Genomic DNA, 51,603 nt, shown 5'->3' with positions numbered 1-51,603 from the left:
GTCATTCCGGGGCGCGCAAAGCGCGAGCCCGGAATCCATAACCACAGGCGGATATTTTGGCGTACTACGTCTACATCCTTGCAAGTAGGAAGCACGGTACGCTCTACATCGGCGTGACCAACGACCTCGTGCGTCGCGTGTACGAGCACAAGACAAAAGCTGCTCCCGGCTTCACGACACGTTACGGCGTCGACAAATTGGTGTTGTTCGAAATCTATGATGATGCCGCGACGGCCATCGCCCGCGAGAAAGAACTCAAGAAGTGGCGACGGGATTGGAAGACCCGCCTGATCGAGGAGCAGAACCCGAATTGGGATGATCTCTATTCCGGGATAGCCAACTGACGTTCGTGGTTATGGATTCCGGGCTCGCGCTTCGCGCGCCCCGGAATGACGCTGGAGAGAGCTTGCCCAAAAAACAAAAACCCCGGCATCGCTGCCGGGGTTTCGTAGTCCTTGAGGTGGCTGGATCAGAAGTCCATGCCGCCCATGCCGCCGCCCGGGGGCATCGCCGGACCGGCGCCGCCCTTCTTGGGCAGCTCGGCGACCATGGCTTCCGTGGTGATCAGGAGAGCCGCAACCGAGGCTGCGTTCTGGATCGCGGTACGGACCACCTTGGTCGGGTCGATGATGCCCTTGGTGACGAGATTGACGTACTCGCCGGTCTGGGAGTCGAAGCCGTAGGCGTAGGTCTTGTTCTCCAGGATCTTGCCGACGATCACCGAGCCGTCTTCACCGGCGTTGATCGCGATCTGGCGAGCGGGAGCCGACAGCGCCTTGCGCACGATCTCGACGCCGGTCTTCTGGTCGTCGTTCTTGGTGCGCAGGCCCTTGAGCTGCTCGGAGGCACGGAGCAGGGCGACGCCGCCGCCCGGAACGATGCCTTCCTCGACCGCGGCGCGGGTCGCATGCATCGCGTCATCAACGCGATCCTTGCGCTCCTTCACCTCGACCTCGGTCGCGCCGCCGACGCGGATCACCGCGACGCCGCCCGCGAGCTTGGCAAGACGCTCCTGGAGCTTCTCACGGTCGTAGTCCGAGGTGGTCTCCTCGATCTGCGCCTTGATCTGGGCCACGCGCGCCTCGATGTCGGCCTTCTTGCCGGCGCCGTTGACGATCGTGGTGTTCTCCTTGTCGATCATCACCTTCTTGGCGCGACCGAGCATGTTGAGCGTGACGTTCTCGAGCTTGATGCCGAGGTCTTCCGAGATCGCCTGGCCGCCGGTCAGGATCGCGATGTCCTGCAGCATGGCCTTGCGACGATCGCCGAAGCCCGGAGCCTTGACGGCCGCGACCTTCAGGCCGCCGCGCAGGCGGTTCACGACCAGGGTCGCGAGCGCTTCGCCTTCGACGTCCTCGGCGACGATGACCAGCGGCTTGCCGGTCTGCACCACGGCCTCGAGCAGCGGGAGCAACTCGTTCAGCGAGGAGAGCTTCTTCTCGTTGATGAGGATGTAGGCGTCGTCCATCTCGACGCGCATCTTGTCGGCGTTGGTGACGAAGTAGGGCGAGATGTAGCCGCGGTCGAACTGCATGCCCTCGACGACGTCGAGTTCGGTCTCGAGCGACTTGGCTTCCTCGACGGTGATGACACCCTCGTTGCCGACCTTCTTCATGGCGTCGGCGAGGAACTTGCCGATCTCCGCGTCACCGTTGGCCGAGATGGTGCCGACCTGGGCGATCTCGTCGTTCGAGGTGACCTTCTTGGAGTTCTTCTGGAGGTCCGCCACGACGGCTTCGACCGCGAGGTCGATACCGCGCTTGAGGTCCATCGGGTTCATGCCGGCGGCGACCGACTTGGCGCCTTCCTTCACGATCGCCTGGGCGAGCACGGTGGCGGTGGTGGTGCCGTCGCCGGCCGCGTCGGCGGACTTGGAGGCGACTTCGCGCACCATCTGGGCGCCCATGTTCTCGAACTTGTCCTCGAGCTCGATCTCCTTGGCGACGGTGACGCCGTCCTTGGTGATGCGGGGAGCGCCGAACGACTTGTCGAGCACGACGTTGCGGCCCTTCGGACCGAGCGTGACCTTCACCGCGTTGGCGAGAACGTCGACGCCGCGCAGCATCTTGTCGCGCGCTTCAACCGAGAATTTGACTTCTTTGGCTGCCATCTGAAATTTTCCTTGAGGTGTTTGACTGGAGGGAGAGAGGGGCTCTTAGGCCGCCTTCTTCTTGGAAGCGGGGACGTCGAGGACGCCCATGATGTCGCTTTCCTTCATGATCAGCAGATCGACGCCGTCGATCTTGACTTCGGTGCCGGACCACTTGCCGAACAGCACGCGGTCGCCGACCTTCAGGTCGATCGGGATCAGCTTGCCGGCTTCGTCGCGGCCACCCGGGCCAACGGCGACGACTTCACCCTGGGAGGGCTTTTCCTTGGCAGTGTCGGGAATGATGATGCCGCCAGCGGTCTTCTCTTCTGCGTCGATACGCTTGACCACGACGCGGTCGTGAAGCGGACGGAATTTCATGCAGTCCTCCTAAGCATTTGTACGAGTTGGGGATTTTTAGTCGTTAGCAATCGATGCCCGCGAGTGCTAGCGCAGGCGAGGCTGAAATAGGACAGGAATTTTGCGGGGGCAAGGGCTTCTAGCAGAAAAATCAGCACCCGGAAGCGCGGACTGCCAGATTCTCTTTACCATCGTTAACCGGCCTTCGGAGCCGTATTAGCACGGAGCCGCATCTGCTGCTAACGCATTGAATTTCAACAACTTGTTAAACCTTTGGGCTTGAGATGGGTTGTCAGTTTGCGTCACATTTCTCTCATGTGAGCGCATCTCCTCCGGGTGGCTCCCGGGGAACCGAAGCCACCCCCTGAATATGCGCTCCTGCAAAGGAGGTTGGCATGGTCTCGCGGGCTGGGGTTGTTTCCGACGACTTCCGGAAACAGGTGCTGGGTTACGGGCTGACGACGGCGCAAATTCTCTACCGGATGCCGGATCATCCCTCGCTGCTTCAGACCTATGTCTGGCAGGACTACGATCTGTTTCCGAAGTTTCCGGCGCTGACCGACTTCCTGGCGTTCTGGCAGGAGAAGCTCGACGGCCCGCTGTTCTCGGTGACCGTGGCGCATTCCAAGCTGATCAAGCCGGCCGAGCTGCGCGCCGTGGACGGCGTGTTCCGGCTGCATTGAAGGGAGGACGCGTAGATCGCGTAGGATGGGTAGAGCGAAGCGAAACCCATCGCCTTCGAAAGCAGGGAGATGATGGGTTTCGCAAGGGCTCTACCCATCCTACGCGTCGCATTTTGTGCTAGCCTCTCCCGATAACAACAGGGGAGGCAGCCATGGCCAAGAAAGCGAAATCGCGCAGCGCAGCGCAAACCGCGGTGAAAAAGCGGAGCGGAGCCAAGTCCGCGGCGCGATCTTCGGCGCGCAAAGCGGTGAAGGCGAAGGCGCGCACGACAACTGCAAAGTCATCCGTCAAGAAGCCCGCACGGCCCAAGCAGCGCATTGCCGTCAGCCATCATCGCGAAGAGGATTTCAAAGCCGACGGCCTGCGCGCCTACGCGAAATACCGGGACCTCGGCATTGCCGACGCCACCCACGGCCTCGCGCAAGCACATGTGATCCGCCTGCAAGGGCCCTGCGATCCGACCGAGGTGTCGAAGCTGCACTTCCACGACGTCGAATTCCAGATGGTCTACGTGCTCAAGGGCTGGGTGAAGACCTACATGGACGGGCAGGGCGAGACCTTGATGAAGGAAGGCAGCGCCTGGACCCAGCCGCCGAAGATCAAGCACATGATTTTGGATTATTCTGATGACGTGGAGCTGCTGGAGGTGATCCTGCCAGCGGAGTTCAAGACGGTGGAACTGAAGGCGTAGGCGCTCTCCTCGTCATTGCGAGAAGCGAAGCGACGAAGCAATCCAGACTGTTTCCTCGGATGCATTTCTGGATTGCTTCGCTTCGCTCGCAATGACGGTTCTCCCATCTCTCCGCCGTCATTCCGGGGCGCGCGTAGCGCGAGCCCGGAATCCATCGGGCGGCAATACAAGTGGATTCTCAGATGCGCAATTGCGCATCATGGTTCGCCACTTTGCGGCGCCCCGGAATGACGGGTGGAGAGTTCGTTCGCAGCCCCGATGGAGCGCAGCGAAATCTGGGGCACCCGGGCGCGACGGAAACGCTGTCCCGGATTGCGCTGCGCTCCATCCGGGCTACGAGTGCGCCGCTCTTACGCCAGCACCCCCCACGATCGCTCCCATCAAGCACGTCGTCAGTGTCCCCGACACGATCGACTTCAGCCCGAGCGCGTTGATCTCCTCGCGCCGTTCAGGGGCCATGACGCCGAGGCCGCCGATCATGATGCCGAGGCTGGCGAAATTGGCGAAACCGCACATCGCGTAGAGCATGATCAGGCGCGAGCGCGGATCGAGCGCGTCGGGCGGCAGCTTTGAGAGGTCGACATAGGCGATCAGTTCGTTGAGCACGGTCTTGGTGCCCATCAGGCTGCCGGCGGTCACGGCCTGATCCCAGGGCAACCCCATCAGCCAACACACCGGCGCCATCACGAACCCAAGCAGGCGCTGCAACGAGATCGCGGCGCCGCCGATATCAGGCAGTAAGCCGAGCATGGCGTTGACGAGATAGACCAGCGCCACCAGCACCAGCAGCATCGCGACGATGTTGAGCAGCAGCTCGAGGCCTGCGGTGGTGCCTTTCACAATGGCGTCCATCGTGCCGGAGACGCTCATCTCCGGGTCCTCCAGCGCGCCGCCGGTGCGCTTGTCGGATGTCTCGGGCACCATGATGAGGCTGACGAGGATCGCGGCCGGCGCGCCCAGCACGGAGGCAATGACGAAATGCGCGGCGGCATCCGGAATGAGTGGCGCCAGCAGCGTCGCATAGAGCACCAGCACCGTGCCGGCGATGCCGGCCATGCCGCCGGTCATCACCAGGAACAGTTCGCTCCGTGTCATCTGTGCGAGATACGGCCGCACGAACAGTGGCGCCTCGACCATGCCGAGGAAGATGTTGGCGGCGGTCGAGAGACCGACCGCGCCGCCGACGCCCAGCGTCCGCTCCAGCAGCCAGGCCATCCCGCGCACGACCGGCGGCAGCACGCGCCAATAGAACAGCAGCGTCGTCAGCACGCTCATCACCAGCACGATCGGCAGCGCCTGGAACGCCAGGATGAAATCGGCGCCGGGCACCTTCACGTCGAAGGGCAGGGTACCGCCGCCGACATAGCCGAACACGAAGGAGGAGCCGGCGCGCGAAGCCGCCGAGATCGCACCGACCGCATCATTGATGGCGCCGAAGGCTTGCGCGACGACGGGCAGCTTTAAAAGGACAATCGCGGTGGCGAAGGTCACGACGAGGCCGATCGCCGCCTGGCGCAGCGATACGGCGCGGCGGTTCTCTGCCAACGCGAAGGCGAGTAGCAGCAATGCGAAAATGCCGAGTGACGATTGCAGCCGCAGCATGATGTCCCCAAACCCCCAATGATTATGGCCGCGCGTGCGTTGCAAACGCAATGCCTTGGAGATCACCGGAGCCGCCGCTGTTGACAAGCCGGTCCGCGTCAGCCACGCGGGGCACCGTCAATATCAGGCGCGGATGGTCCAAGAGGTGAGCCAAAAGCCAAGCCAGGAGCCAAGCGAAGCGCAGCCGCTACGGGCGAGCCCGCCGGTGAGCGCCCGCGAACTCCTCACTCACCGCGCTTTCCTGTTTTTCCTGCTCTCGCGCAGCCTGTCGCGCTTTTCCAGCCAGATCGCGGCGGTCGCGATCGGCTGGCAGATTTACGATCTCACCGGTTCAGCCTTCGACCTCGGCATGGTCGGGCTCGTGCAGTTCCTGCCCACCGCGCTGCTCGTGTTCGTCGCCGGCCACGCCGCCGACCGTTACGAGCGCAAACGCGTGGTTCAGCTCTGCCAGCTCGTGGAAGCGACGACCGCGCTCTATCTCGCAATCATCACCTATCTTGGCGCGGTCGGCGAGGTACAGATTTTCGTCGCGACCTTCGTGCTCGGCATTGCCGGCGCCTTCGAGAGCCCGACCACTGCGGCGCTGCTGCCGCTGGTCGCGCCGCAGGGTTCGCTGCAGCGCGCCACGGCCGTGTCCAGCGGCGCGGCGCAGGTCGCGACCATCACGGGGCCGGCGCTCGGCGGTTTTGCCTATGCGATCGCGCCGCATCTTGCCTACGCCGTGATGGTACTGTTCTGGATTCTCGGGATGATCCTGACCGGCTTTATCCGGCCGCGTCCGCAGGCCGTAGCCAAGGAGGGGACGAGTTCGGACAATATCTTTGCCGGCTTCCGCTTCATCCGCGAAAGTCCGGCGATCCTCGGCACCATCTCGCTCGATCTGTTCGCCGTGCTGTTCGGCGGCGTCACCGCGCTGCTGCCGATCTATGCCCGCGACATCCTCCAGACCGGTCCGGTCGGGCTCGGCGTGCTGCGCGCCGCGCCTGCGGTCGGCGCATTGTTGATGACCATGGTGCTGGCGCGCCACGCCATTTCGCGGCATGTCGGCCTGCGCATGTTCCAGGCCGTGATCGTGTTCGGTGTCGCAACGATCGTGTTCGCGCTGTCGTCCTGGATGTGGCTGTCGGTGCTCTCGCTCGCCGTTCTCGGCGCGGCCGACACGATCAGCGTCGTGATCCGCTTCTCGCTGGTGCAACTCGCCACGCCAGACGAGATGCGCGGCCGTGTCGGTGCGGTGAACTTCCTGTTCATCAATGCCTCCAACCAGCTCGGTCAGTTCGAGAGCGGGCTCACAGCCGCGCTGTTCGGCGCGATGCCGGCCGCCGTGCTCGGCGGCGTGTGCACGGTCGCAGTGGCGCTGCTGTGGATGAAGCTGTTCCCGAGCCTGCGCCAGGTGGAGAGGCTGGAGTAACGAGGTCTCGTGTTCCGGGCGCAGCGCAGCGTGTAACGATGCGCCGCTGAGCCGGGACCCAGGTTGCCGCGAGGAGACGTGCCGAGAGATGGGCCCCGGCTCAGCAGCGCGTCATTTCATGCCGCGCTGCGTCCGGGGCACGAGACCGACGACCCTAATTGCTTCGCTGCGCTCGCAATGACGATTGTGGAGGTAGCGCGCGGATTTACTCCGTCTCACCCCGCTTGTCGGCAACAGCCAGAATCCCCTTGACGCCTACTGTGCATGGGGTTGTTTTTCACTTTTTGAGTCAGACCCTCTCCCCGCAAACGAGGAGAGGGTGGAAAGACCTTTAGCCCCGTCCGACGAACGGCATCTTGCTCGCCATGACCGTCATGAACAGCACGTTGGCGTCGAGCGGCAGGCCGGCCATGTAGGCGACGGCATCGCCGACCGCCTTGGCGTCCATGCGCGGTTCGTGCTTGGTCGTGCCGTCGGGCTGCAGCACGCCGGGGCCGTTGACCATGCGGTCGGTCATGGGCGTCGCCGCATTGCCGATGTCGACCTGGCCGACCGCGATGTCGTACATGCGGCCGTCGAGATTGCTCGCCTTGGTCAGGCCCGTGATGGCGTGCTTGGTCGAGGTGTAGGCCGCCGAGAACGGCCGCGGCGCATGCGCCGAGATCGAGCCGTTGTTGATGATGCGACCGCCGCGCGGGGTCTGGTCCTTCATGATGCGGAAGGCATGCTGGGTGCACAGGAACGGGCCGGTGAGGTTGGTGTTCACCACCGCCTGCCACTGTTCGAGGCTGAGGTCCTCGAAGTTCACGGCAGGCGCGCCCATGCCGGCATTGTTGAAGAGCACGTCGAGCCGGCCGTAGGTCTGTGCGACCTTGGCGAACAGCGCGGCGATCAAGGCCGGATCGGTCATGTCGGCGGAGACGCAGAGGCTCTTTCCGGCGGGGCCGAGCTTTGCCGTCTCCTCGAGCATGTCGAGCCGCCGGCCAGCGAGCACCACGGTGAAGCCGGTGTTCATCAGCGCCAGCGATGCCGCGCGCCCGACACCGGTGCCGGCGCCCGTCACCACTGCGATTTTTTTCGCTTCACTCATCGTTTCCTGCCTTTTCTCTTAGTGTCAGGTTTTGGATTCTTTTTCGTTCTTGTAGGGCGGCCGCGGAATGTTCTGGTGTGCCGCGCGCAAGGCCGCCGACCAGCGCGAGCGCAGGTCGTGGAAATAGGGCTCGCCGGCTTCGATGCGATGGTTGAGATCGGCATCGCAGGCATCGGTGCGCACCACCAGCACGTCGATCGGAAGGCCGACGCCGAGATTGGAACGCATGGTCGAGTCCATCGAGATCAGGCCGGTCTTGAGCGCCTCGTAAAGCTCGACGTCGTAATGCATGGCGCGGTCGAGCACCGGCTTGCCGTATTTGTGCTCGCCGATCTGCAGGTAGGGCGTGTCGGTGGTGCACTCGATGAAATTGCCGGCGGAGTAGACCATGAACAGGCGCATGCGCGCACCCTTGATCTGGCCGCCGAACAGGAAGGAGACGTCGAAGGACACGTCCTCGGATTTCAGCGCCGGGCCTTCGGTGGCGTGAACCGCGCGGATCGCTCGGCCGATGCGCTGGGCGGCCTGGAACATGGTCGGCGCGTTCATCAGCGTCTCGACCTCGCCGGTCGTCGGATCTTCCAGTCCCTCGGTCAGGGTGGAGAGCACGGATTGGCTGATGGCGAGGTTGCCGGCGCTGGCGATCGCCATGATGCGCTCGCCGGGCTTGGAGAAGATGTGGAGCTTGCGGAAGGTCGAGACGTTGTCGAGGCCGGCATTGGTGCGGGTGTCGGCGATCATCACCAGACCGTCCCGAACCAGGATTCCGCAACAATAGGTCATGTCCAGTCCCCGAACGCGTTTGCGCGGAATTACTAGCCAATTTCAGGGGCCGCTCCAACCCCCGATTCCCGGGGGCGGCAGGATGAGGTCGTCATTCCGGGGCGCGACAACGTCGCGAGCCCGGAATCCATTGATCCAGTAACTCTGTGGCCCGATGGATTCTCAGATGCGCAATTGCGCATCATAGTTCGCGCTACGCGCGCCCCGGAATGACAGGTTCGCTCTGCCGTTGCGCCTGCTGCTGCGATTGCCGACCTCATTCAGCGGCATCGACGAGAAACGCCTCGTCAACGGGCACGCCGAGCGCTGTGACCAACCGGTTCGTCTCCGCGGCCATGCCGACGATGGCGAGCATCTCGCCATATTCGGCCTCGGTCATGCCCTTGGCCCGTGCGCTGGCGGTGTGCGAATGGATGCAGTAGCTGCAGCCATGCGCGACCGAAACCGCGACATAGAGCATTTCCTTGATCTTGGGATCGAGCGCCCCTGGAGCCATCACCTCCTTGACGCTCTCCCAGGTCCGCCGCAGCGTCTTCGGATCATGCGCCAGCGCGCGCCAGAAATTGTTGACGAAATCCGACTGCCGGACCTTGCGGATATCGTCGAAAACGGCGCGCGCCTCGCCGGAGAGCTCATCGTCCGAAAGCAGCTTTACAGTCGACATGAGGTACCTCGCGTGTCTGATCTGACTCCGCGACTATAGCACGCCTCATGCATTCGGCCGGCAGCGCCTCGCGAATGCGGCTGCGCCTAGCTCTGCCGCTGCGACTGCCATTGCCCGCCGCGGCCGGCCTGCTCGACCTTGACTGCGACGGCCAGCGTCTCCGCACCGCCGCCATAGCGGGTGCCGCGCACCGGGGCGGCGCCGAGATAGTCGAGCCCGATCGCGACGCGGACATGGGCGTCGGTGGTGCAGATGCTGTTGGCGGGATCGAAGCCGACCCACCCGAGATCGGGCACGTAGGCTTCCGCCCAGGCGTGGCCAGCGTCCTGATGCACCGCGCCGTCCGAGCGCAAAAAGTGGCCGGAGACGAAGCGCGCCGGCACGCCGCCGGCGCGGGCACAGGCAATGAAGATGTGCGCATAGTCCTGGCAGACGCCGCGCTTGAGCGTGAAGGCTTCCGCTGCCGACGTGCCGCTGTTGGTCGGGTCCTCGTCGAACGTCATGTGCTCGCTGATCTCAGTCATCAGCGAATGCAGAAAGCCGAGCGTGTCGCTCTCGGCTTCCGCGCGCAGCTGGCGCGCAACCGCCGTCATCGCCGGATTGACGGAGGTGAGGTCGGTGGAACGCAAAAACATTCCGGCCGGAAAGCGCTCGTCGGCGCCGCGCAGCACCCCGCCGGTGTCGTGGGTCTCGATCAGCCCTTCGGCGGTGATCTGGATGTCGCCGACGGGCCCGCAGGACAGCACATGGGTGACGTTGCCAAACGCATCCTCATGGGTGTCGAGCTTGGTGTCGGTCGAGACGTCGATCTGCCATTCTGCCACGTACTGCCCGTCGTGGCTGCAGGGCGTCATGCGCAGGATCTGGATCACGCTGGTGGCCGGCGGCTCGTAGCGATAGGTCGTGGTGTGCTGGATTCGCAGGCGCATGGTGGACCGTGCAGTTGGTGGTTAGGCCCGAATGCCTACCGCGAAGGAACTCGTCATGCCCGGGCTTGTCCCGGGCATCCACGCTCTTCCCTGTAAGCGGAACCAAGAACGTGGATGGCCGGGACGAGCCCGGCCATGACGATATCCCGTTTCGTCAATCGGGGAACATCAGATCAAATACTGCTTCGTGATGATTTCGCCCAGCCTGGAATTGTCCGCGATGAATTCCTGAATGAATTCATGCACGCCAAGCTGGAAGATGTCGTTCATATTGCTGTGTTCGAGCCGGTTGCGGATGCCGCGGGCATGGCGCTGGGCGGGGCCCTGGCGGCCATAGGCGACGCCGATCTGGTCGAGGTTGCGTACGAGATTGCCGTAGCAGCTCGCCAGCGAGCGCGGCAGCGTGTCGTTGAGGATCAAGAGATCTGCGATCAGCCAGGGTTTCAGTGTCTCGCGATAGACCCAGTGATAGGCCGTCAGCGCCGAGACCGAGCGCAGGATCGAGCTCCACTGATAGAAGTCGAGCGGGCCGCCGACATGCTCTTCCTCGGGCAGCAGGACGTGGTACTTCACGTCGAGAATGCGCGCGGTGTTGTCGGCGCGCTCCAGATGAACGCCCATCCGCGAGAACCAGTAGGCGTCGTTGCGCAGCATGGTCCGGTAGGCCGAACCGTCGAAGCGCAGCGAGGTCTCCTGCACGAAGCGCAGGAATTTTGCGAGATCCTCGCGCGTGGAGGTGCCCTTGCTCCACACCGCCTGGAGCTCGATCCAGGCCGAGTTGATGGTGTCCCACATCTCGCTGGTCAGTGCGGTGCGGACCGAGCGCGAGTTCAGCCGTGCCGCCTCGATGCAGTTCCTGATCGAGGACGGGTTGTCCGCGGAGAACGAGAGGTAGTCGACGACGTTGTGCTCGTTGGCTTCCTCGTAGGTCTGATAGAAGCTTGCGGCGACGCCGGCGGTGAGCAGCGCCGAGTCCCATTCGTTGGTCTTGCCGACATAGGCGGCGGGCAGCGCGGTGACGCGGAGCGTCGCATCGATGGTGCGAGCGAGATATTCGGCCCGTTCGACATAGCGGGCGAGCCAGTAGAGGTTTTCGGCGGTACGCGACAGCATCTGTCTACTCGTCGAGGATCCAGGTGTCTTTGGTGCCGCCGCCCTGGCTCGAATTCACCACCAGGGAGCCTTCCTTCAGCGCAACACGTGTCAGCCCGCCGGGCACGATCGTGGTGCTCTTGCTGCCCGTGAGTACGAAAGGCCGCAGGTCGACGTGGCGCGGGGCAAGGCCTGAGGCCGTGCAGGTCGGGCAGGTCGAGAGCGCCAGCGTCGGCTGTGCGATAAACCCTTCCGGTTCGCGCTTGAGCTTTTCGCGGAACGCATCGATGGTCGCCTTCGTGGCGGCGGGTCCGATCAGCATGCCGTAGCCGCCGGACCCGTGAACTTCCTTGACGACGAGATCGCTCAAGTTGTCCAGCACGTAGGCGAGATCCTTCGGCTCGCGGCAGCGCCAGGTCGGAACGTTCTTCAGGATCGGCTCCTCGCCGAGATAGAACTTCACGATATCCGGCATGTAGGAGTAGATCGCCTTGTCGTCGGCGATGCCGGTGCCGACGGCGTTGGCGAGCGTGATGTTGCCGGCCGCGTAGGCCGACATCAGCCCGGGCACGCCGAGTACGGAGTCGGGGCGGAAGGTGAGGGGATCGAGGAAGTCGTCGTCGACACGGCGGTAGATCACGTCAACCCGCTTCATTCCCTCGGTCGTGCGCATGAATACTTCGTTGTTCTTGACGATGAGATCGCGCCCCTCCACGAGCTCGATGCCGAGCTTGTCGGCGAGGAACGAGTGCTCGTAATAGGCGGAGTTGTAGACGCCGGGCGTAAGCAGGGCGACCGTCGGCTCGCTCGATGCGCCTTGTGGCGCGACCGAGCGCAGGGCCGCGAGCAGCTCGTCGGGATAGCGCTCGACCGGTGCCACCTTGTGGCGGGCGAACAGGTCCGGAAACAGCCGCATCATGATCTCGCGGTTTTCCAGCATGTAGGACACGCCCGAGGGCGTGCGCGCATTGTCCTCCAGCACGATGAAGTCCTCGGCATCGACCCGGACGATGTCGATGCCGGCGATGTGCACGTAGACGTCGTGCGGCACCTGCTGGCCGTTCATCTCGGGGCGGAAGACCGGGTTCTGGAAGATCAGATCGTCGGGCACGATCTCGGCGCGGAGGATGTCGCGGCCATGATAGATGTCGCGCAGGAACATGTTGAGCGCGCGCACGCGCTGCTTCAGGCCCCTCTCCAGGACCGCCCATTCCTTGCCGGACATGATCCGCGGGATCACGTCGAAGGGGATCAGGCGCTCGGTGGACTCGGAATCCCCGTAGACCGCGAAGGTGATACCGATGCGGCGGAACAGGAGCTCGGCTTCCTGGCGGCGATATTCGAGCGCCTCGGGAGGCGTCTCCTTGAGCCAGCGCGCCAGCTCCTGATAGGCGGGGCGAAGGTCCCCGCCGGGAATATTCATTTCGTCAAACGCGACTGCCATAGATCCCGACTTGTCTCCGTGGCCATGCGGCAAGAGTGCATGACTTCCCCGGGTGGTAGCAAGGGCCGGGCCAGCGCGATAAGCATGGAGGAAGGGCAATTGCCGGTGTGAGCCGGGAAGGTGCCTGAAAAAATGGCTGAGGACTGCTTATTTCGGCAGCAAAACCGCGTGACTTCAACGCGTTACCTCGGCAGAGTCGGGCCGACAGGTGAGGGACTTAAGGTATGAGCGACATCGTCACGGCGGGCATTCTGGTCATCGGGGATGAAATCCTGTCCGGCCGGACCAAGGACAAGAATATCGGCTTCATCGCCGAATACCTGACCAATATCGGCATCGACCTGAAGGAAGTCCGGGTCGTCTCCGACGACGAGGATGACATCATCGCCGCCCTGAATGCACTGCGGCAACGCTACACCTATGTCTTCACCACCGGCGGCATCGGGCCGACCCATGACGACATCACCGCCGACAGCGTCGCCAAGGCGTTCGGCGTCGGCATCGATCATCACCCGGAGGTGGTCGCCCGTTTCCGCGAGCGCTGGAGCGAGCAGGACCTCAACGAGGCGCGCCTGCGCATGGCCCGTATCCCTGATGGCGCCGAGCTGATCCAGAGCGCGACCATCCTCGCCCCCGGCTTCAAGATCGGCAATGTCATCGTGATGGCCGGCGTTCCCTCGATCATGCAGGCCATGATGGACATCGTCTCGCCGAAGCTGAAATCGGGCGTGCGCATGCTGTCCGAATCGGTCCGTGCCAACGCGCGCGAAGGCGACATCGGCAGCCCGCTGCGGGCGATCGCCGTCGCCCATCCCGACACCATCATCGGCAGCTATCCCTTCATGGACGAAGAGCAGAAGCCGAACACCAATCTGGTGGTGCGCTCGCGCGACGCCGACAAGCTGGCGGCGGCGATGGCGGCAGTGAAGGAAATGCTGGTGGGATTGAACATCAGCCGCTAGCAGAGACTTTGCCGGCAGACGAAGGAGACGACAATGGCTGGTGAAGCTCCGGAACTGAATGCGCAGGAGCGGGCGGGCAAGGCCTTTCCGGTCTCGTGGGACCAGTTCCACCGGGACTGCCGGGCGCTGACCTGGCGGCTCAACGAGGTCGGCCCGTTCCACGCCGTGATCGCGATCACCCGCGGCGGCCTGGTGCCGGCCGCGATCGTCGCGCGCGAGCTCGGGGTGCGCGTGATCGATACGGTCTGCATCGCCAGCTACGACCACAACAAGCAGGGCGAGCTGCAGGTCCTCAAGGGCATTTCCGAATCGGCGATGAAGCTCGGCGGCGGCACCGGCAAGGGGCTGTTGATCGTCGACGACCTCGTCGACACCGGCAAGACCGGCAAGCTGGTGCGCGAGATGCTGCCCGACGCACATTTCGCCACCGTCTACGCCAAGCCGATGGGCCGTCCGCTGGTTGACACGTTCATCACGGAAGTCTCGCAGGACACCTGGATCTTCTTCCCCTGGGACACCGCGCTCTCCTACCATCCGCCGCTCCGCGACGGCGCGGCGTAGTTTTTCTTCGCCTCTCCCCGCGTGCGGGGAGAGGCCGCGCCGAAGGCGCGGGTGAGGGGGACTCTCCGCGAGTCAAACTCTCACCGACCTTGCGGAGGCTCCCCCTCATCCCGACCTTCTCCCCGCAAGCGGGGAGAAGGAGAAGAGCCGCACCATGCCCCTGCAAAACCGCGTGACGCCAACCGGCGACATCATCTCAACGCCGCATCGCGGCCTGTTCACCGGCAATCGCGGCATCATCCATGATCCCGCGACGAAGACGCTGCTCAGGAAGCGCTGGTCGACACCGGCCTGGCTCACCTGCGTGTGCGAGTTCCGCGGCCGCCGCCGCGAGGTGATGGCGACGCAAAGCTGGACCGAACTTTTCTTCCTCGATGAGGCCACTGCGCTCGCCGCCGGCCATCGCCCCTGCTTCTACTGTCGCCGCGACGATGCCAATCGCTTCCGGGCCGCATGGGAGAAAGGCAATCGCGTGCATGACGTTCGCATGCACGACATCGACACGGTGCTACACCACGAGCGGCTCGATCACGGCAAGAAGCGGCTGCACGCGCTGCTGGTGCCGCTCGACCAGCTTCCCGACGGCGCGATGGTGCAGCAGGGCGAGGAGAGTTTTCTGGTGACGCAGGGGAGTGCGCTGCTGTGGTCGCCGTCGGGTTATGCTGCCGGCGCGCGGGAGCTCGAAGATGCGCAGTTGCTGACGCCGCCTTCAACGCTGCGCGCCATGAGTGCCGGTTACGAAGTTGCGCTCCATCCGAGCGCACGATCCGTTCCCTCCCCCCTTGTGGGGGAGGGCCAGGGAGGGGGGTAGCCCAAACGAGAGGGGAGTTTCGTTACTTCAGCGGCCGCCCTTGTTCGTCCACCGTCGTCCGTGCATCGCGCAGGGCCCATTCGCGAATGACCTGGCGGCAGCGGATGAGTTCGGCCTCGCTTTGCGCTGCCGGCGTCCCTCTCCGCTCGCTCGACCATCGCCTTGCAATTGAGAAGCACGGAGCGATCCTCGGCGCCCGCGGGTGATACAATCACCGCGAATGCCACGAGGACGAGTACTTGCCGGACGACCACCATCACCCCAGCTTCTCGCGCGCCAGCGCGGCACCGGCGCCGAGCGCCATCAGCTTGGCCTCCGCGATCTCCCGCCGCATCGGCGCCATGCCGCAATTGGTGGTCGCGATGATGTTGCTCTTGGGCACGAATTTCGAAACCGCGTCGATCACCTCTACGACATCCTCGGCGGTCTCGACGGTGTCGCTGGCGACGTCGATCACACCGGCCTGCACGATCTTGTTCTTGAGCAGCGCGAGCAGGTCGAGCGGCACTTTGGAGTTGCGGCACTCGATCGCGACCTGCTGGATCGGGCTGGCGTCGATCGCCGGAAAGATCTGCTCATACTGCCGCCATTGCGCGCCGAGCGTCTCCTTCCAGTCGGTGTTGGCCTTGATGCCGTAGCCGTAGCAGATGTGCACGGCGGTGGCGCAGGTCAGCCCTTGCGCGGCGCGCTCGAGCGCCTTGATGCCCCAGTCGTTGACCTCGTCCATGTAGACGTTGAAGGCGGGCTCGTCGAACTGCACCATATCGACGCCGTCGGCCTGCAGCGCCTTGGCTTCTTCGTTCAGGAGATCGGCGAAGGCGAAGGCCATCTTCACGCGGTCGCCGTAGTAGCGGTCGGCAATCGTGTCGATGATGGTCATCGGGCCGGGCAGGGTGAACTTCAGCTTCCTCTTCGTGTGCGCGCGCGCAACGCGCGCCTCGTCGGCATGGACGCGGCCCTTGAGCTGGAGTGGCGCGATGACCTGCGGAACCATCGCCTTGTAGCGGTCCTTGCGGATTCCCATCTCGACCTTGTGGGCGAAGTCGATGCCGTCGATCTTCTCCAGAAAACCGTGGACGAAATGCTGGCGGGCCTGCTCGCCCTCGGTGACAATGTCGATGCCGGCGTCCTCCTGGATCTTCACCGCAAGCATCGTGGCGTCGCGCTTGGCCCGTGCAAGCTCGTCGCCTTGCGACTTCCAGGGCGCCCAGAGCATGTTGGGTTCGGCGAGCCATTCCGGCTTCGGCAAGGAGCCTGCGATCGTGGTTGGAAACAGCATGGCGGCCTCCCGGCAGGTTGTGTTGCGCCCATTCCTGCCATGTCTTAACGTCGAGGTACAGAACAACAAAGGTCGTCATTTTAGCTGGCGACGTGCATAGGGAAGGCGATGATCGACCTCTATTTCGCGCCGACGCCGAACGGCTGGAAGATCTCGATCATGCTGGAGGAACTCCGGCTTCCCTATAATGTGAAGTCCGTCAACATCCGCGCCGGCGAGCAGTTCAGCCCCGAATTTCTCGCGATTTCACCGAACAACCGGATTCCCGCGATCGTCGACCAAGCGCCTGCCGACGGCGGCGAACCGTTCTCGGCCTTCGAGACCGGCGCAATCCTGATCTATCTGGCGGAGAAGACCGGCCGCTTCCTGCCCAGTGACCTGCGCGGCCGATCCACCACCATCCAGTGGGTCATGTGGCAGATGGCGGGGCTCGGACCGATGCTCGGCCAACACGGCCATTTCGCGCTCTATGCCGCGGAGAAGATTCCTTACGCGATCCAGCGCTACCGCGACGAGGCCGCGCGGCTCTATGGCGTGCTCGACCGGCAGATCGGCAAGACCGGCGCCTATGTCGCCGGCGACTATTCCATCGCCGACATCGCCTGCTTCCCCTGGACCATGACCCACAAGGCGCAGGGCTTTACGCTCGACGACTATCCGAATGTGAAACGCTGGTACGCCGAGGTCCGCTCAAGGCCGCAGGTGCAGGCGGGGCTTGCGATCGGCAAATTCGTGAAAGAGCCGTTCGACGAGGAATCACGCAAGATCATGTTTGGCCAGCGTGCCAAGGAGCTGTTGGGAAAGAAGTAGGCACTGCTCTCTCCGTCATTCCGGGGCGGCGCGCAGCGCCGAGCCCGGAATCCATCGGGCGGCAGTCCATGTGGAGAGATGGATTCCGGGCTCGCGCCCAAGAGGGCGCGCCCCGGAATGACGAGAGCGAAACAAACAAGATAAAAGGAAACGCCATGATCGAATTCTTCTTCGACTGTTCCAGCCCCTGGACCTATCTCGCCTTCCACAACATCCAGCCGCTGGCCAAGGAGCTCGGCGCGGAGATCACCTGGCGGCCGATCCTGGTCGGCGGCATCTTCAACACGGTCAACCCGAGCGTCTACGCGCAGCGGGAAAAGCCGGTGCCGCTCAAGGCGCGCTACATGAAAAAGGACCTTCAGGACTGGGCGCGCTCGGCCGGCCTGTCGATCGAGATGCCGCCGACGGTGTTTCCAGTGAACAGCGTGAAGGCGATGCGCGGCTGCATCTGGCTGGCTGCGGACATGGTGCCGTTCGCCACCGCCGTGTTCGAGGCCTATTGGGGTGGCGACAAGGACATCTCGCGGGACGCGGTGCTTGCCGAGATCTGCAGGGGGGTCGGCATCGACGAGCAGAAATTTTTCACCGGCATCGCGGAGCAGGGGATCAAGGATCAGCTCAAGGCCAATACCGAAGAGGTCGTCGCACGCGGCGGCTTCGGCTCGCCGACGATCTTCGTCGGCAAGACCGACATGTATTTCGGCAATGACCGCCTGCCGCTGATCCGCGAGGCGCTGTTGCGCAGCAAGGCGAGCGCGGCCTGATGGTGCGGGCTGTCGTCTGCCGCGCGCTCGGCGCGCCCGAAACGTTGCTGCTGGAAGAATTTCCATCGCGGTCCCTCAAGCCTGGCGAGGTCCGCGTCGCGATTCGCGCCGCCGGGCTGAATTTTCCGGACGTGCTGATGGCGGCCGGCGAATATCAGCTCAAGCCCGAGCTGCCGTTCACGCCGGGGATGGAGGCCGCCGGCGACGTCACCGAGGTTGGCACAGAGGCGAAGAGCGTCGCCGTCGGTGACAAGGTCATCGTGAAAATGCGCCATGGTGCCTTCACCGATGAAGCGGTGGTGACGCCCGCGCAACTCACACCGATGCCGTCGACGTTCGATTATGCGGAAGCTGCGACCTATCTCGCCGGCCACGGCACCGCCTATCACGCGCTGATCGATCGCGGCAGGGTCGAGCCGGGCGAAGTGTTGCTGGTGCACGGCGCCGGCGGCGGCGTGGGATTGGCAGCTGTCGAGATCGGCAAGATGCTGGGTGCGACCGTGATCGCGACCGCCTCCAGCGACGAGAAGCTCGCCATTGCGAAATCGCGCGGCGCCGATCACCTCGTGCGCTACGACCGCGAGCCCTTCCGCGATGCCGTCAAGCGCATCACGGACGGCCGCGGGGCGGACGTCGTGTTCGATCCCGTCGGCGGAGAGGTGTTCGAGAATTCGATGCGCTGCATCGCCTGGGGCGCCCGGCTCCTCGTGATCGGCTTCACCGGTGGCATCGGCTTGGCCAAGACTAATCTGCTGCTGATCAAAGGCGCCAGCGTGCTCGGCGTGCGCGCGGGCGAAGCCGTGCGGAAAAATCCCGCGCTCGGCGAGGTGCGCCTGAAGGCGCTGCTGCAATGGGCGGAGGAGGGCAAGCTGCGCCCGAACGTCTCGCACCGCCTGCCGCTGGCGGACTATGCGAAGGCGATGCGGCTGTTGCTCGACCGCAAGGCGATCGGGCGCGTGGCGCTGGTGATGGATTGACGGTGCCGTAGGGTGGGCAAAGGCGCTTTGCGCCGTGCCCACCATCTTGTCGGTGGTCGAAACCAGAGTGGTGGGCACGCTTCGCTTTGCCCACCCTACGGACTACGAGCTTCGCGTCACTTGTACTCCCGCTCCGTCCACCACGGGAAATAATCCGGCATGTCGCTGGACACCTTGTTCTTGAACTGCGCGGGGCGCTTCTCCAGGAACGACACCACGCCTTCCTTGACGTCGTCGGAGCGGCCGCGGGCGTAGATGCCGCGGCTGTCGACCTTGTGTGCTTCCATCGGATCGTCCGCGCCCATCATGCGCCACATCATCTGCCGGATCAGCGCGACTGAGACCGGCGCGGTCTTCGCTGCGAACTCCTTGGCGAGCGCGCGGGCGGTCGGCAACAGATCGTCCGGCGGCACGACCTTGCTGACGAGACGGCCGGCGAGCGCTTCCTGGGCCGGGAAGACGCGGCCCGAATAGCACCATTCCAGCGCCTGCGAGATGCCGACGATGCGCGGCAGGAACCAGCTCGAGGCGGCCTCGGGCACGATACCGCGCTGGGAGAACACGAAGCCGAAACGTGCAGCATCGGATGCGATGCGGATGTCCATTGCGAGCTGCATGGTGACGCCGATGCCGACCGCAGGCCCGTTCACCGCGGCGATGACAGGCTTCAGGCATTTGAAGATACGCAAGGTCACCTGGCCGCCGCCATCGCGCACCTGCGGATCGCTGTAGTCCACCTTGCCGTCGGCGAGCCGCTTCACCGGCCCGCGCCGCGCGTCGCGATCGAAGGTGTCGGCGCCCGACGAAAGATCCGCACCCGCGCAGAAGCCGCGGCCGGCACCGGTGACGATGATGGCGCGGACGTTGTCGTCCTTGTCGGCAGCGTCGAACGCGTCGATCAGCTCGGCCTGCATCTGCGCATTGAAGGCGTTGAGCTTGTCGGGCCGGTTCAGCGTGATGGTGAGGATCTGCTCGGCGACCTCGTACTTGATCGTCTCATACGCCATGGTGGTTTCCTTCCTGTGTTTCCTGTTCTCTCTAGCACGTCATTCCGGGGCGCGCGAAGCGCGAGCTACGGTGCGCAATTGCGCACCTGAGAATCCATCTCTCCGCACAACTTGTGCCGATGAATGGATTCCGGGCTTGCGCCAAGAGGGCGCAACCCGGAATGACGGAGTGTCGCTACTTCGTCGGAGGGCTCGGCCAGGGCCGCTGCGGGCCGCGCAGGCCTTCGAACGCCTTGGCCATGCCGAGCACGCCGATATCGTCGAAGCGGCGACCGACGATCTGCACGCCGATGGGAAAGCCCTTCGCGTCGAAGCCGCCATTGATGGATACCGCCGGGTTCTCCGACATATTCCACGGCACGGTATAGCAGATGTGCTCGAACGGCTTCAGGGGATCGTTTAGCGGCGAGGCCCATTCCGCCGGGTAGTTTACGTTCGGTGCGGTCGGCGAGATCACGTAGTCGAGCTCGCAGAACAGCTTTGCGGCCGCGGCGCGGATCGCCATGGTCTGGTTGAAGCCGCGGATCACGTCGACGCCGGAAAGTTTCGCGCCGGACTCGCCCCATTTGAAGATATAGGGCAGCACCTTTGCCTGCTCGGCTGACGTCAGCTTGGACAGATCGTCCCACATCCGGGCGCGCCAGAAATTGTCGAGGCCGTCGAGCATTTCGCGCGTGAGGATGCCTTCCACTTCCGTGACAACGGCGCCGGCGGATTCGAATGCTTTCGCAGCCTTCACCGCGACCTCGCGCACCGGCTTCTCCAGCTTCTGGCCGACGCCGAGATCGAGCATCAGGCCGATGCGCAACTTTCGCGGGGACTTTTCCAGCCCCTTCCAGTTGAGGGGGTCGGCGGGCAGGCTCATGCCGTCGCGCCGGTCGGGTTTTGAGAGCACGCTCATCATCAGCGCACAGTCGTCGACCGTGCGGGTCATGGGACCGGCGACGCGGCCCACATAGGGCGGATCGATCGGCACGCGGCCGAGGCTCGGCTTCAAGCCGACAAGGCCGCACCAGCCTGCGGGCAGGCGGACCGAGCCGCCGATATCGGTGCCGAGATGTAACGGACCATAGCCGGCCGCCGCGGCGGCGCCGGCGCCAGCGCTGGAGCCGCCGGGATTCTTGGAGAGGTCCCAGGGATTGCGCGCGAGCGCATGGAAGCTGGAGAGCCCCGAGGACAGCATGCCGTAATCGGGCATGGTGGTCTTGGCGAAGATGACCGCGCCGGCCTCGCGCAGGCGCGCGGCGGGCGGTGCGTCCTTCTCGGCCGGCACGAGCTTGACGCTGGCCGCGCCCAGCGGCACCGGCACGCCCTTGGTCGCGATGTTGTCCTTCACCGTCACCGGCACGCCGTCGAGCGCGCCGGAGGGTTCGCCCCCCGCTCCAGCGCGCGGTCGAGGCCTTGGCGGCATCGCGCGCGCTGTCGGGATCGAACGCATAGAGCGCCTTGAGGTGCGGTTCCCACGCAGCAACGTGCGCAAGCACGTCCTCCAGCACCTCGCTCGGCGAGAACTGTTTGGCGCGATAGCCCGCGATCAGATCGACCGCGGAGAGATCGTGCAGCGAGGTAACCGCCTCTTCAGCACTCATTTTATGCATTGCTACCTACCGGCATGCGCGTTTCGATGATCCGGGCAAACATGCTGGCGCCGATCGGCAGGATCTTGTCGTCGAGCACATAGCCGGGATTGTGCACGGGCACCGAGCCGTCATGGCCGACCCAGAAGTAGGCGCCGGGAATGGTTTGCAGCATGTCGGCAAAATCCTCGCTGCCCATCTTCGGTTCCGTCCGGGTGATCACCTTGGCGGGATCGACGACGGTGCGTGCGACTTCCTCGACCACCTTGGACTGCTCGACCTGGTTGATCAGCACGCCAAAAGTGTCGCGCACGTCGGCATCGATCTCGCACTGGAACGCGGTCGCGATACCGGCGCAGATCGTGCGGATGCGCTCGCGGATCAGCGCGCGGACTTCATCCGAGAAGGCGCGGATGGTGCCGCAGAGATGTGCCTCGCCGGGAATGACGTTGTAGGCGGAACCGGCATGGATCTGGGTGATCGAGATGACGGCGGACTGGAGCGGTTCGACATTGCGGCTGACGATGGTCTGGATCGCCTGCGCCAGCGTGGTCGCGATGATCACCGCGTCCTTGGAGCGCTCGGGCATCGCGCCGTGCGCGCCATAGCCGGTGATACGGAGGTCGAAGAAGTCGGCGCCGGCCATTGCGGGGCCCGGCAGGATCGCGATCTCGCCGTGGTTGAGGTCGGGTGCGTTGTGTAGGCCGTAGAGCTCGTCGCACGGAAACTTCTCGAACAGGCCGTCCTTGATCATCGCGCGGGCACCGCCGAGACCTTCCTCGGCCGGCTGGAAGATCAGGTGCACGGTGCCGTCAAAATTCCTGGTCTCGGCGAGGTAGCGCGCGGTGCCGAGCAGCATGGTGGTGTGGCCGTCATGGCCGCAGCCGTGGAAGCGGCCGGGAATGGTCGAGCGCCATTTCAAATTGGTGTTCTCTTCCATCGGCAGCGCGTCCATGTCGGCGCGCAGGCCGATGCGCTTGGCGCTTGAGCCCTTGCCCTTGATGACGCCGATCACGCCGGTGCCGCCGAGACCGCGATGCACCTCGATGCCCCAGCTCGTCAGTTTGTCGGCGACAATGCCGGAGGTGCGCACTTCCTCGAAGCCGATCTCGGGATGGGCGTGGAGGTCGCGGCGAATGGCGGTGAGTTCGTCGGCATAGCCGTCGATGCGCTCGATCGTGGGCATGTGTCCTGTCCAGTTAGCGTGATGGGAGAGTGAAAACGGGGCCGTTCGGCTTGATGCGGATGCCCGGCCGCAGACGCGTCCATGGCAGCGTGGCAGTGTCGGCCGGCATTGCGCCGGGCGCGGCGCAGATCATCAGCTTCTCTGCGATCGGTTCGAAATCGGCGCGGAAATGCACCGAGCTCTTGTTGACCAAAATCTTCTGCGCGGTCGGCTCGATGCCGACATAGCGGTACATCGCCTGGTCGGCGAGTTGCGCCTTGTGCGAGCTCACGACCACACGGACGTCACCGATGCGCAGGCACGCTGACGGACCCATCTCCATCTCGCGGCCGCCATAATAGGGACCGGGCGCGATGAAGCGGCCGTCGGACAGCTTTTCGACGACGAAAGTCTCGCGATAGGGCTCATCGCCGGGAATGCCGGACTTGCCGCCGAGCGAGAGCGTCACGGTCGCGCCGACACCGGCGGCGTGTGCGGCCTTGGCCGACTCCGGATCGTAGATCGCTCCGGTCGCGGCGCTGGCCTTGTTGCGCACCAGTGCACGCAGCATGCCGGTGGTGTCGGAATCGCCGCCGGCGCCGGGATTGTCCTGGGTATCGGCGATGATGATCGGCTTGCTCGCGCCCTTGGCAAGCTCCATCGCATGGCGCACGCCGTCATCGGGGGACCAGATCTTGCCGTCGAAATCGTCCTCGTGGCTTTCGACCAGTTTCACGATCGCATCCGCCGCGCGGTCCGCGTCGGCTTGCGTCTTGCCATAGGCGAACACGCTTGGTCCGCAATCACGGAAGTCGGCGGCGGGGAAGCCCGGCGCGAAAGAGAGTGTCGGAACCGCATCGCTCTCCAGCGCGGCGAGCTTCTCGTAGATGCCCCTGGTGGGCTGATCGTTGGTGCACTGCCAGCTGATCGGGATCAGGAACGGCAATTGCCGGAACGCTTTTGCGAAACGTTGCTTGGTCTTCAGGAGCAGCGCCAGATGTCTTGCGGAGGCGCGGCCGGTCTCGGCCATGTCGACATGGGGATAGGTGCGGTAGGCGATCAGCGCGTCCGCATGTTCCATCATCTCGGGCGTGACGTTGGCGTGGAGGTCGAGGCTCGTGACCAGCGGAATGTCCTTGCCGATGACGCGGCGCACGCGCGCCAGGATCTCGCCTTCGCCGTCGTCGAGATGCTCGGTCACCATGGCGCCGTGCAGGTCGAGATAGACCCCATCGAGCGGACCGGCCGCGGCAATGCCGTCGACCATCACCTTCACGATGCGCTCGAACGCATCCTTGGTGACATGGGCCGACGGGCTCGCAGCGCAGGCGATGGTCGGAATGAGTTCCCAGCGATTTGCTTCAGCGCTGTCGACGAAGCCGGCGAGACCGACATTGATGCGACGCATCACCTTCAGCACGTCGGCGCCCTCAGTCATCGCCGGCCAGCCGCCGCCATGCTGGAAGTCCGCGAAAGTAGCCTTCGTCGGAGCGAAGGTGTTGGTCTCGTGCAGGAAGCCGCCGACGGCGATACGTGTCATCAATTCAAGTCCATACGATTGAAAGTGCGCGACGTTAGGCTTCGACGTTAGCCCTGGCCTTGCGGCGAGGGCAAGGTGGGAAGCAATCCCGCCATGCATAGGGTTAGATCGTTTTGGGAATGCTGCGGGGGCGGTCTACATCCGATGGTCATTCCGGGGCGCGCCCTCTTGGGCGCGAGCCCGGAATCCATTGTGCAATAGACTCCGCGGTCAAATGGATTCCGGGCTCATCGCTTCGCGATGCCCCGGAATGACAGCGGAGGGAGTTAAGCCGTCGCCGCCACGCCCTCGGACACCGGCTGGAAGTTCGCAAAATCCCAGTTGCGGCCGGGGGCGGCGTCCAGGAGCGCCTTGGTGTAGGCCTCCTTCGGATGCGTCAGCACCTCCGCGGCCGGGCCCTGTTCGACGACGCGGCCGTGCTGCATCACCACGACCTCGTCGCAGATCTGGGCGGCGACGCGCAGGTCGTGGGTAATGAAGAGGATGGCGATGCCGAGCCGCGTCTGGATCTCGTCGAGCAGTTCCAGCACCTGCGCCTGCACGGAGACGTCGAGCGCGGAGACCGCTTCGTCCGCGACCAGCACGTCGGGATCGAGCGCAAGCGCGCGGGCAATGGCGATACGCTGGCGCTGGCCGCCGGAGAACTGGTGCGGATAGCGCGACACCGCATCGGCCGGCAGGCCGACCAGTTCGAGCAGCTCGCGGGCGCGCTTCATCGCATCGGCGTGCGCGACGCCATAGTTGATCGGGCCTTCCGCGATGCTCTCGCCGACGGTGATGCGCGGGTTGAGCGAGCGGTAGGGATCCTGAAACACGATCTGGATCTTCTGCCGGTGCGGCTGCAGCAGGCGGCGCGAGATGTCCGAGATCTCGCGGCCGGAAAGACGCACGCCGCCGGAGGTCGGATCGATCAGGCGCACGATGCAGCGCGCCACCGTCGACTTGCCCGAGCCGCTTTCGCCGACGATGCCAAGCGTGCGGCCCTTGCGCAGCGTGAGCGTGACCTTGTCGGCGGCGACGACCTCGCGGCCTTTGCCGAAGAACGCGCGTTCGCGATAGACCTTGCTGAGGTCGTTGGTCTCCAGCACCACGGGCTCGCGGCTCTCCTCGCGCGGCGTCCGCGGCACCAGGCTCGGCACGGAAGCCAGCAGGTTGCGGGTGTATTCCATGGTCGGGTTGCGCAGCACGGTATCGAGCGGGCCGGTCTCGACCAGCCGGCCCTGCCGCATCACGGCAACGCGGTCGGCGATCTCCGCCACCACGCCCATGTCGTGGGTGATGAACAGCACGGCGGTGCCGTGATCGCGCTGGAGGTCGCGGATCAGGGTCAGGATCTGCTTCTGCGTGGTGACGTCGAGCGCGGTGGTCGGCTCGTCCGCAATGAGAAGCTTCGGCTCCAGCACCAGCGCCATCGCGATCATGATGCGCTGGCGCTGACCGCCGGACAGGCGGTGCGGGTAGGAGGCGAAGATGCGCTCGACCTGGGGCAGGCGGACCTGCTCCATCATGTCGAGGATGCGCTTCTTGCGCGCCTTGGCGTCGAGATCGGTATGGGCGCGCAGCACTTCGTCGATCTGGCGGCCGACCGGCACCACCGGATTGAGCGCGGTCATCGGCTCCTGGAAGATCATCGCCATTTGCGTGGCACGCAACTGCCGCAGGCGGCGGTCGGTCGCGGTGAGCAGTTCTTCGCCGACCAGCTTGATGCTGCCGCCGGTCGGAACCAGCGTGCCCTTGGGCAACAGGCCCATCGTGGTGAGCGAGGTCACCGACTTGCCCGAGCCGCTCTCACCGACCAGGCACAGCGTCTCGCGCTCGCGCACCTGGATCGAGATGCCGTCGATGATGTTTGCACCCTTCGGCTTTTTGCCGACGGAAATGACGAGGTTGTTGATGTCGAGAACGGTGTTGGTCATGCAAGCTCTCTCGTCATTCCGGAGCGCGCGATAGCGCGAACTATGATGCGCAATTGCGCATCTGAGAATCCATCGGGCGTCAGTCCAAGTGGTGAAATGGATTCCGAGTTCGCGCCAAGCGGCGCGCCCCGGAATGACAGCGCTCCTTGTTTCACTTCCCCTCCCGCTGCTTCATGCGGGGATCGAGTGCGTCGCGGGCGGCGTCGCCGATCAGGTTGATGCTGAGGATGGCGATCGAGAGCAACAGGCCCGGCCAGAAGATCAGCGTCGGCTTGAGCTGGAAGTATTGGCGACCCTCGGCCATGATGTTGCCCCAGGTCGGCGTCTCCGGCGAGATGCCGGCGCCGAGGAAGGAGAGGATGGCCTCGGTGAGGATCGCGGATGCGCAGACATAGGTGCCCTGGACGATCAGAGGCGCGATCGTGTTCGGCATCAGATGTCGCCACATGATCTTGGGCAGGGATGAGCCGACCGAGATCGCAGCCTCGACGTACGGCTCTTCGCGCGCCGACAGCACGACCGAGCGCACCAGGCGCGCCACGCGCGGGATTTCGGGGATGGTGATCGCGACCAGCACGGTCCAGATGCTGGCGCCGGATAGCGACACCACGGCAATGGCAAGCAGGATGCTCGGCATCGCCATCAGGCCATCCATGACGCGCATCAGGACGGAATCGACCAGCTTGAAGAAGCCGGAGACGAGGCCGATCGCAAGCCCGATGACGATCGACAGGACCGCCGAGCCGATCCCGATCAGAAGCGAGATGCGGCCGCCATAAATGACGCGCGACAGGAGGTCTCGACCATAGGCGTCGGTGCCGAGCAGGAACTGCGCCGATGCCGGCTTCAGTCGCTGCGAGGGCGCAAGCTGAATCGGATCGTGCGGCGCGATCAGCGGTGCCAGGATCGAGACCAGCACGATCAGCGTGAGGCAGGCGGTTGCGGCCGCGATGATCGGCGTCGAGGTGAGGAACCCGAAGCGCGGCCGCAGCGGCGACGTGATCGGGATGGACGACTGGGGAAGGGTATCGACCGACATCTTATCTTATCCTTGCCTCAGTACCGGATCCGGGGATCGAGCAGCGTATAGGCGACGTCGATCAGAAGATTGACGACGACGTAGATCAGCGACGTCAGCAGGATCATCGCCTGGATCACCGGATAGTCGCGCGCCAGCACCGCATCCACCGTGAGGCGGCCGATGCCGGGGATGTTGAACACGCTCTCGGTCACGACGACGCCGGAGATCAGAAGCGCAAAGCCGGTGCCGATCACGGTGATGACAGGTACGGCGGCATTGCGCAGCGCATGCCGCATCATCACGGCGACCTCGTTGATGCCCTTGGCCCGCGCGGTGCGCACATAGTCCTCGCCTAGCACGTCGAGCATCGCCGCGCGCGTCATGCGCGCGATCAGCGCGATATAGATGAAGGACAGCGCGCAGGTCGGCAGGATGATGCGCTCAAAGAAGGGTCCGAAACCGCTCGATATGCTCTTGAAGCCCTGCACCGGCACCCAGCGCAGGTCGATGGCGAAGATCTCGATCAGGATGTAGCCGACGACGAACACAGGCACGGAGAAGCCGAGCACGGAGAGACCCATCACGAAGCGGTCGATCCAGGTGCCGTGCTTCCAGGCCGCGATCACGCCCAAGGGGACGGCGACGATGACCGCGAGGATGATGGTCGACAGCGCGATCGAGATCGACGGCTCTACGCGCTGGCCGATCATCTTCATCACCGGCAGGTTGGAGATGAGCGAGGTGCCGAGATCGCCGTGCAGCAGCTTGTTCACCCAGGTGATGAACTGCACGATCAGGGGTTCGTTGAGGCCGAGGGAGGAGCGGATGCGCTCCAGCCGCTCTGGTGTCGCGTTGTCGCCGGCGAGAATCGCGGCGGGATCGCCCGGCGTCAGCCGCAGCAGCAGGAACACGAACAGCGCGACGACACCCATCACGGGCACCGCGGCCAGAACGCGGCGAATGAGATATCCTAACATGCACCTATCTCCGGCTGCGGAATGTGCGGGGCCGCGAGGCGCCCGTCGAGTCTGTTGTGTCTATCATGCGTGCCTGTCATTCGGACTGGAAGAGCGGGCCGGAGAAGTCGTCCTTGCGGGGCAAATTGTGTGCCAAGGGCAGGGCAGTATCAAGGGGCCGCCCCAGCCTCCGGCATTGACCACTCAGGATGCATGACGCAACTCGCGCTCAACCCCAAGTGTCGCCGAGATGGCCTTGGCGCCGCCCTCGAGCAGGGCATAGGCGATCGTTAAGCCGGTGATGCCGGCGCCGATGATGGCGATATTTGTCATGGCAGGTTCCGGGGCTCCCGTGAGTTAGAGTCGGCAACCGCCGGTCAAAGGCCGTGGGCGGCGCCCCATCTGAGGTGCTCCGTCGGCGCCGCAACGAAAGCTGAAACCTTCGTTGCGATCTCTCCCGCATCGTTGCGTGGACAATCGGGCAGTACGATGCGGCTCAATTCCGAACAAGGTCAAATTTCAATCGCACCTGCTGAGGCATTGTGCAGTGCGAAGCTGTCGCAGTCATTCCGGGGCGCGCGTAGCGCGAACCCCGGTGCGCACTTGAGCACCTAAGAATCTCGAGATTCTCAGGTGCGCGAGTGCGCACCGTAGTTCGATGCTGTCGCATCGCCCCTGAATGACTCGGCCCTATTATTCCAGCGTCGCAAGCAGTCCGGCCATCAAGCGCCCGCGCTCGACCAGGCTGTCGACCTCGATGAACTCCTCGAGCGTGTGGGCGTTAGCGCCGCGCACTCCGAGGCCGTCGAGAGTCGGGATGCCCATCGCGCCGGTGAAGTTGCCATCGGAGCCGCCGCCGGAACTCGCATGCGGCAGTTCGGTGCCGAGCGACTTGGCGATGCTGCGCGCCTTTTCATACAGCGCCATCGTGCCCGCATCCGGCTCCCACACCGGACGGGTGACGCCGCGCGTTACCTTGAAGGTGACGTCATTGGCTGTGCCGGATAGCGCCAGCATCTTCTCGACACCACGATCGAGGTCGGCCTGACGCTTGGCCATGGAGAGCGCTTCGCCGGTCGCGGTCGTGGCCACGCAGTTGACCCATTGGCCGCCATGCACGACGCCGACCGAGAATGTGCAGTCCTCCGTCGTCATGGCGTCGATCGCGAGGATCTGCCGCGCCATCTCGCGGATCGCCGAGCGTCCCGCGGACAATGTCGCGCCGGCGTGGCTCGGCCGGCCCGTTGCCTCCAGATTGAAGCGCGCGATGGCGTAGCGTCCCGTGGTCACGCCGTTATCAGCACGACCCGGCTCGGGCACCAGCACGTATTTATTGCGCGCGGCTTCCGCCTCGATGATGTCGCGCGTCGAGGGGGTGCCGACCTCCTCGTCCGGCGTGAACAGCACGGTGATCGGCAAGGGCGTGGTGAAGGCGGCCCGCGCCAGCTGCCGGATTGCCTCCAGCGAGAGGTAGTTGCCGCCCTTCATGTCGTAGATTCCGGGGCCGTAGCACTTGTTGCCTTCCCGCCGCCATTTCAGCTTCTCGATGGTGCCAACGGGGTGGACGGTATCCATGTGTCCGGCGATCAGGATGCCCGGCTCGCCCTGCTTCGGATGCGGAAAGCGCGCGCGGATGACGCCGCCAAAGCCCTGCCGGCCGGCGATGCGTTCGATGGTCGCACCCATGATCGCCATATCCCGCGCTGCAATATCGAGCATGCGGTTCACCGCCCCTGCGTCCCAGGTCGGGCTCTCGCATTCGACCCAGTTGCGCAGACCCTGGAGCATGGCCTCGGAATCAAAAGGGAGATTGGCTGGATTCATCTGGGTTTCTCTCGGGCTTTGAAAGGTGGAACACGCATTGCATCCGCGAAGGCGGGTTAGCGGATAACGTTGTAGAGCTAAACCGATCTTTGTGGAGCCCGTGTGCACGCCGCGACGGGCTGCAACGAAACCGGATTGACGCGCTCAACACTGTCTGCAAGTCTCGAAAGATAAAGGCATTGCATAAGGTTGGTTCGCCTAAAGAACGAACCGGATGCTCAACCAATAACCTGCCTTTGAACAGTTTCACGTCAGGAGAAACTTTCTATGTTGAGCTTGATGCGCCGGGGGGCGTCGCGCGTTCGCCTCCAAACTTGCGCTGTCGGTCGTCGCGCTTTCGACGGCAATGGCCTCGCCGGTGTTTGCGGCTGGCAAGACCATCACGGCGGTGATGCATTCGGATCTGCGCATCATCGATCCGATCTTCACGACCGCCTACATCACGCGTGACCATGGCTACATGGTTTACGACACGCTGATCACGACGGACGCGAACTTCAAGATCCAGCCGCAGATGGCGGACTGGAAGATCTCCGACGACAAGCTCACCTATACTTTCACGCTGCGCGACGGCCTGAAATGGCATGACGGCACGCCGGTGACGGCGGAAGATTGCGTCGCCTCGTTGAAGCGCTGGGCTGCCGTCGACGGCATGGGCCAGAAGCTGTGGGACTTCACGGCGAGCCTCGAGGCGACCGATGCCAAGACCATCACGCTGAAGCTCAAGGAGCCCTACGGTCTCGTGCTCGACTCGATCGGCAAGCCATCCTCGCGCGTCGCTTTCATGATGCCGAAGCGTCTCGCCGAGACGCCGCCGGACAAGCAGATCCCCGAGCAGATCGGCTCCGGCCCGTTCAAGTTTGTGCAGGGTGAATTCCAGCCCGGCGTGAAGGCGGTCTACGTCAAGAACACCGACTATGTGCCGCGCAAGGAGCCGGCAAGCTGGACCGCCGGCGGCAAGGTGGTCAAGGTCGATCGCGTCGAGTGGATCACCATGCCGGACTCGCAGACCGCGGTGAACGCGCTGCAGTCGGGCGACATCGACTTCATGGAAGTGCCGCCGTGGGACCTGCTGCCGGTGCTCGAAGGCAATGCTGACCTCAAGGTCGAGACGCTGAACAAGTTCGGCTACCAGACCCTCGGTCGCATGAACTTCCTCTATCCGCCCTTCGACAATCCGAAGATCCGCCGAGCGGCCTTACTGGCGATGAACCAGAAGGACGTGCTCGACGCGCTCGTCGGCAATCCCAAGTACTACAAGATCTGCGGCGCGTTCTTCATCTGCGACACGCCGTTCGCCTCCGACGTCGGCTCCGAGACGCTGGTCAAGGGCAACGGCATGGCGGAAGCCAAGAAGGCGCTCGCCGAGTCCGGCTATGACGGCACGCCCGTCGTGGTCATGGTGCCCGGCGACGTCGTCACGCTGAAGGCGCAGCCGACGGTGGCCGTGCAGTTGCTCCGCGAAGCCGGCTTCAAGGTCGACGCTCAGGCGACCGACTGGCAGACGGTGGTGAGCCGTCGCGCCAGCCAGAAGCCCCCGAAGGAGGGCGGCTGGAACATGTTCTTCACCAACTGGGTCAGCGCCGACGTCTCCAACCCGATCGCCAATCTCTCGATCGGCGGCCAGGGCAAGAGGGGCGGCTGGTTCGGCTGGGCGGAAGATCCCAAGATCGAGAAGCTCAAGGAAGACTTCGCCCGCGCCACCTCGCTCGACGATCAGAAGAAGATCGCGACCGAGATCCAGAAAGAAGCCTATGACCAGGTGATCTACGTGCCGCTCGGCCAGTATCTGGCGCCGAGCGCGTGGCGGAAGTCGCTCACCGGCGTGCTCGACGGTCCGGCCACCCCGGTGTTCTGGAATATCGACAAGTCCGAGTAAGGCGAGGGCGCCTCTCGCGCCTTTCGTCGCGATCAACATGCGGCGCCGCTGTTACCAGCGGCGCCGCCGCCGTTTGTCAGTCTGGTGTAAGCTTGAGAAGGCCGTGGGCTTTTAACCCTTCCAGTTTCCAATTATTGCTATTTGTTTCTATCCTGAAATAGATGTGCATGGCTCGCACATCACTTTCCTTGCTCGATTTGATTCCCTCGATTTGATTCCCGTGCCGATCGATTTTGCATTCCAGGCGATGGCCGAGCGGTCCGATCGCGCGCCGGCGCGATGGCGCCGGCCCTTCCTGCGTTGGCTCGATGGTGTCGAGGCGGGCTGGGCCGTCCCACTTCTCATCGCCTGCTTCGTTGCGATCTGGACGCTTTATCTGGCCATCGCCTATGCCGGCGGCGGCCTGCACCCTGATACGCTCGAGGCTTGGGCGCTGGGGCAGCGTTTTGCCGGGGGTTATCACAAGCATCCGCCGCTGATGGGCTGGGTTACCGCCGTCTGGACGTCCGTCTTTCCGTTGACCGACTGGTCGCTGCAACTGATGGCGATGGTCAATGCGGGGCTTGCCCTGTTCTTCGTCGACCTGATCGCGCGGCAGTTCGTGACCGGGCACAAGCGTATCCTGGTGCTGCTACTGTTGATGCTGACGCCGGCCTATCAATTCCATGCTCAGCGCTTCAATGCCAATGCAGTGCTGCTCGCGACCTGGCCGCTGGCGACCTGGTGCTTTCTGCGCGCGTTCGAGACCCGTCGTGCATCCTGGGCGATTGCCGCTGGATGCACGGCGGCGCTGGCGATGGTCGGCAAGTACTATTCGATCTTCCTCGTGGCGAGCTTCGCGCTTGCCGCGCTCGCGCATCCGGCGCGGCGGGCCTATTTCACCTCCGCTTCGCCCTGGATATCAGCGGTCACCGGGCTCGCGGTGTTGTCGCCGTACATCTACTGGCTCGCGACAACGGGGGCCTCGACCTTCACCTATGCGATGGCGCACGCCCACGGCGACGCCGTGAGCTCGCTGGGTGATATCAGGAACTTCCTGCTGGGGCTCGTGGCGGCGATGAGCGTATCGGCCGTGAGCTGGGTGTTCATCGCCGGGACGCGCCTGAAACAGTTTGCGGCCGACTTCGCAGCAATGAGCTCGGGCCTGCGACTTCTCTTCTACGTTGGGATCGGCACGATCGTGCTGCCGGTCCTGACCTCGCTCGCGATGGGGGCGGATTTGCCGTCGCTGTGGGCGTTGCAGGGGCTGTTCCTGTTCGCCGTTCTCGCGGTCTGCGGCACGCGCTACCCGATCGAGCGCTTCTACACCGTCAACCTCACAGTGATCGCGGCCGGCGTCGCGCTCGCCGCCGTTCTTGTCGCCGCGCCGATCCACGCCGTTTATCGCAACGATTACGGCTACGAAGAGGGCCGGAATTTCTACGTGCAGGCGGCAGGCGAATTGACTCGCGAGTGGCACGAACTGACCGGCGAGCAGCTAAGCGCCGTGAGTGGCGACGACTCGCTGGCCTTCGCGACGGCGTTCTACAGTCCCGACCATCCGAATTACGCGCGGCCGTTCGAGTATCAGTACACCTGGGGCTTGCCGCGCAAGATCACGCTGGACCGCGGTTGGGCCGCACTTTGTTTCCGCGGCCAGGACTATTGCAGCCGGTGGATGGAATGGGTGTCCGGGCGCGCCGGACACTTCGTCACGCGTGAGTTCACCGTGCAGGCAACGCTGTGGGGCCGGCCGGGTCTCACGCGGGACGTGATTGTGCTGATGGTGCCGCCGCGCGGGCAGGACGCGGCGCCAGGGAGTGCTGCGGATGATTTCAGTGCCAGCCGGCGTATGCGGGACTAGGCTTTGCGCTTAGCAGTGGCTGTCGCGTACCCGCTCGAGGCCTTCGCTCGCGAAAGGCGCGGTGAACGCGGGCCGGTCGGTGTTCGACGTTGAACGTTCCGTCGCCTGCGGTTCCGAGGTGTGCTGATCTTCGCGGTGGTCAGATTCCATTGAGTGCCTCTCGAATTGCTGCAGTACAACATCTAGGTGGCCGGAAAGTTCCTCACGAGATGGGACGATGATGCGGCTTGAACAGCCGTCCCTTTTCCACCACCAGCACGATCGCAAGCGCGGCCAGCGTCGACAGGAAAAAGCCGACCGAGAACGGCAGCAGCGTGCCGTCGAAGCTCTGGCCGATCGCCATGCCGACCACGATGCCGATCAGCGTCGTGATAGAGCCGTAGAGCGAGGAGGCGGTGCCGGCGATATGGCCCTGCGGTTCCATGGCAAGCGCGGTGAAGTTGGCGACCATCATGCCGAACGAGAACATCATCAGCGCGGAGAGCGCCATGAACAAGGCGAGCGGCAGAATGCCGAGGATTTCCGTCAGCAACATCACGCCCGCCACCGCGGCGTAGAGCGTCAGCGCCCCGTGCGAGATCACGCGCATGCCGAGGCGTCCGACCAGCCTGGCGTTGAGGAAGCCGGCGATAGCGGTGCCGGCCGCGATCGCGGCGAAGGCGATCGGGAAATAATGGCCGAGATGATAGATGCCGGTGAACAACTGTTGGGCGCAGAACACATAGGCAAACAGGGCGCCTATGACGCAGCCGGCGGCCGTCGCATAGCCGATGGTCTGGCGGTTGGTCACGGTCTGCCGGAAGGCCGAGAGCACGTCGGCGGGCGCAAGCGACCTGCGTTCGGTATCGGGAAGGGTCTCCGGCAGCCGCAGCACGCACCATGCGAGCGCGAGCAGTCCGTAAAGCATCAGTACGACGAAGATGCCGCGCCATTGCGTCACCAGCAGCACCGCCTGCCCGAACGAGGGCGCGATCACGGGTACGGCGATGAACACCATCATGGCGAGCGACATCACGCCCGCCATCCGGCGGCCGACATAGCAGTCGCGCACGATCGAAGTCGCGATGACGCGCGTCGCCGAAGTGCCGAGCCCCTGGAGCGCGCGCGCCAGCAGCAGCGTCTCGAACGAGGGCGCCGCGACCGCCAGCGCGCTCGCCACCGCATAGACGGCCATGCCGCCGAGCAGCACCGGGCGACGGCCGAAGCGGTCCGACAACGGGCCCATGACGAACTGGCCCGCGCCGAAGCCGATCAGGAAGGTCGAGAGCACCAGCTGAAGATGGTTGGCGACAGGGATATCGAAGGCCGCCCCGATATTGGGCAGCGCCGGCAGCATCATGTCCATCGCAAGCGGATTCAGCGCCATGATGGACGCGATCACGATGACGAATTCGGGGAAACCCATGGGCCGGTGTCCCGAGGACACCCAGCTGTCGGCATTCACGTCGGACAAGAAAGCTCACCTCTGAAATTCAGAGGCTTTTTATCTTCTATGTTGCAGCGCACAACCCATGTTTCGGGATGGCTGTCAGGCAGGGCGGGGGCGGACAAGAATTGATGAGGCAGCCGTCCCCCTGGGACGGCGAGTGGCGTCCGTCAACCGGCGCGACGGGCCTGCTCGACCAGGCCGAGCGCCAATTTTCCCGCGGTGTCGACATAGTCGAGATCGCGATGGATCAGCATCACGGTCGTTGCGCCGTCGAGCAGGATCACGAGCTGGCGTGCGAGCGCGGATGCATCGGGAATGCCGTGGCCGCGCAATTCCGTTTCGAGCCATGCTTCGAAACGCTTCTTGTGCGCCGCGCCGGCCTTGACCGCTGGATGTGCCGGTGTGTTTGCGAGCTCGGCGATCGTGCGCAGGAATCCGCAGCCTCGCCACCGTGGCGTATCCACCGACCGTCCCAGTTTTGTGAAGAGGCCGCGGACCTTGTCGGCCACAGTGCCCTCGGTTTCCGCGAACCAGCGCATGTAGAGCTCGAGCGTCGGCTGATCCCTGGCCGCGATGGTCGCGGCGACGAGCTCGTCCTTGCTGGTGAAGTGGTAGTAAAGCGTCTTCTTGGTGACGCCCGCCTTCTCGGCGACCGCATCCATGCTCACCGCCCGGATGCCCTCACCATAGAAGAGACGCGTCGCCGCGACGACGATCTGCTCGCGTGTGTTGTCGCCATTCCTGGACATCGATCCAATGTATACCGCCTAGTGAGTATACACGACAAGACCGCTGTGCTGACTTCCCCGCCTGTTCGATCTGGAAGGAGACTGCACTTGTCCAATCTCGTACTCTCGGAAACGCGCGATGATGTCGCGCTGCTCACGCTCAATCGCCCGGACAAGCTCAACGCCCTGAGCTACGCCCTGATCGACCGCCTGATGGCGATCCTCGACCGCATCGAGGATGATGCGAATATTCGTGCCGTCATCCTGACCGGGGCAGGCGATCGAGCCTTCTCGGCCGGCGCCGACATCGCCGAGTTCTCGGAGAGCGTGAAGGCCGGGCCGGATGTCGCGGTGAAGGACTTCGTGCGGCGCGGGCAGGCAATGACGGCGCGCATGGAAGCGTTTCCGAAGCCGATCATCGCTGCGGTCAACGGCATCGCTTTCGGCGGTGGTTGCGAGATCACGGAAGCCGTGCATCTCGCCGTCGCGAGCGAGCGGGCGAGTTTTGCCAAGCCGGAGATTGCGATTGGCATCACGCCGACCTTTGGCGGCACGCAGCGCCTGCCGCGGCTCGCAGGCCGGAAGCGGGCGCTGGAATACCTCCTGACCGGAGATTCCTTTTCACCACAGCGAGCTCACGAGATGGGATTGGTCAACCGCGTCGTGCCGCACGCACAGCTTTTGGACGCCGCCTTCGCGCTGGCCGATCGCATCACGCGGCATTCGCGCCTGGCGGTTGCCCGGGTCATCACGGCGGCCACGCGGGGCCTCAACGTCTCGATCTCGGAAGGCCTCGCCATCGAGAGCGAGCAGTTCGCGCGTATGGCGGCGACACGGGACACGCGCGAAGCACTCGACGCGTGGCTCGCCGCCCGCTCGTCGCGATAGGCGCCGCCTGGCTGTTTGGGCGGCCAGGATGGCGAGCGACCAGTTTTGCTGCCGTCCGGGCCGCGAGGCGACAACCAGGTATTCACCATAAGATCGGGGACGGGAATCGGGGAGATGAATCCGCAACTCATCCTGTCCATTGTGGCCTGTCGAGGCGCCGCGCACGGCGCCGAGGGAACCCGGCAAGACAGGTATTTCGCGGTGTCCGACGTGACCGGTACAGCACGATGGTTGGGACCCTCGGTCGACATGACCGCGAGGCGAAACATCTGGCTTGCCTGCCTCATCGCGCTGACCGCACTGCTGGTGCTCGGCAATCTCGCCAATGATGCCACGCTCGACATCAATTATGGCTGGGACGCTCGCGTCAATTGCGCGGCGGTCGACGCCCATGTCGACGGGCTCGATCCCTATTTCGTCAAGAATCTGAAGGGCACCAGGTTTTCCTATCCCTATCTGCCAGTGACGCTGGACGTCTTCCGCCCGTTATGCGCGGGTGGCTTTCTCGTCGACCATTACAGAGTCGTCTATCTTGTCCTCGCCGTACTCTGCGGCCTGCTGCTTCCCGGTCTCGGCCGAACGCGAGCGAGTTCGCGCGATGTGGGGCTCAGGGTGCTCTGTGCCCTCGGCGCATTCGTCGGCTTCGAATGGGTCTTGGCGTCGGGGAATTTCGCGATGCTGAGCGGCGTGCTGACCGCGATCGCGCTGAAGCTCCTGCTTCGCCCACCTGCATCCGGTGTATGGGAGGATCGGAGCTTTTCCTTTCGCCTCGCCGGTGCTGCGCTGCTCGGCCTCGTGACCTCGTTCAAGCTGGTGTTCTGTCCCGTACTGGCCGCGCTCTATTTCTTGCCGCTGCCGCGCGGGCGCAAGCTCACGTTGATCGCGGTGGCGACGTTCGGCTTCGCATTGCCGATCCTGATATCGAGGATGTTGTACTCCGATCTGTTCTCGACCTGGCTACTTGCCATATCGGGCCGGATCCCGAACCAGCACTCCGTCGATCTCGTGGAAATCAATCCGTCGCTGCTGCTGCTGGCGGACAGCCTGATGGATCACGTCGGGTTCGGCGACAGCAAGCCGGCCATGTTCGCGACCTACGCGCTCGGCGCGTCCGCGCTCGTGCTCGTGCCGTTCGCCCTGTCCGTCCTGCGCGCGGTCGGGAGCGCACCGGAGCGGGGAGTGGGATCGCTTCTGACGCGACTGGATCGCTGGCTGATGGATCATCCCTGCGCGGCCACGCGCGTCACGGTGCTAGCGATGTTTGCGCTCTATCTCAGCTCGCCGCGGCTCAAGGAATATGCCTTCTTCGAGCTCGCGCTCTATGCCGCGATTCTCATCGTCGATCTTCCAGCCTTGGCACTCGCCGCCGTTCTTATCGTCGGCCTCCTCCTTCCTGCGCTGATCGCGATTACGGGACATACATTCGAGGGCGGCTTTAGCCTCCTCATTATCGCGCTGACATGCTTCTGGATCGTGCTGCTCGATTTTCGCGCCGAGCCGAGACGCCTCGAGCTGGAAGGCCTGCATCCATGACGCGTGTCGCCTTTTTCGAGGTGGCGCTTTGGGGTGAGAGACAGCATTCGACGAGATGGCGTTGGGCATAGAGATGCTCGTCGAGCGGATATTTGAGCGCACGTCGGCGATGGCTTTGACGTAAATGATCGGGGTCATAGGCCGTATCGGCCATGTCGATCTCGGCGGGTAATCCCTCGATCAATGCGGCGGCTTGCGGTGCATCATCAGCACTCACTGCCGATCTCCAACAAACATTGGGCGACAGTTTTTCAAGTGTAAACAAAAGCTTGTGGGCGTTCGAACACCTCCGTCCCAGCCTTGCCGGCCCGGTTAAGCTGCATTAGGGCCGGTCTCCTCCGGCCAAACCCCACCGATTGCATCGTCCGAATTTACTCCACTTTAGATAACTTGCCCCTAAGTCAGCGACAAAGCTCGCATCCGGCGATCACCGGGCGCGCAGAGCCGTCAGGCTCGCTTTGTCGTGAGGGAAGCGATGGATCAGCACCAGGTCTGGCACGAGCCGACATTCGACAAGGTTGCGAACGCGATCAGCCCGTTCTTCCTCAGATCGGCAATCTATCTGTTCCTGATCTCGTTCATTGGCCTGTTCTACGTTTTGAACGCGCCGGTTCTGCTTGGTCACTACGACCTGGGTTGGCACCTCGCCGCCGGCGATCTCATCCGTGAACGAAACAGTATCCCTCTCCATGACCCCTGGTCATTCACCCACGGCGACAAGCCATGGTTCAATCTGTCCTGGCTCTGGGACGCGCTCGCCAGTGCAACGTTTCAATATGCGGGCTTTGGCGGCCTCGTCCTGTTTGCGGTGGTATGTGGCGCGGCGATCGTCGGCACCCTCACGTCCATCTGTCTCGGCTTCGGCGCGTCGCCGATAGCGGTTTGCATCTCCGTCTTCCTGGCGTGCCTGCTCTATCCCGCTTACGAAGCGGCGCCGAACATGTATCTCGCGGTGTCGCCGAACACATGCACAATGTTGTTCTGCGTCGTCTTCTACCGTGAATGCCTGAGGCGAACGCGGTGGTTCGTGCTTCCTCTACTGATGGTGCTTTGGGCCAATCTGCACGGCGGCTTCCTGCTCGGGTTTTTCGTGATCGGTGTGTTCTTCGGCACAGCCTTGCTCCGAGGCGCCTGGGCCGATCTCAGGATCTATGCGCTTGCCGGAATCGGATGTCTCGCTGCTACATTCGTCAATCCGCTCGGCTGGAACATCTACACCGGTGCAGCCGCGACGATGGGGCACTTCGTCCAGGGCAATATTGGCGAGTGGCTGTCCTACTACCACAACATGGAGATGCCGGGCAGTCTTCCCGGCATTCTGTACATGCTCGCCTTCGTCGCGCTCGAGCTGCGCTTTCGAAACTCGAAGCCGATCCCGCTCGAACCACGCTTGATGTCCTGGCTGTTCCTGATCCTGGGGCTCTATCAGTTCAGGTACATCGCGTTCTTCTTCATATTCTCGACCGGACCGTTGGCGCTTCACATCGACCGGTTGCTGCCTGCGCGGTTCACCAATCGCGATGTTCGTGGACCGCTGCTCGCCGCCGGCATCGTCGGTCTGTGCACCCTGCCGATGGGTTACCTGCGCGTTGCGCCTGATCTCGCGCTTCCGGAGATGCTGTCGAGCGAAGACGCCGGCTATCTGCAAAAGCATTTTGCCGGCGCGCGGGTCCTGAACAACTGGAATGTCGGCGGATACCTGATTTTCCGCACTCACGGCACGGTCCCCCTGTTCGTCGACGGCCGCGCCGCGACGTCTTATCCAGACGATCTGCTGCGCGATTATTTCACGCTGGTAAGCTGGGAGGTCGACGAGGCGGCGTGGGACACGGTGCTCGACAAGTACCGGATCGACGCCGTGCTGTGGGTCAAGGCGCACGACCAGCTGCGGCACTTTCTCGTCGAGCAGCGCGGCTGGCGCGAGCAGTACACCGGCGCTTACGAGACTGTTTACGTCAGGCCCGATTTTGCCGGCGAAGCCAAAAAACCATGACAGCCAGCGCCGCAGTTCTGTCCGCCGCCGTCACTGCCCCAGCCGTCAAGGCCAAGAGCTTTGCGGCGCGGTACGGCATCCTCTGTGCAGTGCTGTTGCTGGCTGCGGCCGTGCGCCTGCCGCTCGCCTTCTGGCCGAACATCAACCATGCCGACGAGATCTATCAGTATCTGGAGCCTGCCTGGCGCCTGCTCGGCCATGAGGGCGTCGTCACCTGGGAATGGCGCGACGGCATCCGGAGCTGGTTTTTGCCGACCCTGTTCGCGGGGCCGGTCGCGCTGGGAGACTGGCTTGCGCCGGGCGGGTGGGGTGCCTTCGTCGTGCCGCGCCTGTTAGTCGGACTTGCCTCGCTGTCGATCGTGGTGACGGCCTGGCATTTCGGCGCACGAATCTCGCGGGCGCACGCCATCGTCACAGCGCTGGCTGCCGCTGTCTGGTTCGAGCTGGTCTATTTCGCGCCTCACACGCTGAGCGAACCGCTGGCGACGGCCATCATCTTGCCAGCAGCATTGCTGCTGACGGGGGAACTCTCGCGAAACCGCCTTTTCATCGGCGGCGCACTGCTCGCGCTCGCCTTTGTCTGGCGCTTTCAATATGCGCCGGCCTGTGCGGTGTTCGTGCTCGGCGCGTGCTTGAGGGATTTGCGAAACGCGCTTCCGCTGATTGGCGGAGGATGCGTCGCTCTGGCGATCGCGGCTGGCATCGACGTCGCGCACGGCTCGACGCCGTTCGCGTGGCTCGTCCAAAACATTCAGCAGAATCTCTTGCATGACCGCGCATCGGAATTCGGTGTCGCGCCGGCGTTCGCCTACGTCCATCTGACTTCAATTCTGTGGTCGGGCGCGACGCTGCTTATGTTTCTGGCGCTCTGGCGTGGCTGGCGGCATGTCCCTCTGCTGATCGTCGCGGCAATCGTGAATGTCGCGTTTCACAGCATGATCGTGCACAAGGAATACCGCTTCATCTTCCTGTCGATCGTGTTGCTGATCATCGCTGCGGGACTTGGCTCCGGCGATTGGGTCCAGATGATGCGCCGGCAACGCGCCTGGCGCGTCTCGGCGCTTCCTGTTGTTTGCGCGGGCTGGGTGCTGCTGTCGCTCGGATTGTCAGGCGCAACCTACATCATGCGCGACAATTGGATGCGGGGCACGGGCGAGGCCCGGTTGGCGGCGGAACTCGACGCCGATCCGGACCTCTGCGGCCTGGCCCTGTACGGCATGCACGACCCCTTCTTACCCGGGCGCGGGCAACTTGCCGTCGGCCGTCCCGTCTATTCCTTTTATCCGGCCGACCCTCTGGCCAAGGGGCAGCTGCCGGCTCTGGTGAAACAGCACGAACGCGGCTTCAACCGCATCATCGGCCCTTTAAGCCTGGCGAGCGAATTGCCGGCCAATTTTTCGCGACGAACCTGTGCACTGACGAGCCATGAAATGACGGCCTGTGTCTTCGTGCGACACGGCGCTTGCGATCTGGCTGCGGCCAGCCCCTTTGGAATCAACGCCGTACTCGTGCGCCTCAATTACTAGCCGTGGGCGCAGGCCTGCGTCTTGGAGCCCGTTGCAGCGAGTCCGTGTCAGATCTCGTGGTGCGGGCAGCCGGGGTCGAACCGGCACAGCGCTTGCGCACCGAGGGATTTTAAGTCCCTTGCGTCTACCAATTCCGCCATGCCCGCTTGATCCAACGAGATCAAACACTTAAGTCCCTGTCCGGCTGTCTGGGCTGGGGGCCTCGCGGGCCGGATGGACGGTTCTTCCTTAAGTGAGCCGGCCGCATAAGGCAAAGCCTCAATCCGGACATCTGTTGTTGCTTTAGGCATTCTCAATCCACGGGGACTATTCATCCGGCATGGCTGCTTCGCTTTCCCATCGCCTGCGCGTCTTTGGCGCGCTGCTCGCGCCGTTTGCGGCTGGAGTCGCGCTGTCCGGCTGCGCCGGCATGAGCGAAACGATCGCTCCAGCCTTCGCCGATCCCGGCAAATACGAACTGTACGACTGCAAGCAGCTCGAGGCCGAGCGCAAGGCGCTCACCGCCCGCACTGCGGATTTGCAGAGGCTGATGGACAAGGCGGAGACCGGGGCAGGGGGCGCTGTCGTGGCCGAGCTCGCCTATCGCAATGACTACATCGCGGTGCGCGGGCAGTCGCAGCTCGTCGACGACGCCTGGCGCCGCAACAGGTGTCGGGAAACGCCGACGGAGACGGCACCGCCTGCCGCGCCGCCGTCTGCGGCCGCCGCCAAGCCTGCTCCAAAATCCGGTCGCACGGTGCGCTGAAAGCTAAGCGCTTCGCATCAGGGCCGCCAGCCGTAGATCCAGTCCTGCCGCGCCAGCATGCGTTCCGGGCCGAGCGCGCGGATCGCAAGATCGCGCGCGATCGCGAGCGGCCCGCTGAAATGATAGATGCGGCCCTGCTGCCGCGCGGTCCGCTGCACCCGCCGCACGCGCGCCTGGCGTGTGCGGCCATATTGCTTCAGCGCGGCAGTGATGCCCGCGGTGCTCTCGGCGGCTTCGCTGCTCAATTGCCGCGCGAGCACGGCGGCATCCTCGATTGCCATGCCGGCGCCTTGCGCGGCGAACGGCAGCATCGCATGCACGGCGTCGCCGAGCAGCCCGACTGAGCCCTTGCTCCAGGGGCAGCCGTCGGGCACGCCGAACAGCGCCCATTTGCGCCAGGTATCGACCGCGGCGAGCATCATCCGTGCCGGCGGTGGCCAGCGCGGCGCGGCGAAGGCGTCCATCACCTCGAGGGGATCGCCGGGCGTGCTCCAGCCCGGCCTGTTCCAGGTGCCTGGCAGCACCGCGACGACGTTGATCTGGCGTCCGCCCGCGATCGGATAGGCAACGAGATGAGCGTTCGGGCCCATCCAGAGCTGCACACGGCGCGCGGTGTAGTCCTTCGGCAGCTGCGTGGCATCGAGCGTGCCGCGCCAGGCGATCAGTCCGGAGAAGCGTGGCTGCACCTCGGGAAACAGATGCTGGCGTACTGTCGACCAGATACCGTCGGCGCCGATCAGTGCGCTTGCCAGATCGCTGCGGCGTATCGTGCCGCTGCGATGGACGACCGTCAGTCCCTTGGCGTGAGGTGCGACGTCTTCGAAGGTCGCGCCGAGCTTCAGGTCGATGTCGGGATGGTCGGAGACTGCGCCGGCAAGCGCGAATTGCAGGTCGGCGCGGTGCACCACCCAGTAGGGGGCGCCGGCGCGCGCCGACGCCGCTTCACCGAGCGGCATGCGCAGGAGCTCGCCGCCGGCCCGCGCGCTCATGATCGAGACCGCCTCCGGGGTCACGGCGCGCAGCTTGAGGCGTTCGGTGAGGCCGAGCTCGACCAGCACGCGGCTGGCATTGGGGGAGAGTTGCAGGCCGGCGCCGACTTCCTCGAGGCGCTCGGCCTTTTCCAGCACGACAACGCGGAAGCCGCGGGCCGCGAGCGCAAGCGCGGCCGTCAGTCCACCGATTCCGGCACCAGCGATGACAATCGTTCGGGAGAGCGCCACCCCTGACCGATGGGAACGGTCAGGCGACCTTGTCCTTCAGGACGCATTCCGGCGGACGGGCTTCGCCCGCCTTCAGGTCGGCGGCGAGGCGGTACAGCGTCGAGCAGTAAGGGCAGATAATCTCGTTGTCGTTGCCGAGGTCGAGGAAGACGTGCGGATGATCGAACGGAGGGTTGGCGCCCACGCACATGAACTCTTGCGAGCCGATCTCGATGACGGGAACACCGGCATCGTTATGGAAGTGCGGGACGACATGGTCGGACATCGTAGTTCATCCTGGAGTGGCAATGGCAGCAGACACAATCAGCTTGATCTGCTGCGTCTTTTAGCGCCGCGGACCATACTGGGGCGTGCAGATGATTGCTAGTCCAGCGGAACCGAAAGGTTCGCAACTGCCCCATGCTCATTTGCTCATGCAAATTCGACACAATCTTGTCGCCTCAGAGAAGCCCTTCTTTCGTCGGGGACGTTGTGTCGCAATTTTGGCATACTATTTCTGTGGACGAGCAGAATTGCGACGAAAGACGAACTATCCGGCGCACATGACCTCAGGACCGCCCAGACTTTCCGCATGAAGTGGCTGCGAATCAGCATGGCGTTGACCGGTATTGCGGCATGCAGCTTCATGCTCGTGCAGGTAGCACCGCATGCGCGCGAGGCCGGCGCGATTTTCGCTGCCCAGGACGATCCGGCCGTGCTCTCCGAGCTCAGACTCGACGCGCTTCTGCGGCAGAACGACCGCCTGGTTCAGGACAACATCGAGGCCGCGCTCGCCGCGGGCGACGCCGATCTCGCCGACAGCTTCGTCGCGCTGGCGCGTGAGCGCAACATCGCGCTGCCCGACGACCTCCTCAATCGCGTGAGCGATGCGGCCAAAGCCGAAAATTCCACCTCGCATTTCGCAAAGCGGTTCGCCACCGGTCTCGTCACTGGCAACGCCGACGATGTCGCGAGCCTGTCCGGCACGGTGGCCGGCGATCTCTTCGTGATCGGCGACATCAGGGATGTCGTGCGTGAGGGCAAGCACCTCGCCACGGGCGAGGATACCGACCGCCTGGTGCTCGGTCTTGCGGCAGCTGGTCTTGCGGTGACCGCGGCAACTTACGTCTCCGTCGGTGGCGCGGCGCCCGTGCGCGCCGGGCTTACGCTGGTGAAGGATGCGCGTAAGGTTGGGCGGCTCGGCGAAGGGCTTGCGGCATGGGCCGGCCGGTCGGCGCGCGAGGTCGTCGATACCCCGATGCTTCAGAACGCGGTCGCCTCCGGCTCGGTGCTGCGTCCGGGCGAGACCGTGAGTGCGATCAGGGCCGCGTTCCGCGCCGAGAAGGCTGGCGCGCTGGTCCGGCTCGGCAAGGACGTCACGCGCGTTGCCGAAAAGACCGGCATGCGCGGCGCCATGGATAGCTTACGCATCGCCGAAGGCCCGAAGGATGTCGCACGCGCGGCGCGCCTTGCGGAAGCGCAGGGCGGCAAGACGCGTGCGATCATGAAACTGCTCGGTCGCGGCGCGCTGCTGCTTGTCGGCGGCGCGTTTGATCTGGCGCTCTGGCTGTTCGGCGCGGCATTGACGCTGTTCGGGCTTCTGTCCTCGATCAAGGCGACGACCGAGCGCCTCACCCAGGCGTGGTGCGATCGCAGACGGGCGCGTCGGCTCCGCCGGGCGCAGATCGCAGCCGAAGCCGCTCTGGCGGATGCGGCCATCAAGGTTATTGTTTGAGAATGATCTCCGCGCAAACGCGGTTCCGCGTTTGTCGCGAGAAAAACCGCTGCACACTTTTCCGGATCATGCTCTAAGATCAACCTCTCCCCTCAAGATTGCGGAACTATGTGATGCCGAGCTTCCACAACGGCGCCGTTGAAATTGCCTACCTGGACGAAGGTGAGGGCGATCCGATCATCCTGGTTCACGGCTTTGCATCCAGCAAGAACGTGAACTGGGTCTATCCGACCTGGGTCTCGGAACTGCGCAAGAACGGCCGCCGCGTGATTGCGCTCGACAATCGCGGCCATGGCGAAAGTGCGAAGCTTTACGAGCCCGCGCAGTATTCGATCCCGACCATGGCCGGCGACGTGCTCGCGCTGATGGACCATCTCGCCATCCCGCAGGCCGACATCATGGGCTATTCGATGGGGGGACGGATGACGGCGTGGCTGGGGCTCAACGAGCCGCAGCGCCTGCGTTCGGCAATCCTCGGCGGCATCGGCATCGGCGGCCTGATCGAGGGCACCGGACCGGGTGAGAACGTCGCGAAGGCGCTGGAAGCGCCCTCGCTCGACGACGTCACCGATCCCGTCGGCCGCACCTTTCGCGCGTTCGCGGATCAGACCCGCTCGGATCACCGCGCGCTCGCCGCCTGCCTGCGCGGCACACGCGATCTCATGACGAGGGAGGAGGCCGCGCGCATCGACGTGCCCGTGCTGATTGCGGTCGGTACCGCTGATGATGTTGCAGGCTCCGCCAGCGCGCTCGGCGCGATCATTCCCGGTTCGGAAGTGCTCGATATCCCCAACCGCGACCACATGCGCGCGGTCGGCGACAAGGTTTACAAGACCGGCGTACTCGATTTCCTGTCACGCCGCGGCTGAGATCTCGTCCACCGGCTGGTCGTCGCCAAAACGACGCACCAGCGCCATCAGCACCACGAAGGTCGCGACCCACACCATCCGCGCGCCATAGCGATCGTGCGGGCCCGAGATCACGCTGCAGATGAAGGCGTTGCCGAGCAGCGCCAGCGTGACGGTTGCAGCCAGCAGCGTCAGGTCGTCGAGCCGGCGGTTTGCGAGCGAATGCGCGAGCAGGCCGACCAGCGCCAGCATCGAGGCCAGCGCGACGGGAACATGCAGCCAGTTGACGTGGTCGAAATTGACGTCCCACTGCTGCTGCCGTGCCGCACGCATCGGCGCAACTTGCGCGGGGATGTAACGCTCGATGATCCCGTAGGTGTGCGGGATCCAGCCATTGGTGCCTTCGCCGGTCGCCACATGCAGCAATTGCTGGCCCATCGCCCGCAATGCCGCGCTGGCCTGCCACGCCGGATAGTCGGCGAGCGAATGCACGACGATGTAGCCCATCTCGTCGTTCATGCCTTCGAAGCGGCCGAGCGTGTTGAACATGCTCTTGCCCCACAGGAACTCGTCGGCGGTCGCCGGCAGTTCGTCGCGATAGGGACAGAGCTTGAAGCGTTGGCGCGGGCAGTGATCGGCAAGATAGCGCGCGACGATGCCGTCCTGCATCATGCGACCGAAGGCGACACCGTAGCCGCCGGGCGTCCAGGCCCATTTGCCCGACAGCGCATGGTTCGCCGATACCAGCATCAGGCCGCCCGCAACGATGGTGAGGCTCGCCTGCGTCAGTCCGGCAATCGGGAGACGGCGCCCGAGCAACGGTCGCGCCATCCAGCCGGCGGCGCAGAGGCCGAGCAGCACGCCGAGCGTGGCGCTGTGCGTCGCCGCGGCAAAAGCGGTGAAGACGAACAGTGAGATTTTTTCGAGCGCCGACGTCCGGCTTCCGCCGACAATCAGGAGGAATAGCGACAGCACCGACAGTCCTGCAAAGATGTCGGTGAGCAGCATGCTCGCAAGCCAGGGCAGCGCGGTTGACAGGATCAGGAGCAGGCTGATCGCGACGAAGCGGAAGGTCTGCATCAGGCCGAGCACGCGCAAGGTGAGCTGCAACAGCCACAGCGTCGCCAGCGACTGGACCGCAAGATTGATCCAGAAGCCAAACCCCTCGCCATAGTGCAGATAGAGGCCGAACACGGTGGAGCGGCTCGGGACGAGATAGCTCTCGTACCAGCGCGCCAAATAGCCGCCGGTATCCCATTGCAACAGCGGATAGCCATTCCAGAACGCCGGCGCGATCAGCAGGAGGGGCAGTGCCACCGCCGCCAGCCGCAGCCAAAACGAGCCCGCGGCGCGCGCGCGCAAATGATCGGTGGTGATGGTCAAAACTGCCCCGTCGTCTTTCGGACCATGCCCGCAATAGCCGCTGAGACGAAATTCACCAATAGTTTGACGCCGCCCGGCTTGAATTTGGCAAAACTCTGACCACCTTGAGCCGACCTTGCCGCCTGGGGGCGCCGGAGAAATTGTTGTGATTCAACGCGTTGGTATGCTTTGGCGAGGCAGGGCAGTGTTCGCTCTCAGGCAAGCCCGTCGGGACTTTGTCGCCTAGACTGTGATATAGAGCCAGCCAAACGAGCCAATTCGAAAGAGCAGATCCCATGGCAGTGCATCAGGTCAATCCGGGAGGAAAGCTCGCATCCCTCGATCCGATCTGGGACCGGATCCGGAGCGAGGCGGAGGACATCGTCCATCGCGAGCCGGAGCTTGCGACCTTCATCTATTCGACGGTGCTGCATCACAGCCGCCTGGAAGATTCGGTGATCCATCGTCTCGCCGACCGGCTCGATCATTCCGCGCTGTCGGGCGATCTGGTGCGCCAGACCTATGACGAGGCGTTGCGCGACGATCCCGATCTCGGCAACGCCTTCCGCGCCGATCTCGTCGCCGTATATGATCGCGATCCCGCGACCTCGCGCTTCATCGATCCCTTGCTCTACTTCAAGGGCTTTCACGCGATCCAGACCCACCGCCTGGCACACTGGCTCTATCTGAAGGGCCGCAAGGATTTTGCGTATTATCTCCAGAGCCGCGCTTCCGCGGTATTCCAGACCGACATCAATCCAGCCGCGCGCATCGGCCGCGGCATCTTCCTCGATCACGCCACCGGTTTCGTCTGCGGTGAAACCGCGGTGATCGAGGACGACGTCTCGATCCTGCACGGTGTCACGCTCGGTGGCACCGGCAAGGAGAACGAGGACCGTCATCCGAAGATTCGTCATGGCGTCCTGATCGGCGCCGGCGCAAAGATCCTCGGCAACATCGAGATCGGTCATTGCGCGCGCATCGCTGCGGGCTCGGTCGTGGTCAAGTCGGTGCCGCACAACGTCACGGTCGCGGGCGTGCCCGCCAAGATCGTCGGCGAAGCCGGCTGCGCCGAGCCGTCGCGCACCATGGATCAGATGATCAACGCGTTGGGGCTTTGAGCTCGAAAAAGGGCCGGATTCTCCGGCCCTGTTCGTCCCCAAATTCTTTGGCAATTCATGCTGGCGGTTCGTCGCGTCTCGTCCTAAAACCCGGCCAACCCAGATTTCGATTGGAGACTTGCCGTGGACGTCAAGGAAGTAAGGAAGCTCGACGCGTATCTGAAGCGCGTATTCGGCAATCCCAAGATCCGCGTCGTGCCGCGGCCGAAGAAAGATGACTCCGCCGAAGTCTATATCGGCGAGGAGTTCATCGGCGTGCTCTTCGTCGACGACGAGGACGATGATCGCTCGTTCCAGTTCCAGATGGCGATCCTCGAGGACGATCTCGTCGATCAGGAATAGTTGCTGCCACGCCGTCATTGCGAGGAGCGTAGCGACGAAGCAATCCAGGCTATCTCTGCGCAGCGATTCCGGACTGCTTCGCGGAGCCTGTCATCGGGCCGCGCTACGCGCGGACCCGGTGGCTCGCAATGACGAGTATCAACCTCGCGGTCCGCGCAGTTGCGCCGTCAGCCTGTCCATCGCGTCCGCCGCATCGCGCCACTGTGACAGCCAGCTCCGCGGAAAGCGGAAGGTGAGATCGGCGCCGCCGATGCGGCGTTCGGAGAGGCACATGCCTGGAGTGGCCGCATCGCGCGTGCAGCGCGCGGTCAGCGCGGGGCTTGCAGCAGAATAGAGATCCTCGCTGCCATAGGGCGTGTCGCTGCGGAACATCCGCATCGTCAACCCGTCCACCGGATTGGTTGCGGCCTGGTCGAGATAGCGCGGATAGATCGTGCTGACCCGCTGCTCCGGCGCCAGCGCATCGTGATGGGCCGATATCGACAGGAAGATGCGATCGATCGGCTGCATCGCCTCTTCGACGGTGTCGGCGGTGACGTGCTTCGGCGCGCCCGGCGGTTCCAGCGAGGGATACAGGAAGTCGAGGTCGATGCGCTCCTGCGGCCCGGAGTGGCGCTGGATCTTCATTCGGATCGCAGTCGTCGGAACGTTGAACAGCGTACCGCCGACGCTCACCGGCAGCTTGTTCGGAGCATTCGCGCCGCCGGCACCCCAGGTCGGCCACAGCAGATAGGCGACGAGCGCGATCGCGCATGCCGCGGCAGCGCCGCCGAGCACGATCGGGACGACATGTGCCCGGGGGCGCGTCCTGGAGGGCCGGGGAGAGGTTGCCGAAAACACCGTCATGAGTTGCGCGAGCAGAGCCTAGAAGTCGGCCGGTGGCCGACGAATCAGCGGCGAATATGCCATGCGGCGGTGATTTCGCGGAGCGTTCCCCGCGGCGGGAGAGGGAGAGGGCCCTGCGCGAGCGGGCTGGCGCTGTTAACCTTCCCTTAAGGATAATGTAGCGTTAAGCGGCACTTTTTGTCACAGGAGGGCTCCGGCGTTGCGTAAGGGCGGACCGTTTCCGATGACACCTGAAGCTCTCAATACCTTCTTCTCGATCTGCATCGGTTTCGCGCTCGCGGGCGCGCTCGTGAGCGGGTACCAAACGGTCGCGCAGCGGCCCGCCGGCTTCGGCTTGTTGCAGGATGGTGTGGCGCCGAAGACCTTCGCGGCGGTGCCGTTCCTGGTGTTCGCGGCGCCCTTCATCATCATGCGCAACACGCTGCGCGGCATGCGGCTGGAAAGCCGCCGCTTCGAATTCGTGATGATGGCGACCGTCATCGCCGGCTTCTGGAGCATGATGAGCGGCACCTTCTTCCTGATGACGCTGCGCGCGGCCGGCGTCCTGGTCTGACGCTTTGCAGGGCTGCCCGGTGCGGCGGCCCTTTGCCTCCGCGCCGCCGTTTCGCTATGGCTGGGGTCGACGCGACAGGAGACCTCCATGGCGATCTACGAGCTCGACGGGCAGGCGCCCGACCTTCCCGCCGACGGCAACTATTTCATCGCGGAAACCGCGACCGTGATCGGCCGCGTGCGCCTGAAGCCGGGTGCGAGCGTCTGGTTCGGCGCGGTGCTGCGCGGCGACAATGAGTGGATCGAGATCGGCGAGGGCGCCAACGTGCAGGACGGCTCGACCTGCCACACCGATCTCGGCTTTCCCATGATGATTGGCAAGAACTGCACCGTCGGCCACAACGTCATCCTGCACGGCTGCACGATCGAGGAGGGCGCGCTCGTCGGCATGGGCTCGATCGTGATGAACGGCGCGAAGATCGGCCGCAACAGCATCGTTGGTGCGGGCTCTGTCATTACCGAGGGCAAGGAATTTCCCGAACGCTCGCTGATCATAGGTTCGCCCGCGCGAGTGATCCGCACGCTCGATGACGCCCAGGTGCGGAAGATGGGGAGTGCGGCGAGATTCTATGTCGCCAACGGTCCGCGCTTCAAGAAGGGCCTGAAGCGGATCGGCTAGCTGCCTTCGGACTCGCGGGCTTCTAAAGCGAGCGCGGCGTTGCCAATTCACCCGCACCGCCGCCCGGCACCAACAGCCTCGGCACGGCGCAATCGTCGGGAGCCAATGCCGCGCCCGGAGTCACCACCGGTACCGGCACAGGCGGGTCCGCCGATGCGGCCGTCAGCGCCGAGAACAGGCTGCTCGACAAGAAGATGAAGACCATCTGCCGCGGCTGCTGAGGCTCGCGCGGAAGTGAGACAGTGAGGCTGTCAGAAATCCTTATGTGACGTTAGCTTGGTCCTGCTTTGAGTGTGGAGCGTGTCCACACGGAGGATCGAGTGATGTTACGGAAGATGATGATGGCGCTTGCCGTCGCGGCGGTCGGGCTCTCGACGCCGCAGGCGGCACAGGCGGGGGGCGGTGG

General features: G+C 64.2%; 46 protein-coding genes, 1 tRNA gene and 4 pseudogenes. 24 read left to right on the top strand and 27 right to left on the bottom strand.

Translation table 11 applies throughout. The features are described from left to right. The first annotated feature begins 56 nt into the window (after nt 1-56). Nucleotides 57-344, top strand: coding sequence for a GIY-YIG nuclease family protein (locus AC630_RS32375; protein WP_074122504.1), 288 nt, complete (start codon nt 57-59; stop codon nt 342-344). 125 nt (nt 345-469) lie between these two features. On the opposite strand, the gene groL is transcribed toward AC630_RS32375, so the two are convergent. Together groL and AC630_RS32365 are read right to left on the bottom strand one after the other, a co-directional pair. Beyond that, nucleotides 470-2,110, bottom strand: coding sequence for a chaperonin GroEL (groL, locus tag AC630_RS32370; protein WP_074122503.1), 1,641 nt, complete (start codon nt 2,108-2,110; stop codon nt 470-472). A gap of 45 nt (nt 2,111-2,155) precedes the next feature. Then, nucleotides 2,156-2,470, bottom strand: a complete 315-nt coding sequence (locus tag AC630_RS32365; RefSeq protein ID WP_014494241.1) for a co-chaperone GroES — start codon at nt 2,468-2,470, stop codon at nt 2,156-2,158. A 374-nt stretch (nt 2,471-2,844) separates the two neighbouring features. Between AC630_RS32365 and AC630_RS32360 the strand changes: the two genes are divergently transcribed. Both AC630_RS32360 and AC630_RS32355 read left to right on the top strand, forming a co-directional pair. Then, nucleotides 2,845-3,132, top strand: coding sequence for an usg protein (locus AC630_RS32360; protein WP_074122502.1), 288 nt, complete (start codon nt 2,845-2,847; stop codon nt 3,130-3,132). Nucleotides 3,133-3,284: 152 nt separating this feature from the next. Further along, nucleotides 3,285-3,824 (top strand): cupin domain-containing protein, encoded by a 540-nt coding sequence (locus AC630_RS32355; RefSeq protein WP_074122501.1) that lies wholly within the window; start codon nt 3,285-3,287, stop codon nt 3,822-3,824. Between the two features lie 333 nt (nt 3,825-4,157). On the opposite strand, the gene AC630_RS32350 is transcribed toward AC630_RS32355, so the two are convergent. After that, a complete protein-coding gene (locus AC630_RS32350; RefSeq protein WP_074122500.1) occupies nt 4,158-5,426 on the bottom strand; it encodes a NupC/NupG family nucleoside CNT transporter in 1,269 nt (422 codons plus the stop codon). A gap of 133 nt (nt 5,427-5,559) precedes the next feature. Between AC630_RS32350 and AC630_RS32345 the strand changes: the two genes are divergently transcribed. Continuing rightward, a complete protein-coding gene (locus AC630_RS32345; RefSeq protein WP_074122506.1) occupies nt 5,560-6,837 on the top strand; it encodes an MFS transporter in 1,278 nt (425 codons plus the stop codon). Nucleotides 6,838-7,168: 331 nt separating this feature from the next. On the opposite strand, the gene AC630_RS32340 is transcribed toward AC630_RS32345, so the two are convergent. The 6 genes from AC630_RS32340 to AC630_RS32315 form a co-directional block, all read right to left on the bottom strand. After that, nucleotides 7,169-7,927 (bottom strand): SDR family oxidoreductase, encoded by a 759-nt coding sequence (locus AC630_RS32340; protein ID WP_074122499.1) that lies wholly within the window; start codon nt 7,925-7,927, stop codon nt 7,169-7,171. A 24-nt stretch (nt 7,928-7,951) separates the two neighbouring features. Beyond that, nucleotides 7,952-8,710 (bottom strand): proteasome-type protease, encoded by a 759-nt coding sequence (locus tag AC630_RS32335; RefSeq protein WP_074122498.1) that lies wholly within the window; start codon nt 8,708-8,710, stop codon nt 7,952-7,954. A 256-nt stretch (nt 8,711-8,966) separates the two neighbouring features. Next, complete coding sequence (locus AC630_RS32330) at nt 8,967-9,374, bottom strand: carboxymuconolactone decarboxylase family protein (RefSeq protein ID WP_074122497.1); 408 nt, start codon at nt 9,372-9,374, stop codon at nt 8,967-8,969. 86 nt (nt 9,375-9,460) lie between these two features. Further along, nucleotides 9,461-10,303 (bottom strand): transglutaminase family protein, encoded by an 843-nt coding sequence (locus AC630_RS32325; protein ID WP_074122496.1) that lies wholly within the window; start codon nt 10,301-10,303, stop codon nt 9,461-9,463. 168 nt (nt 10,304-10,471) lie between these two features. Continuing rightward, on the bottom strand, nt 10,472-11,416 hold the full coding sequence (locus AC630_RS32320; RefSeq protein WP_074122495.1) for an alpha-E domain-containing protein: 945 nt from the start codon (nt 11,414-11,416) through the stop codon (nt 10,472-10,474). Between the two features lie 4 nt (nt 11,417-11,420). Then, nucleotides 11,421-12,839, bottom strand: coding sequence for a circularly permuted type 2 ATP-grasp protein (locus tag AC630_RS32315; RefSeq protein WP_074122494.1), 1,419 nt, complete (start codon nt 12,837-12,839; stop codon nt 11,421-11,423). Between the two features lie 224 nt (nt 12,840-13,063). Here AC630_RS32315 and AC630_RS32310 point away from each other — a divergent pair, with 224 nt between their 5' ends. The 3 genes from AC630_RS32310 (at nt 13,064) to AC630_RS32295 (ending at nt 15,173) form a co-directional block, all read left to right on the top strand. After that, nucleotides 13,064-13,801 (top strand): competence/damage-inducible protein A, encoded by a 738-nt coding sequence (locus tag AC630_RS32310; protein ID WP_074122493.1) that lies wholly within the window; start codon nt 13,064-13,066, stop codon nt 13,799-13,801. 33 nt (nt 13,802-13,834) lie between these two features. Beyond that, nucleotides 13,835-14,362 (top strand): xanthine phosphoribosyltransferase, encoded by a 528-nt coding sequence (gene gpt, locus AC630_RS32305; RefSeq protein WP_074122492.1) that lies wholly within the window; start codon nt 13,835-13,837, stop codon nt 14,360-14,362. Nucleotides 14,363-14,516: 154 nt separating this feature from the next. Then, the gene (locus tag AC630_RS32295) at nt 14,517-15,173 is read left to right on the top strand and encodes a hypothetical protein (protein WP_074122490.1); all 657 of its coding nucleotides are present in this window, start codon (nt 14,517-14,519) and stop codon (nt 15,171-15,173) included. Nucleotides 15,174-15,429: 256 nt separating this feature from the next. Here AC630_RS32295 and AC630_RS32285 read toward each other — a convergent pair whose 3' ends face one another. Further along, entirely contained in the window at nt 15,430-16,452 is a 1,023-nt protein-coding gene (locus AC630_RS32285; protein ID WP_074122489.1) for a methionine synthase, read from the bottom strand. A gap of 108 nt (nt 16,453-16,560) precedes the next feature. On the opposite strand from AC630_RS32285, the gene AC630_RS32280 reads away from it, so the two are divergent. From AC630_RS32280 to AC630_RS32270, 3 genes are all read left to right on the top strand, one after another. Further along, nucleotides 16,561-17,262: a glutathione S-transferase N-terminal domain-containing protein gene (locus AC630_RS32280; RefSeq protein WP_074122488.1), complete on the top strand. Its 702-nt coding sequence runs from the start codon at nt 16,561-16,563 to the stop codon at nt 17,260-17,262. 155 nt (nt 17,263-17,417) lie between these two features. Beyond that, the gene (locus tag AC630_RS32275) at nt 17,418-18,026 is read left to right on the top strand and encodes a 2-hydroxychromene-2-carboxylate isomerase (protein ID WP_074122487.1); all 609 of its coding nucleotides are present in this window, start codon (nt 17,418-17,420) and stop codon (nt 18,024-18,026) included. Further along, nucleotides 18,026-19,003 (top strand): NADPH:quinone oxidoreductase family protein, encoded by a 978-nt coding sequence (locus AC630_RS32270; protein ID WP_074122486.1) that lies wholly within the window; start codon nt 18,026-18,028, stop codon nt 19,001-19,003. The genes AC630_RS32275 and AC630_RS32270 overlap by 1 nt, the downstream gene beginning before the upstream one ends. Before the next feature lie 116 nt (nt 19,004-19,119). Here the strand turns inward: AC630_RS32270 and AC630_RS32265 are convergent, their stop codons facing one another. From AC630_RS32265 to AC630_RS32225, 9 genes and pseudogenes are all read right to left on the bottom strand, one after another. Then, nucleotides 19,120-20,010, bottom strand: a complete 891-nt coding sequence (locus AC630_RS32265; RefSeq protein ID WP_074122485.1) for a crotonase/enoyl-CoA hydratase family protein — start codon at nt 20,008-20,010, stop codon at nt 19,120-19,122. 175 nt (nt 20,011-20,185) lie between these two features. After that, nucleotides 20,186-21,608 (bottom strand): annotated as a pseudogene (locus AC630_RS32260) (amidase). Continuing rightward, nucleotides 21,601-22,773: a M20 aminoacylase family protein gene (locus AC630_RS32255; protein WP_074122484.1), complete on the bottom strand. Its 1,173-nt coding sequence runs from the start codon at nt 22,771-22,773 to the stop codon at nt 21,601-21,603. Before AC630_RS32255 ends, AC630_RS32260 begins: the two are co-directional and overlap by 8 nt. A 13-nt stretch (nt 22,774-22,786) precedes the next feature. Continuing rightward, nucleotides 22,787-24,292 (bottom strand): M81 family metallopeptidase, encoded by a 1,506-nt coding sequence (locus AC630_RS32250; RefSeq protein WP_074122483.1) that lies wholly within the window; start codon nt 24,290-24,292, stop codon nt 22,787-22,789. Nucleotides 24,293-24,558: 266 nt separating this feature from the next. Further along, nucleotides 24,559-26,208, bottom strand: a complete 1,650-nt coding sequence (locus AC630_RS32245; RefSeq protein ID WP_074122482.1) for an ABC transporter ATP-binding protein — start codon at nt 26,206-26,208, stop codon at nt 24,559-24,561. 151 nt (nt 26,209-26,359) lie between these two features. Further along, nucleotides 26,360-27,247, bottom strand: coding sequence for an ABC transporter permease (locus AC630_RS32240; RefSeq protein WP_074122481.1), 888 nt, complete (start codon nt 27,245-27,247; stop codon nt 26,360-26,362). A gap of 17 nt (nt 27,248-27,264) precedes the next feature. Further along, on the bottom strand, nt 27,265-28,206 hold the full coding sequence (locus tag AC630_RS32235; RefSeq protein ID WP_074122480.1) for an ABC transporter permease: 942 nt from the start codon (nt 28,204-28,206) through the stop codon (nt 27,265-27,267). A 183-nt stretch (nt 28,207-28,389) separates the two neighbouring features. Then, complete coding sequence (locus AC630_RS44500) at nt 28,390-28,518, bottom strand: FAD-dependent oxidoreductase (protein WP_143198480.1); 129 nt, start codon at nt 28,516-28,518, stop codon at nt 28,390-28,392. A gap of 360 nt (nt 28,519-28,878) precedes the next feature. Further along, nucleotides 28,879-30,009 (bottom strand): M20/M25/M40 family metallo-hydrolase, encoded by a 1,131-nt coding sequence (locus AC630_RS32225; protein WP_074122479.1) that lies wholly within the window; start codon nt 30,007-30,009, stop codon nt 28,879-28,881. A 267-nt stretch (nt 30,010-30,276) separates the two neighbouring features. On the opposite strand from AC630_RS32225, the pseudogene AC630_RS32220 reads away from it, so the two are divergent. Next, nucleotides 30,277-31,888: pseudogene (locus AC630_RS32220) on the top strand (ABC transporter substrate-binding protein). 247 nt (nt 31,889-32,135) lie between these two features. Beyond that, nucleotides 32,136-33,731: a glycosyltransferase family 39 protein gene (locus AC630_RS32215; RefSeq protein ID WP_083636468.1), complete on the top strand. Its 1,596-nt coding sequence runs from the start codon at nt 32,136-32,138 to the stop codon at nt 33,729-33,731. Nucleotides 33,732-33,933: 202 nt separating this feature from the next. Here the strand turns inward: AC630_RS32215 and AC630_RS32210 are convergent, their stop codons facing one another. Both AC630_RS32210 and AC630_RS32205 read right to left on the bottom strand, forming a co-directional pair. Beyond that, nucleotides 33,934-35,136 carry a multidrug effflux MFS transporter gene (locus AC630_RS32210; RefSeq protein WP_245330579.1) on the bottom strand — a complete coding sequence of 401 codons (1,203 nt, stop codon included), beginning with the start codon at nt 35,134-35,136 and terminating at the stop codon, nt 33,934-33,936. A gap of 191 nt (nt 35,137-35,327) precedes the next feature. After that, entirely contained in the window at nt 35,328-35,909 is a 582-nt protein-coding gene (locus AC630_RS32205) for a TetR/AcrR family transcriptional regulator (protein WP_074122475.1), read from the bottom strand. Nucleotides 35,910-35,996: 87 nt separating this feature from the next. Between AC630_RS32205 and AC630_RS32200 the strand changes: the two genes are divergently transcribed. Then, on the top strand, nt 35,997-36,776 hold the full coding sequence (locus tag AC630_RS32200; RefSeq protein WP_074122474.1) for a crotonase/enoyl-CoA hydratase family protein: 780 nt from the start codon (nt 35,997-35,999) through the stop codon (nt 36,774-36,776). Nucleotides 36,777-36,890: 114 nt separating this feature from the next. Then, complete coding sequence (locus AC630_RS32195) at nt 36,891-38,309, top strand: hypothetical protein (RefSeq protein WP_245330578.1); 1,419 nt, start codon at nt 36,891-36,893, stop codon at nt 38,307-38,309. A 1-nt stretch (nt 38,310) separates the two neighbouring features. Here AC630_RS32195 and AC630_RS43045 read toward each other — a convergent pair. Then, nucleotides 38,311-38,514, bottom strand: a pseudogene (locus AC630_RS43045) (IS5/IS1182 family transposase); the annotation flags it as partial. Between the two features lie 270 nt (nt 38,515-38,784). On the opposite strand from AC630_RS43045, the gene AC630_RS32190 reads away from it, so the two are divergent. Continuing rightward, nucleotides 38,785-40,302 (top strand): hypothetical protein, encoded by a 1,518-nt coding sequence (locus AC630_RS32190; RefSeq protein WP_074122473.1) that lies wholly within the window; start codon nt 38,785-38,787, stop codon nt 40,300-40,302. Beyond that, the gene (locus tag AC630_RS32185; protein WP_074122472.1) at nt 40,299-41,828 is read left to right on the top strand and encodes a glycosyltransferase family protein; all 1,530 of its coding nucleotides are present in this window, start codon (nt 40,299-40,301) and stop codon (nt 41,826-41,828) included. The genes AC630_RS32190 and AC630_RS32185 overlap by 4 nt, the downstream gene beginning before the upstream one ends. A 57-nt stretch (nt 41,829-41,885) precedes the next feature. Here AC630_RS32185 and AC630_RS32180 read toward each other — a convergent pair. Further along, nucleotides 41,886-41,974 (bottom strand) — tRNA-Leu (locus tag AC630_RS32180). Between the two features lie 173 nt (nt 41,975-42,147). Between AC630_RS32180 and AC630_RS32175 the strand changes: the two genes are divergently transcribed. Beyond that, on the top strand, nt 42,148-42,573 hold the full coding sequence (locus tag AC630_RS32175; protein WP_074122471.1) for a PepSY-associated transmembrane domain-containing protein: 426 nt from the start codon (nt 42,148-42,150) through the stop codon (nt 42,571-42,573). Between the two features lie 17 nt (nt 42,574-42,590). On the opposite strand, the gene AC630_RS32170 is transcribed toward AC630_RS32175, so the two are convergent. Next, nucleotides 42,591-43,793 carry an FAD-dependent monooxygenase gene (locus AC630_RS32170; protein WP_074122470.1) on the bottom strand — a complete coding sequence of 401 codons (1,203 nt, stop codon included), beginning with the start codon at nt 43,791-43,793 and terminating at the stop codon, nt 42,591-42,593. Nucleotides 43,794-43,812: 19 nt separating this feature from the next. Further along, nucleotides 43,813-44,058: a zinc-finger domain-containing protein gene (locus AC630_RS32165; protein WP_063703045.1), complete on the bottom strand. Its 246-nt coding sequence runs from the start codon at nt 44,056-44,058 to the stop codon at nt 43,813-43,815. A 306-nt stretch (nt 44,059-44,364) separates the two neighbouring features. Between AC630_RS32165 and AC630_RS32160 the strand changes: the two genes are divergently transcribed. Both AC630_RS32160 and AC630_RS32155 read left to right on the top strand, forming a co-directional pair. Next, nucleotides 44,365-45,507: a hypothetical protein gene (locus tag AC630_RS32160; RefSeq protein WP_074122469.1), complete on the top strand. Its 1,143-nt coding sequence runs from the start codon at nt 44,365-44,367 to the stop codon at nt 45,505-45,507. Nucleotides 45,508-45,620: 113 nt separating this feature from the next. Then, entirely contained in the window at nt 45,621-46,376 is a 756-nt protein-coding gene (locus tag AC630_RS32155; protein ID WP_074122468.1) for an alpha/beta fold hydrolase, read from the top strand. Here AC630_RS32155 and AC630_RS32150 read toward each other — a convergent pair. Next, entirely contained in the window at nt 46,362-47,738 is a 1,377-nt protein-coding gene (locus AC630_RS32150) for a hypothetical protein (RefSeq protein ID WP_074122467.1), read from the bottom strand. The genes AC630_RS32155 and AC630_RS32150 overlap by 15 nt on opposite strands. A gap of 275 nt (nt 47,739-48,013) precedes the next feature. Between AC630_RS32150 and cysE the strand changes: the two genes are divergently transcribed. Both cysE and AC630_RS32140 read left to right on the top strand, forming a co-directional pair. Further along, a complete protein-coding gene (gene cysE / locus AC630_RS32145; RefSeq protein ID WP_074122466.1) occupies nt 48,014-48,838 on the top strand; it encodes a serine O-acetyltransferase in 825 nt (274 codons plus the stop codon). Nucleotides 48,839-48,961: 123 nt separating this feature from the next. Further along, nucleotides 48,962-49,180, top strand: coding sequence for a DUF3126 family protein (locus tag AC630_RS32140; protein WP_007602550.1), 219 nt, complete (start codon nt 48,962-48,964; stop codon nt 49,178-49,180). 138 nt (nt 49,181-49,318) lie between these two features. Here AC630_RS32140 and AC630_RS32135 read toward each other — a convergent pair whose 3' ends face one another. Further along, complete coding sequence (locus AC630_RS32135) at nt 49,319-50,026, bottom strand: hypothetical protein (protein ID WP_074122465.1); 708 nt, start codon at nt 50,024-50,026, stop codon at nt 49,319-49,321. Nucleotides 50,027-50,249: 223 nt separating this feature from the next. On the opposite strand from AC630_RS32135, the gene AC630_RS32130 reads away from it, so the two are divergent. The 3 genes and pseudogenes from AC630_RS32130 to AC630_RS47350 all read left to right on the top strand — a co-directional run. Further along, nucleotides 50,250-50,579 carry a DUF6949 family protein gene (locus AC630_RS32130; protein WP_074122464.1) on the top strand — a complete coding sequence of 110 codons (330 nt, stop codon included), beginning with the start codon at nt 50,250-50,252 and terminating at the stop codon, nt 50,577-50,579. 87 nt (nt 50,580-50,666) lie between these two features. Then, nucleotides 50,667-51,197 (top strand): gamma carbonic anhydrase family protein, encoded by a 531-nt coding sequence (locus AC630_RS32125; protein WP_074122463.1) that lies wholly within the window; start codon nt 50,667-50,669, stop codon nt 51,195-51,197. Nucleotides 51,198-51,223: 26 nt separating this feature from the next. Next, a pseudogene (locus AC630_RS47350) lies at nt 51,224-51,418 on the top strand (hypothetical protein); the annotation flags it as partial. Nucleotides 51,419-51,603 lie beyond the last annotated feature (185 nt).

It is taken from the genome of Bradyrhizobium sp. AS23.2 (assembly GCF_001908185.1).
Taxonomy (GTDB): Bacteria; Pseudomonadota; Alphaproteobacteria; order Rhizobiales; family Xanthobacteraceae; genus Bradyrhizobium.
The sequence above is the reverse complement of the archived record's forward strand: the minus strand, read 5'-3'. Positions and strand labels throughout refer to the sequence as shown.

Coding starts and splice junctions, on each gene's coding strand:
- groL (WP_074122503.1), bottom strand. CDS start 2,110: ATGGCAGCCAAAGAAGTCAAATTCTCGGTTGAAGCGCGCGACAAGATG.
- AC630_RS32365 (WP_014494241.1), bottom strand. CDS start 2,470: ATGAAATTCCGTCCGCTTCACGACCGCGTCGTGGTCAAGCGTATCGAC.
- AC630_RS32360 (WP_074122502.1), top strand. CDS start 2,845: ATGGTCTCGCGGGCTGGGGTTGTTTCCGACGACTTCCGGAAACAGGTG.
- AC630_RS32355 (WP_074122501.1), top strand. CDS start 3,285: ATGGCCAAGAAAGCGAAATCGCGCAGCGCAGCGCAAACCGCGGTGAAA.
- AC630_RS32350 (WP_074122500.1), bottom strand. CDS start 5,426: ATGCTGCGGCTGCAATCGTCACTCGGCATTTTCGCATTGCTGCTACTC.
- AC630_RS32345 (WP_074122506.1), top strand. CDS start 5,560: ATGGTCCAAGAGGTGAGCCAAAAGCCAAGCCAGGAGCCAAGCGAAGCG.
- AC630_RS32340 (WP_074122499.1), bottom strand. CDS start 7,927: ATGAGTGAAGCGAAAAAAATCGCAGTGGTGACGGGCGCCGGCACCGGT.
- AC630_RS32335 (WP_074122498.1), bottom strand. CDS start 8,710: ATGACCTATTGTTGCGGAATCCTGGTTCGGGACGGTCTGGTGATGATC.
- AC630_RS32330 (WP_074122497.1), bottom strand. CDS start 9,374: ATGTCGACTGTAAAGCTGCTTTCGGACGATGAGCTCTCCGGCGAGGCG.
- AC630_RS32325 (WP_074122496.1), bottom strand. CDS start 10,303: ATGCGCCTGCGAATCCAGCACACCACGACCTATCGCTACGAGCCGCCG.
- AC630_RS32320 (WP_074122495.1), bottom strand. CDS start 11,416: ATGCTGTCGCGTACCGCCGAAAACCTCTACTGGCTCGCCCGCTATGTC.
- AC630_RS32315 (WP_074122494.1), bottom strand. CDS start 12,839: ATGGCAGTCGCGTTTGACGAAATGAATATTCCCGGCGGGGACCTTCGC.
- AC630_RS32310 (WP_074122493.1), top strand. CDS start 13,064: ATGAGCGACATCGTCACGGCGGGCATTCTGGTCATCGGGGATGAAATC.
- gpt (WP_074122492.1), top strand. CDS start 13,835: ATGGCTGGTGAAGCTCCGGAACTGAATGCGCAGGAGCGGGCGGGCAAG.
- AC630_RS32295 (WP_074122490.1), top strand. CDS start 14,517: ATGCCCCTGCAAAACCGCGTGACGCCAACCGGCGACATCATCTCAACG.
- AC630_RS32285 (WP_074122489.1), bottom strand. CDS start 16,452: ATGCTGTTTCCAACCACGATCGCAGGCTCCTTGCCGAAGCCGGAATGG.
- AC630_RS32280 (WP_074122488.1), top strand. CDS start 16,561: ATGATCGACCTCTATTTCGCGCCGACGCCGAACGGCTGGAAGATCTCG.
- AC630_RS32275 (WP_074122487.1), top strand. CDS start 17,418: ATGATCGAATTCTTCTTCGACTGTTCCAGCCCCTGGACCTATCTCGCC.
- AC630_RS32270 (WP_074122486.1), top strand. CDS start 18,026: ATGGTGCGGGCTGTCGTCTGCCGCGCGCTCGGCGCGCCCGAAACGTTG.
- AC630_RS32265 (WP_074122485.1), bottom strand. CDS start 20,010: ATGGCGTATGAGACGATCAAGTACGAGGTCGCCGAGCAGATCCTCACC.
- AC630_RS32255 (WP_074122484.1), bottom strand. CDS start 22,773: ATGCCCACGATCGAGCGCATCGACGGCTATGCCGACGAACTCACCGCC.
- AC630_RS32250 (WP_074122483.1), bottom strand. CDS start 24,292: ATGACACGTATCGCCGTCGGCGGCTTCCTGCACGAGACCAACACCTTC.
- AC630_RS32245 (WP_074122482.1), bottom strand. CDS start 26,208: ATGACCAACACCGTTCTCGACATCAACAACCTCGTCATTTCCGTCGGC.
- AC630_RS32240 (WP_074122481.1), bottom strand. CDS start 27,247: ATGTCGGTCGATACCCTTCCCCAGTCGTCCATCCCGATCACGTCGCCG.
- AC630_RS32235 (WP_074122480.1), bottom strand. CDS start 28,206: ATGTTAGGATATCTCATTCGCCGCGTTCTGGCCGCGGTGCCCGTGATG.
- AC630_RS44500 (WP_143198480.1), bottom strand. CDS start 28,518: ATGACAAATATCGCCATCATCGGCGCCGGCATCACCGGCTTAACGATC.
- AC630_RS32225 (WP_074122479.1), bottom strand. CDS start 30,009: ATGAATCCAGCCAATCTCCCTTTTGATTCCGAGGCCATGCTCCAGGGT.
- AC630_RS32215 (WP_083636468.1), top strand. CDS start 32,136: ATGGCCGAGCGGTCCGATCGCGCGCCGGCGCGATGGCGCCGGCCCTTC.
- AC630_RS32210 (WP_245330579.1), bottom strand. CDS start 35,136: ATGGGTTTCCCCGAATTCGTCATCGTGATCGCGTCCATCATGGCGCTG.
- AC630_RS32205 (WP_074122475.1), bottom strand. CDS start 35,909: ATGTCCAGGAATGGCGACAACACACGCGAGCAGATCGTCGTCGCGGCG.
- AC630_RS32195 (WP_245330578.1), top strand. CDS start 36,891: ATGAATCCGCAACTCATCCTGTCCATTGTGGCCTGTCGAGGCGCCGCG.
- AC630_RS32190 (WP_074122473.1), top strand. CDS start 38,785: ATGGATCAGCACCAGGTCTGGCACGAGCCGACATTCGACAAGGTTGCG.
- AC630_RS32185 (WP_074122472.1), top strand. CDS start 40,299: ATGACAGCCAGCGCCGCAGTTCTGTCCGCCGCCGTCACTGCCCCAGCC.
- AC630_RS32175 (WP_074122471.1), top strand. CDS start 42,148: ATGGCTGCTTCGCTTTCCCATCGCCTGCGCGTCTTTGGCGCGCTGCTC.
- AC630_RS32165 (WP_063703045.1), bottom strand. CDS start 44,058: ATGTCCGACCATGTCGTCCCGCACTTCCATAACGATGCCGGTGTTCCC.
- AC630_RS32160 (WP_074122469.1), top strand. CDS start 44,365: ATGAAGTGGCTGCGAATCAGCATGGCGTTGACCGGTATTGCGGCATGC.
- AC630_RS32155 (WP_074122468.1), top strand. CDS start 45,621: ATGCCGAGCTTCCACAACGGCGCCGTTGAAATTGCCTACCTGGACGAA.
- cysE (WP_074122466.1), top strand. CDS start 48,014: ATGGCAGTGCATCAGGTCAATCCGGGAGGAAAGCTCGCATCCCTCGAT.
- AC630_RS32135 (WP_074122465.1), bottom strand. CDS start 50,026: ATGACGGTGTTTTCGGCAACCTCTCCCCGGCCCTCCAGGACGCGCCCC.
- AC630_RS32130 (WP_074122464.1), top strand. CDS start 50,250: ATGACACCTGAAGCTCTCAATACCTTCTTCTCGATCTGCATCGGTTTC.
- AC630_RS32125 (WP_074122463.1), top strand. CDS start 50,667: ATGGCGATCTACGAGCTCGACGGGCAGGCGCCCGACCTTCCCGCCGAC.